We start from the raw sequence: 57,671 nt of genomic DNA on the forward strand, positions 1-57,671 counted from the left end.
CCGTCTGGGCATGTCCATCCAGGTGGTGGCCCACGATCTGAACATGCTGCTGCCTGTGCTGACCGGGGCGGTCTACCTGCTGGACGGGCACCCCCATTACGCCCGCATGGACGACGTGCTGGATTCGGACCTGCTCACCCACCTCTACGGCACCAAGGTAGAGGTGGTCACCACTCCTCAGGGGGACATGTTCGTGGCCCCCGACATGGACGAGCCGATCGGACCCGTTCACAATCGCTACCAACCCAGCCAGGTGGCCCGCCTGCACGGGACGGACCGGGAAAGGAACTCATGACCACACCAGTCTTCGACCCCCATTGGACCGAGATCCTCGCCGCCCCCTTCATGCGCAACGCCATGGTGGCCGGCCTGTGCATCGCCGTGGCTGCCGGAGCCATGGGCTACTTCACCATTGCCAGACACTCCACCTTCGCCGCCCACGCCCTGGCCCACATCGGTCTGCCCGGTGCCACAGGGGCCGTTCTGCTGGGACTGCCGGTCTCTGCCGGCATGGGCCTGTTCGCCCTGGGCGGGGCGCTGGTCATCGGAGCCCTGGGCAAGCGGGCCTCCCAAAGGGAGATCGCCACGGGCACGGTCCTGGCCTTCGCCACCGGTCTGGGACTCTTCTTCGCCAGGATGTCCAGCTCGGCCTCCCAGCAGATGCAGGCCATCCTCTTCGGATCCATCCTCACCATCACCCGAGGCCAGGTCGTCGGCTTCATAGTCTTTGATGTAATCCTGCTGATCCTGCTGGCCCTGATCTACCGGCCCCTGCTCTTCAGTTCCCTGGATGAGCAGGTGGCCCAGGCCCGCGGCGTGCCCATCGGGCTGATGAACCTGACTTTCATGGCCATCATGGCCGGCGTCATCACCATCGCCGTACCTGCAGTGGGGACCCTGCTCATCTTCGCCCTGGTCGTCACCCCGGCGGCCACGGCCAACATCCTGGTGGCCTCTCCCCTACGGGCCATGCTTCTGTCAGGATTGATCTGCCTGGCTTCCATCTGGGGAGGCCTGGTGATCTCGGCCATGGTGCCGGCCCCTCCCAGCTTCGTCATCGTGACCCTGTCCACCTTCTTCTGGGCTCTGGCCAAGGGATGGGCGGCTCTGCGCGCCTGATGCCGTTCAGTCCACCAGGGCGGTGGCCATGACGGCGATGCCCTCATCGTGGCCGGTAAAGCCCATGCCATCAGTGGTGGTGGCGGTCAGTTTAACCGGAGCCCCGACAGCCTGACTCATGGCCTGCTGGGCCAGGTGACGACGGGAGGAGATTCTGGGGCGCTGGCCGACGATGACCAGGGAGGCGTTGAGCAGCCTGCGACCGTGCCCATGTAGACAGTCCATGGTCTTCTCCAGCATGGCCGCGCCGTGCATGCCCGCTCCAAGAGCCTGTGATCCCAGGCCGAACAAGGTGCCGATATCGCCCAGGTCGGCGGCTGACAGGATGGCATCGATCAGGGCATGGGCGGCTGCATCGCCGTCAGAATCGCCCAGCAGGCCGGGGGTTCCGTCATCCCAGGACAGGCAGGCCAACCAGAGGGGACGCTCACCGGTCGGGTCGAAGCGATGGGCGTCAAAGCCCAGTCCAATGTTTGGATGGCCCATGACCGAATCCGGACTCAGCGCTTGGCCTTGGTCTTCCCCTTGCCCTTGGTCTTGGCAGCCTCCTGGGCCACCCGTGCCAGGGTCTTGGAGGCCGGCTCCTTGGGGGACTTGGTATGGTGCTTGTCGTCACCGGGCATGGGTTCCGCATAACCCAGGTTGACGTCCAGCAAACGCTGGGCCTCGTCCTCGTCCAGCTTCTCGGACAGGGCGATCTCGGAGGTCAGGATCTTGCGGGCCTTGATCAGCATCCGCTTCTCGCCCGCCGACAGCCCGTGCTCGTCCACGTCGCGCTGGGAGAGGTCGCGCACCACCTCGGCGATCTTGTTGACCTCGCCGGTGGCGATCTTCTCCACGTTCAGCTTGTAGCGGCGGGACCAGTTCATCTCCTTCTCCTCGACCACCGGGGTGCGCAGGATCTCGAAGACCTTGGCCACCGCCTTGGCGTCGACGATGTCTCTGACGCCCACCTTGGCCGCGTTCTCCACGGGGACGTTGATGACCAGTCCGTCCGAGGAGAGCACGGACAGCTGCAGGTACTTGCGGGTGACGCCCTTGACGGTCCGTTCGGTGATGGCGTCCACCCTGGCGGCCCCATGACGCGGATAGACGACCATGTCACCGACCTTGTAACCCATATGCCCTCCAGAACGAGTCGAGAAAATACCATATAATAATGCCATTGCGTATGGACTTGCTGACGGGCGCCTGGGGACGACGCGATTCTCCGCGAGCACACTTCCCCTGGAGGCTCTGAAGACTATTCTGGAAGAAACGACGGTGGTGGAACGAATGCCGACAAGGCTCCACCCCGCATGACGAGCATCGTTTTGCGGATCAGTGATCGAAAACAGAGGTAGGCATGATCAGAAACACAAGCCGCTACACTACACCCAGCACCATCCTGGTGGTTGAGGATGAACCCACCCTGGCCACTGCCATAGCCCAGCGCATCACCGCCGAAGGGTGGACGGCCCGGGTGGCCTCGGACGGTGCCAGCGCCGTGCAGGCCGCCTCCCAGATCAAGCCCGACCTGGTCATCATGGACATCATGCTGCCCGTCATGGACGGACTGGAGGCCACCAAGCGGATCGTGGCCGAGCGGCCGGTGCCGGTGCTGATTCTGACCGCCCGGGACGACGAGGCCGACAAGGTGACCGGTCTGGGCGCCGGGGCCGACGACTACATGACCAAGCCCTTCTCCATGCGCGAGCTGATCGCCCGCTGCAAGGCCCTCCTGCGCCGGGTGGAGCGGGCCAAGGTCATCGCCAAGAACTCCGAGAACGAGAAGGTGCTGGACTTCGGATCCCTGGTCATCGACCCGGCCCAGCGCATCGTGACCCTGCGCGGGAAGCAGATCCACCTGACCCCCACCGAATTCGACCTGCTGGCCACGCTGGCCCGTCGGCCCAAGTCCGTGCTCACCCGCGAGAAGCTGCTGGAGGAGGTCTGGGACTGGGTGGATGCCTCGGGCACCAGGACAGTGGACTCCCACGTCAAGGCCCTGCGCCACAAGCTGGGCTCGCAGATGATCCGCACCGTGCATGGCGTGGGCTACGCCTTCGAGCCGCCCGAGGATCAGGAACAGGACCAGCGGTAGCAGCCGCGGATGCACGCCATGAGCAAGGACGGCAAAAGCCGGCGCAATGGGCCCGGTCTGAGTGCGCGTGTGGATCGCGAACGGCCCATTGGATCCTTCGCCTCATTGAAGGTGGAGCTGAGCGTCCTGATCATCATCTCCACAGCCATCGCCTTCGTCATGGCCTGGTTCCTGCTGAAGATGGGCTGGAGCGGCTGGATCGCCATGCCGCTGACCCTGGTGGTGGCCCTGGGGATCACCTACTTCTTCTCCCGAGGGCTCACCGCTCCCCTGAGGCAGATGCGGGATGCGGCCGAGGCCATGGCCGACGGGGACTACACGGTTCGGGTCCATGCCACCACGACCAGCCACGACGAGGTGGGGCTCCTGGCCCAGTCCTTCAACGAGATGGCCGAGGAGCTCCAGCACGCCGACCAGATGCGCCGGGACATGGTGGCCAATGTCAGCCACGAGCTGCGCACCCCCGTCTCGGCCCTGCAGGCCATGGTGGAGAACATGGCGGACGGGGTGACCGAGCCCACGCCAGCCAACCTGGAGGGGATCCTGGAGCAGACCCATCGCCTGTCCGACCTGATCGCCTTCCTGCTGGATCTGTCGAGGATGGAGGCCGGGGCTGCCAGCCTGCAGATCGAGGACTTCGACTTCGGGGACTTCATTGACGAGACCCTCCAGCCCCTGGCCATAGCCGACGCCGGGCACGCCCACGACATCCAGGTGGATCTGGAGAAGGGCCTGAGGATGGAGGGCGACCAGGACCGGCTGCGCCAGCTCTTTACCAACGTCATCAGCAACGCCCTGAAGCACTCGGCCGACGGCACCACGGTGCTGATCCAGGCCCACGAGGACCGGCAGCAGGAGACCATTGTCACCAACGTGGTCAACTTCGGCTCGCAGATACCCCCCGAGGCCCGCACCGACATCTTCCGGCGCTTCGTCAAGGGCAAGGCCGGCCCGGGCACGGAGTCGGGCGGCACCGGGCTGGGGCTGTCCATCGCCCGCTGGGCGGCCCAGTTGCATGGAGGCCAGGTGCAGGTGGTGGACGACCCGCGCGGAGCCGACTTCGAGATCACCCTGCCCAGATATCACCGCGACCCCGATGAGGACGAGGGGGACGGAGACCACTCTGACGGGTCCGACGCGCCGCATTGACGGGGAGGCGCACTTCGGCTCATAATGAAATCGAACATTTGTTCGAATGCCATCGAGTTCGAGGTGTGCCATGGTCGCTACCATCCATGGGTCGCCGGATGCGGCCCCTGCTTCCCTGCCGGAGTGCCGGGTCGATGCCCTGAGTCCCTTCCGAGGGCACCCCAGCCCTGTCCCCCAGGCCTTGGAGGCCGTCCACGCCGGCTTCCCCTCCGTGGCCCAGGACTACTTCAGCGGCGACTTCAGCTTCGACCAGAACGTCATCATCCACCCCGATGCCACCTTCATCATCCATGTGGCCGGTGATTCCATGACCGGAGCCGGCATCTTCGATGGGGACCTGCTGGTGGTCGACCGGTCCCTGGAGCCGCGCGAGGGGGACATCGTCATCGCCATCCTGGACGACGAGCTGCTGGTCAAGCGGCTGGCCAGGTACAAGGGACGGACCATGTTGCGGGCCGAGAACCCCGCCTACCCCGACTTCCTGCCCCAGGAGGGCGAGGAACTGGTCATCTGGGGGGTGGTCATCGGTAACTATCACTGGCAGCGAGTGGACACCAAGGGCGAACTTCGGAGCGGCTCTCCCCTGCCCCAGGTCACCTATCCCGGGCATACCCCGCACGGTCGCAGGCACACGGGAAGCCAGGGCCGGAAGCCCGCCTATCCTTCCACGGGCTGGGGGTCGGCATGAGCGCGCAGAGACCGGCCCAGCCGGCATCCGGGACCGCTCTGACAGGCCAGGTAGTCCTGGCTGATGCCAACTCTTTCTTCGCTTCATGTGAGGCCGTCTTCGACCCCTCCCTGGCCGATCGCCCGGTGGTTGTACTGTCCAACAACGACGGCTGCGTAGTGGCCCGCAACCGCCCGGCCAAGGCCTTGGGCATCACCAATGGCACACCCTGGTTCACCATTCGCGACAGGGCCCTGCAGGACGGGGTGGTGGCCCGCAGCTCCAATTATGAGCTCTACGCCAGCCTCTCAAGACGCATGATGGCCATCATGGCCCATTTCCTGCCCAACCAGGAGATCTACTCCATCGACGAATGCTTCATGGACAGCATCTGGAACGACAAGCGCACCGTCCAGATCTGCCAGGAGCTGCGCGCCGCGGTCCTGCGGTGCACCGGCATCCCCGTCAGCGTGGGCGTGGCGCCTACCAAAACCCTGGCCAAGGTGGCCAACCACTGGGCCAAGGACCATCCCTCGACCGAGGGGATCACCCTCTGGAGCCAGGTGGAGTCCCAGTATGGCGACCAGGCTCTGGCATCCGTGCCCGTCGACCAGGTCTGGGGAGTAGGCCGACGGCTGACCGGCAGACTCATGGGCATGGGCATCACCACCGCCCTGGATCTGCGCGATGCCGATCCCTCCCTGATCCGGCATCGGTTCTCCGTCATGCTGCAGCGCACCGTACTGGAGTTGAGGGGACGACCCTGTATCGAACCCGAGGCGGATGCCGCCAGGGGCGTGCGCACCGATCAGATTCTGTGCTCGCGCATGTTCTCTCACCCCATTGAGGGCTACGCCACCCTGGCCCAAGCCTTGAGCATCTACGCCCAGAAGGCCTGCCGCCGCCTGCGTCGACAGCACGGCCTATGTGGCAGAGTGCGGGTCTTCTGCTCCACCAGCCCCTATGCGCCCCAGCAGTTCTGCTCAGCTGGCCGGACCGTCGTCCTGGAGGATCCCAGCGACGACCCGCTGGTCATCGCCGGCGCAGCCAGCCGGGCGCTCAAGGGCCGAGTGGATCCGCACGCCCGCTGGATCCGGGCCGGGGTGGTTCTGCTGGACCTGACCGACGCCGACCACTTCCACACCTTGGAAGGCCTGGACGCAGCCCGGGACACCCATGGTCTGGGGGACGTCCTGGAGGATGCCACCCGTCGTTTCGGCCCCTTCCGCGTGGGCGTGGGCTACGGAGGCATCCGCGGCCAGGGCCGGAGCGACGAGGATACGGGGGCCGACTGGGCCATGAACCGGGGCATGCTCTCCCCCCGGGCCACCACCCGCTGGGACGAGATGGCCGTGGCCCAGGCCCGCTAGAGATCCTCATGGCCTGGAGGAACGGCCGCCAATGCCAGGGCAGCCAGCGGCAGGGCACCTGCAGTCTCCAGGGCTCGGGCACACTGACGGATGGTGGAGCCCGTGGTGATGATGTCGTCCACCATCAGGACAGGATGACCGGCCAGTCGTGAGGGATCCGCAGCCGCAATCCGGCCTGCCAGCCGACGCGAACGGTTCCGGCGGCCGCCCGCTTGGACAGACTTGGTTCTCACGGAGTTCATGATCAGGGCCGGTTCCACCTGGGCAGCTAGACCCTGCCGTTGCAGGGCCTGGACCAGGGACAGGAGGATCGGCTCCAGATGAACCCTCCCCCGCTTTCGCAGGGAGGCGCGGGAGGAGGGGGCGGGAACCACCAGAATGGCCCTGGCAGGCTTGGGCCGGAGTAGGGGATCGATCAGCCTGGCCAGAGCCGGAGCCAGATCGGCCATGGCCTGGCCCAAGGGCCTGTCTAAGGGCCGGTTGTCATGGTCCTTCCAGGACAGAATGATCCGCCTGACAGATCCACGATATGGAGCGCAGGCCAGCGCCAGACCCACGGCATAGGCGGGCGCGGGCACCGACAGGGGCCGGAAGAGCAGGGATCTGCAGCTGGGGCAGAGCAGCAGGTCCGGGCGGTCACAGCCGGCGCAGGCTCGAGGAGCCAGCAGGTCCAGGGCCGAGCCAGCCATGGCCGAGGCGACAGCATAAGCGGCTCGTCTGAGACGGCTGGATGCCGATGAAGGATTGTACATATCGCCCAGCCAACCCCAAGACGCAAAGAATAGACAAGCAGATCAGGGCCATGTGGATGAACAGGCTATCCGTTCACATGATTGCCTGCGGACAGGTTTAGCGGATTCAGGCCAGATCAGCCTCCATGGCCTGAATCAGGGCCAAGGCATCGGCAGGATCGCGCACACGCAGAGCCATGGCCCCCGCCAGGGCCGCCGGATAGTCGTTGCCATCAGGATCCATCCGGTCGCCCACGAAGGCGATATCGCCGACATCCACACCCAGTATCCTGGCCAGGGAGGTCACGGCGTAGGCCTTGTCAATACCCTTGGCCGAGATGTCCACGCTGGTGGAGCCGCCTGAACGCACCTGCAGATTGGGCAGATCGGCGGCCACGGCCCGGGCCAGGGCATCCTTGCGGCTATTGTCCGGATCCCAGGCCTCCTTGGCTTGGACAGGGGCCTGCTGACCCAGGGCGGAGAAGGTTATCTGGCTGCCGCGATCCTCGATGCGCGGCCCCCAGACCTGCTCCTCCCAGTCGCCCAGCTGCTTGGCTCTGCGTTCCAGGCTGGCCTCGGCGGCCTGCCGGTCCTGGGCGCTCAGGTCGTGGGCATAGACGCAATTCCAACTTCCATCCTGCCAGCGGTAGTAGCGGGTGCCGCTGGTGGGCATCAGATGCAGCTGGTCGAAACGGGTATCGTCGGGCAGGGCATCCAGCACCTGGTCGCGGAACTGGCTGAACCGCCCGCCAGAGACGATGGCCACGGGCCGAAGCCGGGTCAGGGCGGCGAAATGAACGGCCATGGTCTGGTCCATACGGGTCTTGGACAGTGCCAGAGTATTGTCCAGATCGAAGGCCAGCACTCGTGCTCGTGCGCAGATGGACCCTATGTCTTGGCTGCCCCACCAGGCCACGTTCATCGCACCGTCCTCCGCCATGATTGCTCCCATCCGCTTGTCGATCATCGCTCTATGCTACAAGACACCCTGAATCGAAACTGTCACTGAGTTGAGGGGTTATGGTGAGTGTCATGATCAACGATCAGCCGCCTTGGTCCCGCAGCGTCTACCGGGACAGTCATGGCCGGGGGATTCGTCGGCCTACCTTCGGCACCCGTCTGCCCCGCTATCGCACCAGATGCGGGATCTTCGACGACCTGACCGCGGCCCAGATCCGGCGTCTGGGAGCTGGCTGGCCCCAGCTGGTCAAACCCGTCCAATTCGCAGTCGAGGACGTGCCACCCTCCGACCCCACCCCCTGGGAGGACAGGGCGGACCTCTTCTCACGCAGTTTCCCGGCAGGCCGTGGCATCCCCGCCAGAATCGTCCTCTACCGGCTGCCCATCCAGAGCAAAACCCGGGACCGCACCGAGCTGGAGTTGATTATCCGCGACGAACTGGTCCTGCAGTTGGCAGACCTTTACGGGCGGGACCCGGAGGAAATCGACCCCATGTGGGGACGCTGACAGCCGACGTTCAGGGCAGGACAGTGGAGTCGGGGCCGGAGCGGATCAGCGTGGTGGCAGGCATGAGCCCGTCAGGAGCCATGACGGCAAGACCGGCCAGGCCAGCCTGGTTGACCGCGTCCACGCTCAGACGGGCATTCCAGATCAGCCGGGAGGAACCATGCTCAGAATCCTCGTTCAGCCGTACGGCGGCCACCTGGTCACCCAGGTCGTGGGCTGAAAGCTCATGGGCCCGACCCGGCTCAACGGTCAGCGAGCGCTCATCCAATTTCTTGCCCTTCTCGTCGAATCCAACCAGTTCGGCCTTGATCGGATCCGTCGATGGGTTGACCAAGGTCAGCGCGGCCTGGGCGGGCTGAGATATGGTCAGGGCCGAGGAGGCAGCAGCAGTACCCGCAGGAATCAGAGCCAGGTCGGACTGCGACTGATCCTGGCTGCCCCGACTGGTCACCTGCAGGACTGCTCGGACAGGCCGGTCGGCATGCACCTGCAGAGCCAGCTTGCCGTCAGGCACGCCGCCCAAGTCCACCGCAGTGGCCCTGGAACCCTGCAAATCCACCCGCCGCAAGGATTCCCGACCGTCTTCATCCATCCAGGACAGCTCCGCCGCGGTGGCCTTGGAACCCTGCAGAAGCAGGGTGGCCTGGTCTGCCCCGCGTAGGCCGGGAATAACCAGATCACGGCCGGGCGCCGCCAAGGCCGTTACCTGATCCGACCCGCGCGGATCCAGTCCAGCCATGACATTGACCGAAACCGACATGACCACTGGCGCCTGGGAGCTGCGAGCCCGAACGTAGACGGCCTGCTGTCCGGGAGCCGCCGCAGACAGGTCGTATGAGGCATGGCCGCCAGGCGCCACAGTCATGGTGTTCCCGGTCTCCAGGGACAGGTTGCCGGAGGAATGCGAACCCTGGATCTCCAGACTGATCACCGTGGCCTTGGATGACGGGTTGTAGGCCACCAGCCGCTGTGTGGACCCTCGACCGGTGGCAGGCAACAGGAAGTCGGCATCCATGACGGCCCGAGGGCAGGCCAGCGCCTGGACCCCTCGCAGATCGCCCTTGGTGGCCCAGGAGACCATACCGACAGAAGCCCCCGTGCCCGGCTGGGACTTGAGCATCCGGGAATCGAAAGCCGTAGCCGAAGCACCCGGATCGAGCGAAGCGGCCATGGTCTTCTGCCCATCCAAGAGGTCGGGATCAGTCATCGTGGTACGTCGCCCGTCTCCAAGCGGGGTCAGGCTGGCACTGCCGATGGACCCAAAGGCGGCGGCTGTGACACGGGCGCTCAGATCACCCTCCGAGGCTTTGAACTGGTCATCGCCGACCTTATCCTCATCCGCTACCGTCATTCGAGCCGGGCAGTAGGACGCTACCTCACGTTGGCTGACCCGGGTGGCAACGACTGACGAGCCCTGGGCCCCATCAGCCAAGGAGTCCGGGGGCGTCCATACCAAGAGAGCAGCGACCAAAACGGCCACCAGAGGTGCCGTGACCAGAGCAGCCACCAGGGATCCCTTGCTTCGTACACTCATAGTTGCTCCCCTCCAAAGTTGCCCGGACGCGGCAGGGCCACCAAACAGTATCCCAGCAAGACCAGGCCCAGGGTCCAGAGCCAGATCCTCCTCCAGGTGCTGGCCGCCGCTTGATGGGCCCCGGCCATGTTGACTCCCACATCCCTGCCGGATTGCGAGCTCAAACGGAAATAGGTTCCTTGGGCATTGGTCGCCACCTGCTGGGCGCCATCGCTGGCGGTGATGTTGGATACCAGGTCATCGTTGGGCGTGGATCCCATGCCGACTGCTCCGGAACGGTCGGCGGGCACATAGATTCCCCCGAAGCCCATGCCGGATACAGCCGCTACAGCCTTGGAGTCGGCGTTGGCCATCAGCGCCGCCGCCGAACGCGAGAGGACATCCTGACCGGCCATCTGCCCGCCGTTCACCATCTGGGCACGCAGGGCAGGCGAGGCATCGATCAGATCCCCTCGTGAGGTGTGCAGACCCGTGTAGGCCACGCGGCCATGGGAGGGCGATGTCAGCACCAGCACCCGATGGGATGGATCCTTGTTCAGGTAGTCCACCGCCACTGCCGGGAGCTGCCGGTCATCAGCAGACAGGGGTCCTCCGACTGGCGCCGCCAGACCAGCCGCCGCCACGCCTGCCGTGACCAGGGTCAGAACCAGGCCCAGCAAGAGCCTGACAATCCGTCCCCCGCCATCAACCGCAGCTGCAGAGGTTGAAGAGGACTGTGCAGGAGGCAGGGGCGGACGATCAGCATCGCCCTCTGGAACCTGATCGTGCCCAGGAGCAAGGGGCGAGAAGGGACGGACGGCCCTGCCAGCCAGAAGGCCCAGACAGGCCAGCAGCCCCATGAAGGCAAGCATCACCCCAGGCAGGACCGAACCGGCCACTGGACCGGTCTCGTCCAAGCCGGTGCAGACCGCCTGGGAGATCAGCGCCAGGATCAGGCCCAGCAGAACCGTACTCCAAAGAATCCTGGCAGTCTTGAGTGCCCGAGGCAGAACCAAAGTGATGAAGGCCAGCAGGGCCACCACCAGCAGACAGCAGGCCAGCGTGGCCGGACGCCAGAGCTCAGGTCGCCACCTGACGGGCCACAGGGCCGAAAGATCCAGGCCCAACAGGCGGGCCAGCAGTTGCCCCAGGCTCCCGGTTCTGGGTTGACCGGTCAAGCCCGTCGAGGGGATCATAAGATCTGCGAACAGCTGTCTGAAAAGTCCTTGATTGGCATGGTGCAAGGAATTGACCAGGGTGGGCGCCAGGGCCAGCGCCGAAGGCAGGGGCATCAGGAGCAGCATGACCCGATGGGAGGGCACCAGGCAGATCGCCATAATGAAGAGCGGGATCATGGCCAGCATGAGCTGAGGTTCGGCAGCCAGGACCGGCAGAAAACAAATAGAGGCCAGAGCCGCCTGCTGCACCGAAGCCTTGGGGCGCACGGGAGCCTCGGTCTGATACAGCCCCACGGCCTTGAAAACAAAGGCGAAGGCGGCAGGCATGAAGGCCATGACCGTCAGCATGGGCAGCTGCAGGCCATCCACGATGCCCAGTGCGAATGCCAGACAAGCCCAGAGCAATCCCAGCAGGACCCGGATGGGATTGGACCTGGTGACCACGCCGGCCAGAGCCCAGAAAGACAGCGCGGCCAGTCCCGTCTCCGCCAGGAGCATCAGGGCCATGGCTTGGGCTACGTGACCGCCGGTCAGCAGAGCGAAGGGCAGGAGCACCAGGAGGAAGGGGGCAGGAACTGCGGGCTGCCCCACTCCCCCGGCCCAGGACCAGGAGGTGGTGGCCGCCGTCAGCAGCTGGGACCAGTCGGCTCCGGACGAGGGCAGGGAGGGCGCGTGGATGGCCTCTCCCGAGAAGATGGCACGACAGAGTGGCCAGTGGGTGGCCACCAGGGCCGCCAAGACCGCTATGGTCATCCCTGAAGCCCAGGCCAGGCGGCGCAGGAACTGCTGGCGCAGATGAGCCAGGGCCAGGTGGCTGAGCATGGGATGTTCCTGCTGGTCGTGGAAGGCCTGCCTGCGCTGCCGCCACTGCCTGATCTGCTGACCGTTGGCCTGAAGAATGTCCAACCGGCGGGGACCGCCATGGCAGGCGGAAGTCAGACGGCGACGCATCGTGAACAAGGCTGCAGGGTTGGCCAGAATCCGCCAAGGCGCGCACAGCCGGCAGAGGGCCCTGTAGGGCCGTTTGCCCATAAGATCAACCGCCATGAACCACAATGCCGCCAGAACCCGCCAGAGCCAGACCAGCGGCCACCAGGGCAGGGCAAAATCAGTCAGCAGGTAGCGTTCCCGGGCCAGTATAGGACCCATGGAGGCATCCAAGGGGTGGTCGGGCTGCACCGCCCGCCCATTCCGATCACGCAACCCGCTCATACGGGCGCCGGCATGGGCCACCCGGGCGTCGGGTACGATTACCACCCGCCCCCCTGACAGGCAGATACGACGGCAGAGATCGTCGGCCTGGCCAAAGGTGCCAGCCCAGGCGCCTGGTCCGCCCAAGTCCTTCATGGTCTGCATGGGCACCAGGGCGCCAGCCAGGCTCACCGCGAAGACATCCTGACGCGCGTCATATTGCTGCTGGTCGGGTTCACTGTCCACCACCAGACTCACCGTTCGGTGATGATAGGCATACCGACCCACGTCATGGAGTCCCTGGCCCTGCCAGTCATACTGCTTGGCACCCAGCAGGGAGGCAGTGGGATTGCTGTGCCAGGTGTCCACCAGCTCGTCCAGGCAATGATTATCCAGTGGACGGCAGTCGTCGTGCAGAAGCCAAAGAGCGCGAATCCGACCAGGCAGACGGGCGTAGCCAAGCGCCTTGTCCAAGGCATCGCCGAAGGAGGAGGCACCTCGCGCGCGGACCACCTGCACTTCCACCCGCGCGGGACCATCCACCGGAAACTGCGCATAGAGCGGCTCTGTGGTGGACCCCGAACAGTCCGCGATAACCAGGACCCGTGGCAAGAGGCTCTGTCGCAAGAGGGCACGCAGGGTGTCCGGCAAATAGGTCAGATCATGCTCGACCGTGATCACCGCCGCCACGGCATCCTCCACATGAGGGCTGGCGGCGGGCGAACATTCGTTCATGACTGAAGAAAGGACCTGCCGGACATCCTGGGCTTGAGGCGCGACGAAACTCATGCGTTCCAGTCTACGCAAACCAGGTCACCGGATGCCTCGCTTGGGCACCTGCGGCGATTCAGACCTGACGCTGCGCGCGCATCCTCTTCTTGTAACGGCGGCGCTCCCGTTCACTCATGCCACCCCAGATGCCGAAGCGCTCGTCATGCTCGACCGCCCAGTCCAGGCACTGCTTGCGGACGGTGCAGTCGGCGCAGACCCGTTTGGCCTCCTGGGTGGAGCCCCCCTTGCCCGGGAAGAATGCTTCCGGGTCGGTCTGCGCACAGAGCGCCTCGCTTCGCCAGGATGGTCCGACGTTGACTTCGAACCACTGCATCAGCGGCGTCAGCCTGTTTTTAGTTGTACTGCTATAGCGAGTGTCAACAAATCCACTCATAGCGACCCCCCAGTCCCTAGTGTGTTTACACACTTTTATTACAGCTGCTGCAGGGGTCTTCTGTCAACCCCTAAATATCTGCCAGCGCAACTGAGCAACACGTGCAGGGAGCCATATCGCCCGAAGAGGAGCTGCGGATGGGGGTCAGACTATACTATGACTGGTTCAAGCACGCGTCACCGCCATCCCGGTTCTTCCCGCCGGAATGAGCCCTACAGCGACAGCCGATGAGGAAGGCATACCATTGACGTCCCCAACCAGAAAGATGGGTCTGCCCAACATCAAGGCGGGCAGGAACGGCAAGCCCCAGCACAGCGACGGGTTTCGCAGCAGCCACCGTCTGCGCACGGGCATCTGCCTGGCCCTTACCTTCGTTCTTTGCTTCCTGGCCTCGACGGTGGCGGCCTTCTGGACCGACATCAACGGTCACATGCACGTGCTCGAGCCCGTCAGCCTGACTCAAGCCCACAAAGCCCCGGAAGACATCTACAAGGGGAAGACTTTGAACGTCCTGGTGCTGGGACAGGACACCCGGGACGGCAAGGGCAACTCCGAGGTGGGCGGCAGCGGCGACGGCCTGGAGGAGAACCACCAGTCGGACACGGCCATGGTGGTCCAGATCGCCGCCGACCGCTCCTATGTGAATGTGGTCTCCATTCCCAGGGACTCCATCGTAAACGCCCCGGCCTGCACCACCAGCAAGGGGGATACCATCCCGGCCCGCCGCCAGGTCATGTTCAACTCCATCTTCGCCGAGGGCTACAGCCAGGGCGGCGATGCCAATTCGGCCGCCAGCTGCTCCCTGGCAGCGGTCCGTTCCCTGACCGGCTTGGACATTCAGCAGTTTGTGGTGGCTGACTTCAACGGCCTCAAGTCCATCATCGACGCCCTGGGCGGGGTTGACGTGTGCATCCCCAAGGACACCTGGGATGGCTATACCGGCATCAACCTGAAGCGTGGCCTGCAGCATCTGGACGGCACCCAGGCCACCGAGTACGCTCGCATGCGCCACGGAACCGCCGCCGATGGGTCGGACATCATGCGCACCACCCGCCAGCAGTATCTGATCAAGAGCCTGGTTAACGAGGCCAAGACCGTCGACATCTATTCCGACCTGCCCAAGGCCTACCGTCTGGCCACCACTTCCATGTCCACCCTGCAGCTGAGCGAGGGGTTGGGCAACTTCCAGACCCTGCTGGGCCTGGGCAACTCGCTCAAGCACATAGACACCACACATATCTACGCCCGGACCATACCTGTCGAGGAATGGTCCCAGGACAACAACCGGGTGGTATGGACGGACGAGGCCGAAACCATCTGGCATCTGCTGCGAGAGGGCAAGCCCTTGACCCAGGCCAATGAGGACGCAGAGTCAGCTTCCTCGTCAGGCAACCAGGCCAGCAATGGTCAGGATGCCCAGAGCGCCCAAAACTCACAGAGTGCCGCTCAGACAGGAGGCAACGGCTCTGACACAGGGGACGGCACCCAGTCCCCCTCTGCATCCGCCGCCGCTGCTCCCAAGCCCGATCCCCGTACCGGACTGATCACCATGCCCGACAAGACCCTGATCGATCCCAACACGGGCGGAACTGTCGATCCGGACGACGGGACCATCAGGGATGCGAACACCGGACAGTACATCGGCATGGCAGACCGCTACCTGTTTGCTACGGTCTGTGCGGTTCCGGCACGGAAATAGACGATTAAGCTCCCCCGAGTCGTTCTGACATGCTATTGCTTACCTAGTCGGCAAAGCTACGGAGGTTAAGGGTATGCGGACTGGATCAGACCAAGGCGGACAAGGACAGGAGCCTCCTAGCTTCATGCCCTCCGGGCATCACCGTCCGGCGGCCGACCCCGGATCTCCAGGCACCGAGGCCAGACACAGCCGTAGCCAGACGCCTCCCAGCTTCTCCCCCTCCTCCGGGACTGGACATCAGAAAGCCAGACGCACCAGTGGCTCCTCGAAAACCACACCCAGGCCGGCGGCTGCAGCTGCACCTGTTAAAAACGACTGGCGCAACAGCAACAACCGGAACATGCGGAACGGCACTGCCCTCGTCCGTAAACACCCAGTGCGCAAGTTCGTAATCATTCTGCTGCTGGTCCTGCTGCTGGCACTGGTTGTACTCGCAGGTGGAGGATGGTTCTGGGTCAACGGCAAGCTCACCCGCGACAAAATGCTGACCGATACCCCTGGCTCAGAAGCCACTACCTGGCTCCTGCTGGGATCGGACCAGCGCGACGGTTCTCCGGGGGCAGGACAGGATGCCAGCATCACCGGCTTCCGCACCGACACCATCCTGGTGCTGACCAAGCCCCGCCACGGAGCCGCCTCCCTGATTTCAATCCCCCGCGACTCCCTGGTCAAGCAGGATGGGGATTACATGAAGATCAACGCCGTGGCCTACACATCGGGCTACCGGGCCCTGACCGGCCAGATCGAGGACATCACCGGTCATAAGGTCGATCATGTGGCCCTGATCCGTTTCGGAGGCCTCAGCAAGGTGGTCGACGCCCTGGGCGGCGTCAGGCTTTGCTATGACGCAGACGTCAACGACCCCAACTCCGGCATGGTCTGGTCTCGCGGCTGCCATCAGGCCGACGGCGGCATGGCCCTGGCCTTCACCCGCATGCGCTACTCGGATCCCAAGGGAGACTTTGGGCGTGCCGAACGCCAGCGTCAGGCCATCTCGGCCATCACCGCCAAGGCCCTGCAGCCCTCGGTCATGCTCAACCCGTCGAGGGCCGGCAAGGTTCTTTCCGCAGGTCTGGATGCCCTGGTGGTGGATGAGCGGGCCAACCCCATAGACCTCGTGCGCATGGTCCTGGCCTTCCGCAGTGCCAGCAGCAGCAATGGGGTCACCGGAAGCGTCTACTGGACAGATCCCGACTACTATCCGGGCGGAGGCATCGGTTCCACCGTTCTGCTGGACCAAGCCCGCAACACCGACCTGTTCAACCAGCTGGCCCAGGGCAGTCATGCCGCTGGAACGGTCGGTGGCATGTAGCGACTGCTTTACACACGCCACCAATATCGTCCACATTCGACCACATGCCAGGCCTGCTCTAGCGCTCCTGCCCCGGGCAGCCCATGCTGAGGGCATGACCAAGGCCAATTCATCAGCAACCATATCGACAGACCCGAGCGGGGCTGCAGGTGGCGATTGGCGCTCTGCCGGCTCCAAAGAGAAGAAGACCAAAAAGGGAAGCGCCCAGGTCATTCTGACCCTGGTTGCACAGACGACTCCGGCCCTGGCCCAGGCGGGCATGATCTGGTACGTAGTAGGCCAGGGCCGCTGGATGTTGCTCCTCCTCTTGCTGCCCAGCTTGACGGGCACCCTGGCCATGGTGCTTCTGAGCCTGCTGCGAATGCATCGCCGGCCATCGTCCGCTCCGCCGGCAGGCGCACAATTGAAGTACGGCACAGTATCGGATCGTGCATCCCTCTCGACGACTACAGAGAACGAGACCTTGCAGGATCTGGCTCAACTGGCCTCTAACCCAGGCCCTCAGCTAGAGTCCCGGCTCTTGGGATCAGGGCGTTCGGGATCACAAGGTCTGCCCTGGCAGGGCATCGTCCACGCATGGCTTGCCACATCAGGAAGGTCGGCACCTGCGGTCATCGGTATCCGGCCTGATCATGGTCCGCTGGTCATCGATCTGCCCTGCGACGGACCCCACGCCCTGGTGGCAGGCACCACAGGTTCGGGCAAATCAGTCTTTCTGCAGACCTGGTGTCTGGCCCTAGCCGCCAGTCAGCCGCCAGACCGGCTCAATCTGGTCCTGCTGGATTTCAAGGGTGGTGCCGGCTTTGGCCTGTTGGCCCGACTGCCGCACACCGTGGGTTGCGTGACCAATCTGGATCTGGACCGGGCCATACGCGCGCTGAACGGCCTTCAGCGGGAGTTGGAACGCCGCCAGCGCCTGGTTGCCAGAGCAGGGGTTGAGGACACCGCCCGTATGGCCGATCCACCGGCACGCCTAGTGGTGGTCATTGACGAGTTCCAGGCCCTGCGCCAACTCCTGCCCGACTACCTGGACAGGCTGACCTCTCTGGCCTCTCAGGGCAGATCCCTGGGTATGAACCTGGTGGCCTGCACCCAGCAGACCATGGGGCAGGTCAGCGCCCAGATGCGTGCCAACATGAACCTGGGCATCTGTCTGCGGGTGCGGGATCCCCTGCAGTCCAGAGAGCTGCTGGGCTCTTCCTGTGCTACGGCGATCGACCCTGCCTGCCCAGGTCTGGGCTTCCTGGAGCAGGGCCGGGGTCCCCAGGCCTTCCGCACCTGCCCAGCAACTGATCCGCAGGCCCTGGTGGGCCAGATCGTCAAGGCCAGCCGCTTTTGCGGCAGCCGACCGCCGGCACCGCTTTTCTCCCCTCCCCTGCCAGAGCATGATCCGGCCTGCGGGCAGGTCCTCTGGCAATCGGGACGGCCTCAGATACCTCTGGGACACATGGACGACGGGGTTCTGCTCCATCTCTATCGCCTGCCGATCGACGGTCATACGGCCCTGATCGGACCTCGAGGACGGGGCAAGAGCACCCTGCTGGCGCTGCTGGCTCGTTCCCTGCTCACCCTGATGAAGCCAGGGGCCCGACCAGAGCCCAGCTTCGACCTGCGCATCACGCGTCGAACAGGTCACAGCTACAGCAGTCGGGACTTTCCCGGCCCGGTGCCGTCACCGCCTCAAGGCCGTCAGCCGCCTCAAGGCCGTCAGGATGGCAGCCACGCATTGGTCTGGATTCTTGACGATGCCCAGGATCTGTTGGATCCGCTTTGTCGGGATCCTCTGGCCCCTCTTCTACAGGAGGCTCTGGAACAGGAGGGAACCACCGTGATCCTGGCCGTGGAGACGGCCAGCGCCCTGCGCAGACCAGAGCGTTTCAGCCGTCGTCTGGTGTTCCCCTGCGGCGAACGGGGGGCCGATCTGGCAGCTGGCATCCCCGCCGATCAGCTGGCCACCCTCCCCACCCGGGCCAGCGCCATTCCCGGACGGTGTCTGGTTCTGGAAGCGGGTCTCGCCATTCCGCTACAGGTGTTCTCTTTAGCCGTAAAACAAATGAACCCTTGAAAAAAGTCACTCATCGTGCTTATCTTGCATAGGGTAGTGATAAAAGCATCGATAAAAACTTCTTGGAGGCTTAGGTAGATGAGTAATGCGTTTGATTGGCGCGCCAAGGCTGCTTGCCGTGACAAGGACCCTGAGCTGTTCTTCCCCGTCGGCAACACCGGTGCAGCCTATCAGCAGATCGAGGAGGCCAAGGCTGTCTGCAGGACCTGCAAGGTCATTGACGCCTGTCTGAAGTGCGCGCTGGACACCAACCAGGATTACGGTGTCTGGGGCGGACTGAGCGAGGACGAACGCAGGGCTCTGAAGCGCAGGGCCATGCGTGCGCGTAGGTCCCAGGCCATGCAGATGCAGTCCTGACACCTTCCCGATTGCGCAAAACAGGAGAGGGGCGATGGCTTGATGCCGTCGCCCCTCTCTTTTTCTCAAAGGTACCTGGCGTCACACGTCCTGGGCCACGCGCAGCTTGATGTTGATGACCACCCGGGTGCCACCATCCCGGCGGGGCTCCCACTTGACCGTGCCGCCGAAGTCGTTGGTGACGAAGGTGTTGATGATCTGCGTGCCCAGCCCGGATCCGGTGGAACGAGCCTGGCCCTGATCCGACTCGGTGCTGTAGCCGTTGCCGTCATCCTCGACCACCACGTTGAGATTGTTGCCGCCCCGGCCCACCGATATGGTGATATGCCCCTCGTCGCGGCCCTCGAAGCCGTGTTCGACCGCGTTGTTGACCAGTTCGGTCAGCACCAAGGACAGGGGTGTGGCATCCTGGGCGGGCATCATCCCGAACTTGCCCACGTAGGAGATGGTGATGTGCTGGTCGCTGGTGGTGGCCAGATCCACGCTCATCTTCAGCAGGTTGGCGATCACCTTGTCGAAATCCACAATCTCGTCGGCGGTCTGACTGAGGCCCTCATGAACCACAGCGATGGTCTGGACGCGTCGTTGGGCCTCCTCCAGCTCCTTGCGGACCTCGTCGGACTTTGTGCGCCTGGCCTGCAGCCTGAGCAGGGCCGACACGGCCTGGAGGTTGTTCTTGACCCGGTGGTGGATCTCGGAGATGGTGGCATCCTTGGTCTGCAGCTCCTTCTCCCGGCGGCGCAGTTCGGTCACATCCCGACAGAGCACGATGGCGCCTATCCTGCCCTGCTTGCCATACAGGGGCAGGGAGCGCATGGAGACGGCCGACCCGTTGGCGTCCAGCTCAGAATCCACGGCCGCCTTGCCCGTCAGAACCAGCGGTAGGGAGTCGGGCACGGGATCGTTCTCCTTGAGCAGGGAGGTGCCGATCTCGCTCAGGTACTGGCCGATCATGGTCTCGACCGAGCCCAGCCTGCGGAAACAGCTGATGGCATTGGGCGAGGCGTAACGCACCACGCCGCTTGACGTCAGCACAAAAAAACCGTCGGCCACCCTGGCGTTGTGCCGCTGGTTGAGCACCGAATCCGCGTAGGGGAACTCGCCGCGGGTGATCATCTCGAAGAGCTCCTTGCCCGCGTTGATGCTCTCGCTCTCGTAACGGCCGTTGGACTCGCGGGTGGCCATGTTGGTTTCGCGGACCACCAGACCCAGGGTCCTGCCCTGGTGCCTGATAGGAGCATAGACGTCGCAGACCGTGGCGCGGCCGATGGTGCGCAGCTTGTTGGATCGTAACACCCCCTTGGACTGCATGGCCGCCTCCAGCTCTTCGCGGCGATCAGCCGGGAAGTGCTCCCCCACCACGTCTTCGGTGCGCAGGGACATGACCGTGGAGGGCCGGCACTGCTCGGCCACGGTGAACTCCCCCTCGCCGGTGCGCAGCAAGAGCAGCAGGTCCGCAAAGCTCAGATCGGCGATGACCTGCCAGTCGGCCACCAGGTGGTGGAGCCACTCGCGGTCCTCCTCGTTGCAGTCGTCGCAGGATGCCAGAATCTCGGAAAAATCAGCCATGCCCTCCATCATACAAAGGGCCTGCGCAAGCAGACAGGCAGGTCATGCCAAAGGCGATGATGGCAGCGCGTCCCATACACAGGTCTAGGGTAGGGTGGTTCACGGATATTTTACCCCGGCGACCGAACCCGACAGGTCCGGACCAGTCAAGGGGCCAAGGGAGGGTCATGGCAACCAGGACCAGCGAGGACGGCAAACCGTCCGAGGATCAGGAGGTCGATCCCGATCTCGAACGCCGCCGTCAGCAACGCCGTCAGGAGCTGACCTATCTGCGCCGGGATGCCGAGGTGGCCCATGAGGCCCATCTGCAGGCCAAAGCTGACGCGGTGCGCGCCAAGGCCAAGGCCAAGGCGGCCCGGATCATCACCAAGGCCGAGATCAAGGCCTCGCGGATCGAGGGCATCCCCGACATGGAGATTGAGCGCAAGGTCCGCCTGGATGTCCACGGCCGTCCCAAGCCCCTCCTGCGCGGCTGGATCCACGCCGTGGCCGCCCCCCTGGCCCTGGCCGCCGGCATTGTGCTGATCTGCCTGGCCCATGGCACTGGGCTCAAGCTGGCCTGTGCGGTCTTTATGGTGGCCTCACTGGCCCTCTTCGGCAACTCCGCCCTCTATCATCTGGGCGACTGGACCCCGGGGACCACGGACGTGCTGCGCCGCCTGGACCACGTCAACATCTTCCTGCTCATCGCCGGCACCTACACACCCATTTCCTTCGCATTGGACCCCTTCTGGCGGCGGATCATCATCCTGGGCATGTGGGGGGCCAGCCTGGTGGCCATGATCGTCCACGTCTTCTGGATCGAGGCTCCCCGCTGGCTCTACACCCTGGTCTACGTAGTCTTCGGCGTCTCGGGTGTGGGCTTCCTGAAGCTCTTCTGGGATTCCCCCATGGCCGGACCACCAGTGGTTTGGCTGATCGTGGCCGGTGGCCTGGCCTACATCCTTGGGGCGATTGTCTATGGTCTGCGCCGACCGGACCCTTGGCCCCGGGTATTCGGCTTCCATGAGATCTTCCACTGCGGCACGGTCATCGGCTACGCCTGCCATATCGTGGCCATCTACCTGGTGGTCTGCAACCTACGCTGAACAGCTCGCCGGTCTCACTGCCTTTTGGGTAACGAGATTCGGCATGCCGTTAAGTATCAGGCAGTCATTCACAGAGCGGTCGCTCATAGACGAAGCCGCCCCCTGCAAACTATGGCTGGGGGCGGCTTCATTCAGGCCGGACTGGGACGGTGAGGGGTCGTCCCGCTACTTGAGGGGCTGGGCATCCTTGACGGTGACCGAGATGTCCTTGCCATTGGGGGCCTTGTAGGTCACGGTCTGGCCCTTCTTGGCACCCATGAGAGCCGCTCCGATTGGCGACTCGGGGCTGATGACGTCGTAGTCGGTGGCCACGGTCAGATCCCTGGAGCCCAGCACATAGACCATTTCGTTGCCTGCCATGGTCAGGGTCACCAGGGAGCCGTTTCCCACGGTGCCCGCCTTGGGGGCCTTGAGGATCTTGGCGTTGCGCAGCTTGACGATCAGCTCGTTGATCCGCCCCTCGTTCTTGCCCTGCTCCTCGCGGGCGGCCTGATAGCCGCCGTTCTCGCTCAGATCACCCTCGGCCCGAGCCGCCGCGATGCGTTCGGTAATCTCGTCGCGGTACTCGCCCTGACGGTGGTCAAGCTCCTCCTTCAGCTTGTCGTAAGCGGCCTGTGTCAGCAGAATCGTCTTTTCCTCAGCCATGTGATTCCTCCTTGTTTGATGCGCTTGTCTCGTGGCCCGACCTGAACTGCAAAGTCAAGGGTATGAAAAAGGCGCCGGCCCTCACCGGCGCCTGGAGACCCTTGTCTACCGTGTCGAAATGATGTCGATCACGAAGACCAGGGTATCGTCGCCGCCGATGCCCGCCTGGGGCATCCCCTGACGACCATATCCATACTCCGGCGGAATGGAGACCACCAACCTGGACCCCACGTTGTGGCCGGGCACCGTCTGGTCCCAGCCGCGAATGACCTGCCCCACGCCAATGCCGAAGCTGGCCGGCTGATGGCGCTGGAAGCTGGAGTCGAAGACCTGATCCGAACCCCAGACGACACCGTGATAGTTGACGGTGACGGTATCGCCCTTGCGGACGACTGGCCCGTCCCCCTCGACCAGCTCCACGGCGCGCAGCCCGCTCGGCGCCGGACCATGGAAGGTTATGGTCGGCGTGGCGCCGAATTCGGCGTTCACCTCGGGCATGGATTGGTCACTCATGACAACTCCTTTGGTTTTCTTGCGTACCAGAGTATCGGTTCGTCGGCCGGGTGACAAGTTGCGACACTGCCGTCCAAGCCGATGAGGCCGTGGTGCCCCGGGTGGGAATCGAACCCACAAGCCGGTGAAGGCGGCGGATTTTAAGTCCGATGCGTATACCATTTCGCCACCGGGGCCTTAACCCATAACGCCTTAGTATATCATTCGCGCAGGAGGGTCCTGCCGTAGTCCAGGACCAGGCCATCCAGGAGGCCGTGCTCGCTGGCCACATAGGTTCCCGAAGCCAAAGCACTCGGGCTGGCCTGGCCCAGCCGCTCCAGCAGACGGCTCCAAATCAAGGCGCCACCGCCGATCACATCCACACGCCCGGGATGGATGACCTTGAGCTCCCGACGCTCCTGCCGACTCATGTGCAGCACCTGGTCATCAACCCGACGAGCCGCTTCAACAGATATGGACTGACCGTCGACGGCTTGGCGATCGTAGACCTGGCATCCCAGGGCCAGGGCGCTCATGGTAGTGACTGTGCCGGAGACTCCGATCAGACTGCCTACCCCAGCTACAGGGACCTGGTCGAAGGCCCGGTCAATCCAGCCGTCAACATCCTCAAGCGCCTGGTCGATCTGTGTCTGGCTGGGCGGATCGTCCAGCAGATGGCGCTCGGTCATCCGCACCGAGCCGATGTTCATGGAGTAGGAGGCCCTGACCTGGTCCACAGGCAGGCTCTTTCCGTCCCCACCCAGGACCAGCTCGGTGGAACCGCCACCCAGGTCGACCACCAGGTAGGGTGCGGGAGGCATATCGTCGTTGCCCCGCTGCTCCAGCACGCTGACCGCGCCCAGAAAACTCAGCGAGGCCTCCTGGGAGCCGCTGATGACCTCAGGCGTGACCCCCAGGATGGAGCGCACCCCCTCCTCAAAGCTTTCGCGGTTGTCGGCGTCCCTGGTGGCCGAAGTGGCCACAAAGCGCAGGCCATCCACCGGGTGCTCCTGCAGCTGCTGGGAGAAGAGCCGGCAGGCCTCAAAGGCACGTTCCAGAGCTTGGTCGGAAAAGCGGTGGTTGCGGTCCACGCCCTCCCCCAGCCGGATGACCCGCATCAACCTGGGAGCCACCGGATGCAGCCCCTGCCGGTCCACCTGGGCTATCAGCAGACGTATAGAGTTGGTGCCGCAGTCCACGCCCGCCACCGTTACCTGATCCATGGAAGCCCCCTTCATTGGTTTTCCTGCTGGTTCGCTTGCCCTGATGCCTCAGTCCAAGGCCGGGCGCACCTGCAGACCTGTGGGTCGAATACCTGGCCTACCAGATCCAGAACCCGGTCACCCAGAGGATTGACCCCGGGTCCCATCACCAGGGACTGGGCGGTCAGAGCATGCAGACACTTGACCCGCCTGGGCATGCCGCCGGCCGAGATTCCGGCAATGTGACCCTCGTCGTCGCCCAGCCGCTGGGCCAGAGCGGAGCGGAAGGCCAGATAGAGCTCGTGGGCCCTGCGGTAGGCGTTGGCCAGGTCCGGATCGGCACCGAGCTCGGTATTCCAGTCGGCCATGATGCCGTCGGCCTCCAGCCGCGAGACAGCCTTGACGGCCTCGGGACTGGTCAGATAGCAGGTGGTCGGAAAGGGCGTGCCATCCTCCAGCTGGGGCCGAGTGACCACAGCCAGCGGATTGCCGCAGACGCAACGGGCGCCCACAGCCACCATGCCGCGCGGATAGCGGCCCAGCTGCCTGTTCACGACGGCTACCTGATCCGGTGTGGCCGGAGTTGCCAGAAGCTCCTGGATTCGATCTCTTATCGCCGCCAGGTCCCGGTCAGTAACCAGGCTGGAGACTGTAGACTCGACCCGGGTCTTGTCTGCGGCTTGAGATTCCACTGCTGCCTGGGGACTTCCCTGGGCCTTGATCACGCTGTCCTCATCTTTCCTGATTGTTCTTTGCTGCTAAGTTCATTAACTGTTGACGCATTAACCGTTGACGCAGCGAAATCCAAACCTTCGGAGGTCACTGCGCTCCCCCGCCCTCGGATGGGGAGGGGCTATCAGAGCCATCTGGACTACTTGAACCGGACGGACTGGCAGAGCCGGTCGGACCGGACGCTCCCTTGCTCCCATTGGCAGCCGGGTCCTGGTCGGCCTTGGCGAAGGAGTAGGCCATCTCCTGATACCAGGGCAGAGAGTTCTTCCTGGGAGCCCGAACCCCCTTGCTGCCGGCCTGGTCCTTGTCCTTGTTGCCCGTGACGGCCTCCGGATGCAGGACCCGGATAGCCTCCTCATCGGGGAAGACGAATCCCAGCCGATCCCGAGCCTGGGCGGTCACATAGGCCTTGTCGTCCCAGCGCCGGATCTGGTTCTCCAGGTCACGTTTGTGCTCGACCAACTGGGCCTGCTGGTTGCGCAGGCCGTTGAGCTCGGAAAGATTGATGGCATAGGCATGAAAGGTGGAAACCAGCTGGATCAGCCCCAGGGCCACGATGATGACCGCTACGAAAAAAGTGATGGGTCCCGACGACCGCCTGCTTGTCCGCCGGTCGCCGCCGTCACGTTTGTTCTTGGCCATACCCATAAAAATACCCGCGGCAGCCGACGCGGACTGCCACGGGTGAAAGACTTCACAGTCGGGTCAAAACCTGCAGAGGGCAAGACCTGACCGGCAAGGCCTTACTTGGTGTACTTCTTGCAGGCCTTGAAGGCGCTGTAGCCGGCGTACTCAGCGGTGGAGCCCAGCTCCTCCTCGATCTCCAGCAGCCGGTTGTACTTGGCGATGCGCTCACCACGGGCCGGGGCACCGGTCTTGATCTGGCGGGTGTTCTTGGCCACGGCCAGGTCGGCGATAGTGGTGTCGGAGGTCTCGCCGGAACGGTGGGAAACCATGGAGGTGAACCCGTTGGCGGTGGCCAGCTCGATGGCGTCCAGGGTCTCGGTCACGGTGCCGATCTGGTTGAGCTTGACCAGCAGGGAGTTGGCGGCCTTCAGGTCGATGCCCTTCTGCAGCCTCTTGGGGTTGGTCACCAGCAGGTCGTCGCCCACGAACTGCAGGCGGTCGCCCATGGCGGCGGTGATCTTCTGCCAGGCGCCCCAGTCCTCCTCGGCGAAGGGATCCTCGATGGAGACCAGCGGGTAGCGCTCGACCAGACCCTGGTAGTAGTCCAGCATGTAGTCGGCGTCACGGTCCTCGCCGTCGAAGTGGTACTTATCGGTGTCCTTGTTGTAGAACTCCGAGGAGGCCACGTCCAGGCAGAGGCCGATCTGCTTGCCGGGCTCGTAGCCGGCAGCTTCAATGGCGTCGACGATGTACTTCAGGGAGTCCTCATTGGACTTCATCTTGGGGGCAAAGCCGCCCTCGTCGCCCAGGCCGGTCTCGTGGCCGTCCTTCTTCAGGATGCCCTTGAGGGTGTGGTAGACCTCGACGCCGGCGCGCAGGGCCTCCCGGTAGGAGTCGAAGCCGTAGGGGGAGATCATGTACTCCTGGATGTCGGTGGCGAAGTCAGCGTGGGCGCCGCCGTTCATGATGTTCATGTTGGGCACAGGCAGAATGTGGCCGTTGGTGCCACCCAGGTAACGGTAGAGAGGCAGTTCGGCGGACTCAGCAGCCGCATAGAGCGCGGCCAAGGAGACGCCCAGAATGGCGTTGGCGCCCAGCTTGCCCTTGTTGGGGGTGCCGTCCAGATCAATCATGGTCTCGTCCAGAGCGCGCTGATCGGTGGCGTCCATACCGATGACGTTGGGAGCGATGGTCTCATTGACTGCCTTGACGGCGTCCAGCACACCCTTGCCCTGATAGCGCTTCTTGTCGCCATCCCTACGTTCCCAGGCCTCGGCCTCGCCGGTGGAGGCACCGGAGGGAACCAGACCACGCCCCTCGGCGCCGTCCTCGGTCTGCAGAACGACCTCGACGGTCGGGTTGCCACGGGAATCAAGAATTTCGCGCGCGAACACGCTTTCAATTGCTGCCACAACTGCTCCTTCAATAAGTTGTTGTGATGTCTCTTACAGGATACTAGTTTTGTTGGACGGGCGCGGGATCCGTTGGCGTGCCATCGTCGGAGGACTTGGGCAGCCCCCAGGCCAGGTCGTCCAGCAGGGTATCCACCCAGGCAGTCATGGCCGCCGAATCCATGGGACCAGAGCCCAGGGAGCCGGCGAAGGGCGCCGGAATCAGCAGGGTCTGCGTCACCGGGCGGTACTGACTGCCCTTGTATATTCGTGCGATCCTGGCCTGGAGGGAGTCGGGCATGGTCACAGGCCTGATCCGCACCCTGGAACCCTGGGAGGCGATCTCCGCTATGCCCAGGGAGCGAGCCTTGGCCCGCAATCTGGCCACCGCGAAGAGGGTATCGAACTGGGCCGGCGGACGACCGTAGCGGTCGGTCAGCTCCTCATGCAGGTCGCGCAGATCCTGCTCGTTGCGGGCCGAGGCCAGCTTGCGGTAGGCCTCCAGACGCAGCTTGTCCGAATCGATGTAGTCCACTGGAATGGAGGCTTCCAGAGGCAGGTCGATGCTGACGGTGACCGGCTCGGTCCGTCCAGGCTCCTTGTACTCCTCCACCGCCTCGGAGACCATGCGCACGTAGAGGTCGAAACCGACGCCCTCGATATGGCCGGACTGCTCGTCACCCAGCAGGTTGCCGGTGCCGCGCAGCTCCAAGTCCTTCATGGCCACGTCGTAGCCGGATCCCAGGGCCGTGTTCTGGGCGATGGTGGCCAGTCTGTCGTGGGCGGTCTGGGTCATGGGCTTGCTGGGGTCATAGAGGAAGTAGGCGTAGGCGCGCTCCCGACCGCGTCCCACTCGGCCGCGCAGCTGATGGAGCTGGGAGAGTCCGAAGCGGTCGGCACGGTCCACGATCAGTGTGTTGGCGTTGGGTATATCCAGGCCGGTCTCGACGATGGTCGTGCAGACCAGCACATCGATGTCCCGATGCCAGAAGTCGCGGATGACCCCGTCCAGCTGCTTCTCCCCCATCTTGCCGTGGGCCACGCCCACCTTGGCCTCGGGGACCAGGGTCTGCACCTTGGCCGAGATCTTGCCGATGTCCTCAACCCGGTTGTGGATGTAGAAGATCTGGCCCCCGCGCAGGAGCTCGCGGCGAATGGCCGCAGTCACCTGGGCATCCTCATAGGCACCCACATAGGTCAGCACCGGCAGGCGGTCCTCGGGGGGCGTGGCCAGGGTGGACATCTCCCGGATGCCGGTCACCGCCATCTCCAGAGTTCGAGGAATGGGCGTGGCCGACAGGGACAGGACGTCCACGTTGGTCCGCATGGCCTTGAGGGTCTCCTTGGCCTCCACGCCGAAGCGCTGCTCCTCGTCCACGATCATCAGACCCAGATCCTTGAAGCGGATGCGCGGGTTGAGCAGCTTGTGGGTACCGATGACCACGTCCACAGCCCCGCTGGCCAGACCCTCCATGGTGGCCTGGTTCTCCTTGGCGGTCTGGAAGCGGCTCATGGCGGCCACATCCACCGGGAAGCCCTCGAAACGCTCGGTGAAGGTCTGGTAGTGCTGCTGAACCAGCAGGGTCGTAGGCACCAAGACCACCACCTGCTTGCCGTCCTGAACGGCCTTGAAGGCGGCGCGGATGGCTATTTCGGTCTTGCCGAAGCCCACATCCCCGCAGATCAGGCGGTCCATGGGCACCGGCTTCTCCATATCCGCCTTGACCTCGTCGATGGCGGTCAGCTGGTCCGAGGTCTCCTGGTAGGGGAAAGCATCCTCCAGCTCCTTCTGCCAGGGGGTGTCGGGGCTGAAGGCGAAGCCTTTGGTCCGCTGCCGGGCCGAGTAGAGCTTGACCAGGCCTTGGGCGATCTTGTGGACGTGTTTGCGGGCCTTGGCCTTGGTGGCCGACCAGTCGGATCCGCCCAGCTTGTTGAGTCTGGGGATCTCGGCGCCGATGTAGCGGCTGACCTGGTCCAGCTGGTCGGCGGGCACGAAGAGCTTATCGGGCGGGGCGTTGCGTTTGGAGGGGGCGTACTCCAGGACCAGATACTCCCGGCTGCCCTTGCTGGGGCCTACGCCCACGCTGCGCTGGCGCATGCCCAGGAAGCGGCCGATGCCGTGCTGGTCGTGGACCACGTAGTCGCCGGGCTTGAGCTCGTCCAGGTCGATGGCCTTGCGCCGGCGGTTGGAGGTCTTGCTTCCGGCGGCCACGCTGGTGCGGCCGGTCAGGTCACGCTCGGTCAGCAGGGCCAGATGGGCGGACTGGTCCACGAAGCCGTCCACAGCCAGGGAGCGGTGGTACTCCACCCCGACAACCCCCGTGGTCTGTACGGCCCGACGCAGACGGCTCAGGGTTCCCTGGGCCGGAGCGGTCACCACAACCCGGTCGCCGCGCTCCAGCAGGGAGGCGATGCCCGAGGCGGCCCGATCCTCGTCGCCGCGGTACTGGTCCGGGGCCAGGGCATCCAAACGCTCGGCCCCCTCCCGGTCCGGTTCCACCGACAGGTCGGTCAGCTTCCAGACCTCCCCCTTGCGGTACTCCAGGGATGAGATGACTTCGTCGTAGTCCAGGAAGCTGGCCCTGTCGAAGCTGATGGGTGCGCCCGAGCCCTGCCCGGAGGCGGCCACATGCCAGCTGGCGGCCAGGAACTCGTTGGCGGTCTTGACCAGATCCTGGGCGGAGCGGGCCAGCAGCTGAGGCTCCGAGAGCAAAATCAGAGCGCCCTCGGGCAGCATGGACCCCACCGGCACCAGGTCGTCGACCAAGGCAGGCAGGAGGGATTCCATGCCCTCCACCGGAATGGCCTGGGCGATGGACTCCAGCATGTCGTCGGCGTTGGGGATGCTCCCGATCAGGGAGCGGGCACGGGCACGGACCTGGTCAGTCAGCTGCAGCTCGCGGCAGGGCGGCGCCCAGATCCGGTCCAGGTCGGGACCGTAGGTGCGCTGGTCCGAGGCGTGGAAGCTGCGGATGGTGTCCACCTCGTCGCCGAAGAACTCGATGCGCACCGGATGGGCCATGGTGGGGACGAAGACATCCAGGATGCCGCCTCGGACGGCGAACTGGCCGCGTTCCATGACCAGGTCCACCCGGGTGTAGGCGTTGCGGACCAGAGCCTCGACGGCCTGATCCAATGGCAGCTCCTGGCCGCGCAGAAAGACCAGGGGCTCCACATCCTGCAGACCCTTGACCACCGGCTGCAAGAGAGAACGCACGGGCATGACCAGGATGCGGATGGGCCCGAAGTCAGGGTCGTCCTGGACTGGATGGGCCAGCCGCCTGAAGACGGCCATCCTGGAGGCCACGGTGTCTGCCCGGGGCGAGAGCCGTTCATGAGGTAGGGTCTCCCAGGAACGCAGCAGGGCCACATTACCCGGGTCGCCCTCGTACCAGGAGCGGATGGCGCCGGTCATCTCCTGGGCATCACGCTCGGAGGGAACCACCAGAACGACCGGGGCACGTCCGGCTGCAGCAGCCGCCAGGGCTGGCCTAATCCCCTGGGGAGCCTGCACCATGAGGGAGGTGTCGGTGTCGGCAGCAGGCTCGGAGTCTCCTTGGACCAACCTCTTGAAGGCAGCATCCGCCTGCAGATCGTCCAGAAGAGGACGCAGGGACCCGTTCAGCGATTCCTGGGGCTCTGTCTTCTGGGTTTGCTCATCGACCATTGAACTGCTCCTGAGCCTGGTTGAGGCCCTTGATGATCACGGTTTCTGCGGCATCCGCGCCGTCGGCCAGGAACTCGGGCAGACGCTTGCGCTGATCGCCGACAAAGGTGCCCAGAACCCAGTCCACAGTGCGGCGGTGGGCGTCAGGACCTCTCCGGGCATGCCCCACGCCCATACGGACCCGGGCGTAGGCGTTGCTGCCCAGGGAGCGGTCGATGGAACGGATGCCGTTGTGCCCGCCCGAGGACCCGCCGGCCTTGACCTTGATCCTGCCGAACTCCAGATCCATGTCGTCATGGATGACCACGACCCGGCCAACCGGTATGTGGTAGTAAGAGCAGATGGAGGCCAGGGCATCGCCGGAGTCGTTCATGAAGGTCAGCGGCTTGGCCAGGAAGAAGGGTGTGCGGCGTCCGTCAAGATCCAGGGTGCCACGGCCCAGCTTGGCCAGACCCTTGTGGTCGCGCAGGTTGACCGACCAGCGTTCGGCCAGCAGATCGGCGCACATGAAGCCCATGTTGTGCCTGGTGCCCTTGTACTCGTCACCCGGGTTGCCCAGTCCGGCTATCAGCCAGAAATCGGATGCCATGTAGGTGATACCTCCTGCTCTCAAACGGGACGGTGAGATTCTACACAGGCTCCCCGACCCCGTTTCGCTCAAGGGACAGGCTCCAGTAGGAGACGTCATGCAGGACGAACCGGTCCCAGGCGGCCTGGGGCAGAAGGCCGAAGCGGCTGAATCCGAACCGCTGCAGCAGGGCTTTGGAGGCCGTATTGTCGTCGAAGACGGTGGCCACGGCCAGACGCATGCCCTCCTGCCGGGCACGCTCCAGCAGAGAATGGACCATCAGGGCGCCCAGGCCGCGTCCACGGCTGCCGCGATCCACGTAGTAGCTCAGCTCGCAGGTCTCCTGATAGCCGGGCCGGTCGTAGTAGGCCGACAGGGAGCCGAAGGCCAGCACCTTGCCCTCCTGCTCCAGAACCAGGACCGGATGGCCCTGGTCAGGATCATGGACCAGTAACCATTCCAGGCGCTGATCCAGGCTGACCGGGGCCGTATCCGCAGTGGAACCGCCATCCATGACCGCCTGGTTGTAGATGGCGGTGACCGCCTCCAGGTCCCCGCGACGGCAGAGCCTGATACGCGGGGTGGCGCTCACTTGTTGCCGCCCTCCTGGTCGGAAGCCTCCTTGAGGGCTTCGCGCAGACGGTTCTGTGCCTCGCCGTAGGCGCTGAAGTCGCCCTTCTTCAGGGCGGCATCGCCGTCGCTCATGGCCTGGTTGGCCTTGTCCAAGGCCTGTTTCAGGGCCTGCCCTGCTGTGGCCGACGCCCCCCCGGACCCGGCGGTCTTATCCGGGGCCTTACCGGATTGGTCGCTCTGATCAGCATCAGATTTGGTGCGTCCGGTGTTGTCGGCATCGCCGGCCGACGCACCCGAGTTGCCCTGGAAGGTCTTGTCAAGGGCCGCATCCAGTGTGGCCGACGACGACACCTTGTCTCCGAAGGCCACCAAAACCCGCTTGAGCAGGGGGAAGCTGGTGGCGCCGCTGGACTGGACGTAGACCGGCTGGATGTAAATCAGCCCGCCGCCTATGGGCAGGGTCAGCAGGTTGCCACGTTTGACCTTGGTGGACCCGGACTGGAGCAGGTTGAGCTCGGTGGAGACCGCGGCATCCGAGTTGAAGTTGTTCTGGGCCTGCCCAGGGCCAGGCACATTGGAATTCTTGGGCAGCTCCATCAGCCGGATGGTCCCGTAGTCCGGGCCTATCACCCCCTTGGTCGACCCGGCGTCGGAATCCACAGACAGGAACCCGGTCAGAATCTCCCTGGTGGAGGTGCCTGCGGGGATGAAGGTGGAGGTCAGCGAGAAGGCGGGCTTGTCGGTCCCCGGCGTCTGCAGGGTCAGATAGTAGGGAGGCTGCTTGACCCCGGCCTTCTGCTCCTTGCTGGTGCCGGTCGGATCCACAGGAGTCTGCCAGAAGTCCTCGCCGGAGAAGAACTGGCTGGCCGAGTTGACGTGGTACTGGGACAGGAGCTGGCGCTGCACCTTGAACAGACTCTCCGGGTAGCGCATGTGGCTCATCAGGTCGCCCGAGATGGACGAGAGCGGCTTGAACTGGCCGGGGAAGACCTTCTGCCAGGCCTTGAGCACCGGATCCTTGGCATCCCAGGCATACAGGTCCACCGAGCCGTCATAGGCATCGACCGTGGCCTTGACGGAATTGCGGATGTAGTTGGCCTTCTGGGAGCCCAGGCCCTTGACGGCCTCCGAGCTCAGAGTGGTCGTGTCCTGGGTGATGGGACCCAGGTCCACCTTCTGGGAGTAGGGGTAGGCGTCAGAGGTGGTGTAGCCGTCGACGATCCACTTGACCCGTCCATCAACCACAGCCGGATAGACGCGTCCGTCCAGGGTCAGATAGGGGGCGATCTGGGCCACGCGCTCCTTGGGCGAGCGGTTGTAGAGGATCTGCGAGTCGGGGGTGACGCGGTCCGAGAAGAGGATCTGGTCGGATCCAAATCGGATGGCGTAGAGGACCCTGGCCAGGAAGTTGCCCACCGAGGGGCCGCCGTTGCCATTGAAGGTGTTGGTGGCTCCCTTGGAGCCGGTGGGATAGTCGAATTCCCAGCCTGAAGAGCCCTGGGGCGCGCCGACGATGGAGTACTCGGGCGCGTTGGGTGAGAAGTAGATTCGCGGCTCGTAGTGCTGACTGCTTGTCAGCTTGCCCCTGGTAGGGATGTCCTGCTCGAAGAACTCTGGCTGCCCGTCCGGGGTGACCTTGTTGCCGTAGGCGGCCACAATGCCATAACCGTGGGTGAAGACCGTGTGGTCGTTGACCCAGTTGCGGTTGTCGTTGCCCTCCAGGTCCAGCTCGCGAGCGCCGATGACCGTATCCTGGCTGACTCCGTCGATGTCGTACTTGTCGACGGCCAGGGTGTCCTCGAAGGTGTAGTACTGCTTGGACTGCTGCAGCTGCCGGAAGGTGGGCGAAACCACCTGGGGATCCAGCAGACGAATCTGTGCGGTGGTCTCCGCATCCCGGGAAAGGGCGCCCGACTGGACCTCGGTGGTGGCGTCATAGGCCTCGGTCTTCAGCCTGTCCAGCCCATAGGCCTGGGCGGTGGCGGTGATGTTGCGCTGGATGTAGGCGGACTCCATCTCCTGGGCGTTGGGGTTGACCCGGAAGCGCTGGACCAGTGCCGGCCAGAAGACGGTCAGCAGCAGGGACAGCACAATGGTGACGGCCACAGCCAGGACAGGAACCCGCCACTGCTTGACGGCCGAACCCAGCGATCCCGCATGGACACGGCCGGGTTCCAGGGTGGGCGAGCGCAGAATCCAGACAGCCAGGATGATGCCCAGCAGGGCCATGACCACGGCCATAATCAGCGTGACGGGAATGGCCGCCTTGACCGAGGTGTAGGAGGCGCCGGTGATCCGATCGCCCTCCTCGGTCAGCCTGCCGAAGACGCCCAAGGCCGTATCGCCGGCCCAGACCAGCATGAACAGGACCAGCCAGACGGCTACCTGCCTGCGCGCGGCACGGGTCATCTCCAGGATGCCGCGGCCCTGTACGGGCATGGTCAAGCGAATGCCGCCCATGAGGAAGTTGGTGACCAGGCTGAAGACCGTGGCCGCCAGCAGCATCATCAGCAAGGAGGAGACCAGCAGCCGCAGTCCGGGCAGAATGAAGACATAGAAACCGTTATCCAAGCCGAACTGGGGATCGCGCACCCCGAAGGACTGGGCGTTGAAGAGCAGGAGCACCTGCTTCCAGTCGGCGTTGAACTGGAAGCCGAAGAAAACACCGACGACCAGGGAGACCACCGCGGCTACCTTGAGCGCCTTGCGTGAAGAGACCCCCTTGCCGACCTCGATCAGATCGCCCCTGACCCTGATGGTGGACCCGTCGGGCGAATCGGGACGACTGCGGATGGCCAGGAAGGCCGAGAGCAGGGTCACCGCGGCCAGCAGCAGGGCGTAGGCCAGCCACAAGCCCACCTTGATGCCCAACTGGGTCCAGACAATCCGTGCCGCCCCCAGCTGGGAGAACCACATGACGTCGGTGATGAAGCGGCTGAGCCCGAACAGCAGCAGGAGGACGACCAGGACGACGGCGACAACCACGGCCAGAATCCGCATGCCCCGGGAAGGTCCGTTATTGTCCTTCTTGCGGGAGGTCAGCCGGGGGTCACCTGGTCCGGCGAAGCGGAAACGAGGCGTGCTGCCGCCCCCTTGGCCGGGACCCTCCCCATCGGTCTGCACATGCAGGATGACCGGGTCGTCGTCATTGCGACGTCGGCCTGGTCCGCCTGGACCGCCCTCAGGGTCGAACATGGAACCGAAGAAATCAAAGAATGACATGTACCTACCCTACATGAGACGGCGGTCTTGAATGGCTTGCCGGTAGACCTCCTCCACCTGATCAGCCACGGTGGTCACGTCGTAGCGGTCCAAGAGCGCCAGCTGGTCATGGCGCACATTCCGCCTCCAGGAGGAGTCCCCCAGAGCCTGGACGATTCGTTGGGCCAGCAGTTCGGGGGTGTTGGGCGAGTCGACGGGCACCAGAGCCCGCTTATCGCCCATCAGGGTGGACCGGTAGCCGGGATTGTCCCCAGCCAGCACCGGAGCCGTGCCCGAGGCGATGGCCTCCAGCAGGACGATACCGAAGGACTCGCCCCCGGTGGAAGGAAAGACGGTCAGATCGGAGGAGGCCAGCAGGGCGGGCTTGTCCTTCTCAGCCACGAAGCCGGGGAAGGCCACCGGAGTGCGCAGGGTGGCAGCCTTTCGACGGCAGTCCTCCAGCAGCGGCCCTTTGCCGGCCATGGTCACATGCAGGTCTTCAGGCAGGATGCCGGCCCGCTCCCCCGCCTGGAGGGCCGAAAGCAGGATCCCCGCCCCCTTGCGGGCCACGAACCGTCCCAGAAAGACCAGATGCGGCCCCTGGCCGTGCAGGCGCGCCACCTCCTGGTCGCCAGCGGCCTGACGGGCCCGACGCAGGGCAGCCACGTCCACGGGGTTGGCCACCACCCTGCTGGGCACACCGGCAGTCTGCCGGGCATAGCTGGCCGCCACGGGCGAGACCGCGATGACCCTGTCGACGCGCCTATGGGTCCTGCGGTTGATAATCCCCAGCAGTCGGCCGCCCAGCAACTGCAGGTTTCCCGTGGGGGCGATGTGATAGGTGGCCACCAGGGCCGTTGAAGGATGCGCGGCGCGGATGACCCGACCGGCCAGGAAGGGGCTGTAGGGGGCCTGGACGTGCAGCAGGTCGAAGTGCCCGGCCTCCAGAACCCGACGGATGGGCGCCTTGGGCGCCGGCAGGGGTATGCGCATCCTGTTGCCGTTGAAGGAGACCATGACGTTGCGGGACAGGGAGTGAACCCCGTCAACCGGCGGATGGGCGGTCTGCCCGACCAGGTACTGGACCCTGTGGCCCCGCCTGCCCAGCTCCCGTCCCAGGGTCAGAATGTGCTGCTGAACCCCGTCAAACACATCCAGAGTGTCATCGAAGACAAACCCGATGTTGAGCGTCACTGAGCGTCCTGGCCTGCTCCGGGCTCGGTGCCTGCGGCCAGCCGACGACCCTTGAGGGCCAAGGCCACCAGGTGCCGGTCGGCGGCCTCCCGCGCCTCCTGCTCATCGTTGCCCGAATCCAGATTGTCCACATAGATGGTCTCCACCTGGGCGACCTGGCAGTACTTGAGGAAGGTCTGCTTGCCCAGCTGGTTGTCCAAGGCCTCACCGATGCCGCTGGACCGGTACCATTCCTTGTCTCCGCCGGTCAGCATGACCAACTCCACCCGGCGCCCGGCCAAGGCACCCGGGGTTCCATCAGCGTGGTATGCGAAGCCCCGGCAGATGACCCGGTCGATGAAGCCCTTCATGATGGCCGGCATGCTGTACCAGTAGACAGGGAAAACCAGGGCCAGCACGTCCGCATCCTTGATCCGCTCCTGCATGGCCTGGACATCCTCGGGCATGGGTCCCTGGCCCAGGTAGTGGGTCCTGTCCTCCATGCCGAAGACGGGATTGAACCCCTCGGCACAAAGGTCGATCAACTCGGTGCGAGCCCCGCCCTCGGCCGCACCGTCCAGCAGGGCGTTGCCCGCCGCATCGGTCAGACTCTTGGGTTCGGGGTTGGCCGTGACTGCCACGATCTTCATAGGGATTCACTCCTTACATTCCATTTCGCGCCTGCAATGACTGCGTGCAGACCCTTGTCATTGTCAGCCCTGGCAAGGACGGCAAGGCTGGCAACGCTGGTTTCGCAAATGCTTGACACTGCTCTTGGGCCCATCTATGTTATTGGGTGGTCGGTAGGTGAAGCTACCGCATGGACAAGGCATGCTGCCGCAAAGTGGTGGAGACACCCCGCGCAGGTCAACAGTCCCCGTCGGATCAAGGCAGGGACTAATGCAGGGCCAAATACCATGCGAAGCCGAAGCTTGAACGATGACAATGGTCGGCTCATGGCCGATCGCCACGCCGTCTTCGAGGCTGCCGACAAGGATGTTCCGCACCTTGGAGGGAGGCCATCGTGAATACTGTCGCACTGCCAGGAATGCTCCGTTCTCCACTGAACGACGACCGCAGCCAGGCATCGCGCTCCACCCGCATATGGACGGGCCTGGCCGTAGCCATAGGCGCCCTGGTCCTGCTGGGGTCCCTGGCCTATCTGCTGCCGGCCCTGGGCGCACCCATCGGCCCGGCGGGCGTATCCTCGCACGTCTCCACCGACCCTACCAACCTGCCCTATTACGCGCTGCGCTCCCTCTTCCGCATGTTCGCGGCCCTGATCATCTCCCTGGTCTTCGCCTTCCTCTACGGACTGGCCGCCGCGCGCTCCCGCCGCCTGGGCGCCGTGCTCATCCCCCTGCTGGACATCCTGCAGTCGGTGCCCGTCCTGGGATTCCTGTCGGCCACCATCTCCATCTGGCTGGTCCTCTTCCCCGGGTCCATCATGGGCGTGGAGGCGGCCTCCATCTTCGCCATCTTCACCAGCCAGGCCTGGAACATGGCCTTCTCCTTCTATAACTCCCTGACCAGCGAGCCCGCCGACCTGGACGAGGCGGTGCGGCTGATGCGCCTGACCCGCTGGCAGCGCTTCTGGAAGCTGGACGTGCCCAATTCCATGATTCCCCTGCTCTGGAACTGCATGATGAGCATGGGCGGCGGCTGGTTCTTCCTGACCGCCTCCGAGATGATCTCGGTCAACAACAGGACCCTGGCCCTGCCCGGCATCGGTTCCTTCGTAGAGGAGGCCACCGCCGAGCAGGATCTAGGCAAGGTGGGGCTGGCCATCCTGACCATGATCGTGGTGGTCCTATTGATTGACTTCCTGCTCTGGAAGCCGCTGACCGCCTGGGCCGAGAAGTTCCGCTACACCAGCAGCCAGTCCACCGAGCCCCGGCGCAGTCTGGTGCTGACGATCATCCGCCTGTCCGGGGTCAAGGACCTCTTGGGTCTGGTGGGCCATCCCCTGGCCGACATGTTGGACCGGATCACCCGCCCTCTGGGCCGCACCGGGGCACGCTGGAACCGTGGAGGCGGACGTCGGCGGGCAAGCGACCTGGTTTGGTGGGTCTGCCTGGCGCTGATCGGCCTGTGGGGTCTCTGGCAGCTGGACCGTCTGGTCATCCGCCCGCTGGGCCTTGGCGAGGTCGGACACGTCTTCCAGCTGGGCCTGCTGACCTTCCTGCGCGTGCTGATCCTGATGGTGGTCTGCACCATCGTCTGGGTCCCGATAGGCGCCCTGATCGGCATGAATCCGCGCATCTCCCGCTACCTGCAGCCCCTGGTGCAGATTCTGGCCTCCTTCCCGGCCAACTTCATCTTCCCCTTCGTCACCATGGTCTTCATCATCTGGCGGATCGACATCAACTGGGGCAGCATCCTGCTCATGGCCCTGGGCACCCAGTGGTACATCCTCTTCAACGTCATCGCCGGAGCCTCGGCCATCCCCGACGACCTGCTGGAGATGTCGCGCAGCCTGGGGCAGAACCGCTGGCAACGATGGAAGACCCTGATCCTGCCGGCCCTGTTCGGCTCCTGGTGTACCGGCGGCATCACAGCGGCCGGCGGGGCCTGGAACGCCTCCATCGTCTCCGAGGTGGTCTCCTACGGCAAAACCGAACTGACGGCCAAGGGCCTGGGTGCTTACATCGCCCAGGTGACCGCCACCGGCGACACTCCCCGCATCATCCTTGGAGTGGCCGTCATGAGCATCTTCGTGGTCCTGGCCGACCGGTTCTTCTGGTCTCCCCTGCAATCACTGGCACAACGGCGCTATTCCCTGACATGAGAAGTCTGAGAGGTTCGACAATGACCAAGATCAATTCCAACGGGATCATCACGGCCGAGCACGTGACCAAAACCTACCAGTCCGACAAGGGCGCGGAGCTGACCGTCCTGGACAACATCGACTTCACCCTGCACGAGGGCGAGGTGGTGGCCATCCTGGGCCGCTCAGGCGCCGGCAAGTCCACCCTGCTGCGCATCCTGGCCGGCCTGGTTCCGGCCAGCAAGGGCAGCGTCGAATACCGGGGCAAGCAGCTGGACGGGCCCAACCCCGGCGTGGCCCTGGTCTTCCAGAGCTTCGCCCTGATGCCCTGGCTGACCGTCAAGGACAACGTCGAGCTGGGCCTGCAGGCCCGTGGCGTGCCCAAGAAGGAGCGGGAGAAACTCTCCCTGGCCGCCATCGATGCCATCGGCCTGGACGGCTTCGAGAGCGCCTACCCCAAGGAGCTCTCCGGCGGCATGCGCCAGCGCGTGGGCATCGCCCGGGCCCTGGTCCTCAAGCCGGACGCCCTCTTCATGGACGAGCCCTTCTCCGCCTTGGACGTGCTGACAGCCGAGAATCTTCGCCAGGAGGTCCTCAAGGTCTGGTCCGAGGAGGCTGGCAGCGTCAAGTCGGTCCTGATCGTCACCCACAACATCGAAGAAGCCGTGGAGATGGCCGACCGGGTCCTGGTCCTGGACTCGCATCCGGGCCGGGTCATCGCCAACGTGCCCATCAACCTGGACAGGCCTCGGGACAAGCAGTCCGACCTCTTCCAGTCCTGCGTGGACTACCTCTACTCCATCCTGACCGGCCAGCGCGACAGCGAGGACATCCGCCGCCGTCTGCAGACCAAAGTGCGCAACCGTCAGGCTGTGCGGGACTCGGTCCGGGACGAGGAGACCGCCGAGCGCAACCTGCCCGACGCCACCCCCGGCGGCCTGGCCGGTCTGGCCGACGTCATGGTCAACCAGCCCAACGGCATGGATCTGGCCGACCTGGCCGCCAAGCTCTCCTTCGAGGTGGACGACCTCTTCCCCCTGATCGACGCCGGGCTCATGCTGGGCATCTTCCAGGCGGACAACGGGCACGTCAGGCTGACCGACCAGGGCCGTGCCTGGCACGACGCGGACATCCTGGAGAGCAAGGAGATGTTCTCACGCATGCTGATGGATCACGTTCCCCTGATCCGCATCATCGACCGGGCCCTGAAGAACAGCGACGACAAGAGCCTGCACGGCTCCCTGATCCTGGACCTGCTGCGGGCCCACCACTCGGACAAGGAGGCCGTCCAGCAGTTCGACACCGCCATCACCTGGGGCCGCTACGGTGAGCTCTTCGACTACGATTCCGATGACGACCGGCTGACCCTGGACCCGGAGAACCACACCGAGTGAACAGTCTCGCAGCTGCGACGGCTGCGGTCCCCTTGGGCTCCTAGAATGAGCCTCGGGCGATGGAACCCGCCCGGGGCTTGAGCCCCGAACCGCAAACTGCTGATAGTTCCTGCACCATGATTCGACGACCCCGTCTATGGGCCGGGTGCAGGCGCATGCCATTCAGCCCGACCCTGCGGACGCTGATCCGTCGGGAACCGAGCCTTCAATGACCAAATCCCCTACCGGACCTGATATGGCCACAGCCCTGGTGGTGATGCTGGGCGGAACACTGGGCACCGGCTGCCGGTACGCCCTGAGCCTGCTGCCAGGCCAGAGCGGCCCACTGCATCCGGGAACCCTCCTGGCCAACCTGATCGCCTGCGCAGGTTACGCCCTGCTGACCGCCTTCCTCGCCGGACTGCCCAAAAGCGCACTTGAGCGCCGAAGGCAGCTGACCAACAAGGGCCTGGGTATGGGCCTGTGCGGAGGGCTGTCGACCATGTCCACGCTCTCGCTGGAACTGGTCCAAGGCCTGTCGGGCGGTCAAGTCCGGGCAACCCTTGCCTACCTGCTGGTCTCCTTTGCCGGAGGCCTGATGGTCTCCTGGGCCATGGCAGCGCTGGGAGCCCGTCTGTCCGCACACATCTAAGCAGGTGCGCGATGACCCTTACATTTACCTTGCTGATCTGCCTGTGCGGCGGCCTGGGGGCCGGACTTCGCTACCTGCTGGACACCCTGGTCAAGGCCCGCTGGCAGGTGGACCTGCCCCTGTCGACCATGGTCATCAACCTGCTGGCCGGATTGGCTGCAGGACTGGTGGCCGCCCTGGCAACCTTCCACGGACTGCCCGCCTGGGGACGGCTGCTGCTGGCCACAGGACTGCTGGGCGGCTTCTCCACCTTCTCGACAGCGGTCAACGAGGTGCTGGCCCTGGCCCGGCTGAGACGGCACCTGGCAGCGCTGGGCTATCTGGCAGCCTCAATGCTCCTGCCGCCCCTGCTGACGGCCCTGGGCTTCCTGCTGGCCGGACCGGGCCTGTAGCAGATCCAGCCAGCAATCAAGGGGCTGCGGAACCTAGGCGCGAACCGGTTCCGGACGACCCTGGGCGGAGTCGGCGGCAATCCCCAGACGGTCGTCATGCCGACGCCACCAGGCGGACAGCACCGAGCCGGAGATGTTGTGCCAGACGCTGAAGAAGGTGGAGGGTATGGCCACAATCGGGTCGGCGGCGAAGGCCTGCAGGGCCAGGGTCGCGCCCAGTCCGGAATCCTGCATGCCCACCTCGAAGGTGATGGCCTTCTGCTGGGCGTAGCGGAACCCCTTGGGGTAGAGGCGGTACATGAGCCGGCTGAAGAGGAAGCCCAGCCCGTACCCGCACAGGTTGTGGAGCATGACCACCGGCAGGACCAGGGCGGTGGCGGCGGTGAAGAGCTTGGCATGGTTGACGGAGACCACCACGCCGATGATGATCAGTATGGCGATCTGCGAGACCGCCGGCAGGGCCACGGTCACCTTCTGCACCTTCTCCTTGAATATGGCGTGGACGGCCAAGCCCAGGGCGATGGGGATCAGCACCACCTCAAGGGCCGTCAGGAAGAGCTGCTTGGTGGGGATGTCCACATACTGGCTGGCCAGCAGATTCATCAGCATGGGGATCATCAGGGGCGCACACAGGGTGGAAAGCAGGCCTATGGACACGTCCAGGGCCACATCGCCGCGCGACAGGTAGGACATGACGTTGGAGGATGTCCCCGAGGGGCAGCAGCCCACCAGGATGACACCCACGGCGATCATGCCGTCCAGCCGGAAGATGCGGCAGAGCAGCACGGCCAGCAGAGGCATGATCAGGTAATGGGCTATGGTGCCGACGATGACCATGAGCGGCATCTTGAGGATTCGCTTGAAGTCGTCCAGGCTCAGGGTCAGCCCCATGCCGAAGAGAATAATGCTCAGGAAGTAGTTGGTGTAGCTGCGGGCCCAAATGCTAATCTGCGGGACAAAGAAGTTTATGGCGGCCCACGCTAGGACCACCAGGATGAACCACTTAGTCAACCAGTCACTGAACCGCTGCACCTTTTGCATGATTCCTGACCACTTCCTCTCGATAGTTCTCTCTGTGGTAGAGCAAAGTTAGAAAACCGAGGGCAGGCACGACGGCGAATGGTCACATTTTGGACGAGGCAATCCCGGCTTGCCAGAGAAATTCACTTGACCAAGACGGGCGTGCCGGTTGGCACGGACTGCATGATCCATCGAGCGTCAGGCACCGTCAGTCGGATGCAGCCGTGGGAGCCAGGGCGGATGCCCAGCATATCGGCCTCCTCCTTGATGTAGCCGCCCCTGGAATCAGTGGGGACCGAGTGGAAGAGGAAGACCCCGTGGTTCAGAAAACTGGTGTAGTAGCGGGCGCCCATCCCCTCGCCGGGATTGTAGAAGTGGTCGCCGCGCTCAGACTGGATGCGGAAACTGCCCCTGGGCGTGGAGTCATCCATGCCCGTTGAGGCGTACATGGTGTAGAGCAGTTCAGACCCGTCGCGCACATAGACCCGCTGATCCTGAAGGCTGACCTCCAGGGAGAGGCCAGGGTGGGCCGCAGGATCCGGGTAACCGACCTGCTGCGAAGGCTTGAGCCAATCAACAGGAGAAGCAGAAGTAGCAGCAGGGTCTGGCTTCTGCCGTGTTGTCTGATTCTTTGTGGTTGATGAAGAGGAGGAGGCAGATTTGCCGGAATGATGCGCCTTGGGAAATTGTCTCGCCGAAACAGTGGCTGTGCTGGAAGCGCTCGCACCTGCCGATCGTTCCGCGTGAGCCGCATCCACCGGCTGGATCAGGTTGACGATCAGGACTGTCAGCAGCAGTGTCAGCAGGGCGCTTGTCACTACCACAGGCGTGCGGCGGATAGGGTCCAGCAGCCAACGGAGCATGGCAAGCGCACGCCGCTTAAGGCGTTCGCTATCCAATCCCCAGACAGCCATGTCCTTCCCCTTCGTCGCCATTGAACGAACCTGTATGCATAGTTCATTGTAGTGACAGACGAAACCGGGAGAGACTCAGCCGTTCAGCACCTGCCTGGCCCAATCCTCCAGCAGGTCGCAAACCAGGGCGGTCTGCTCGATCTGCACATTGTGGCCGGCCCGGTCCAGCAGCGAGTAGGAGGCCCGGGGGAAGCGGCAGGCCAGGTCGAACTGGTCCAGGTAGCCCACCCGGTCGTCCTGGCGGCCGCAGACAAAGAGCACAGGGGCTATGAATCCGGACCAGACCTGATCGAATTCCATATCCAGCTGGTAGTGCCCCTCCATTCGAGCCACCGTGTCGGCATCAGCCGAACGAATGCCGGGCATGATGGTGCGCTGGTAGGCCTCGAGATGCTCCCGGGACTCCACCACTGCCATCTGCCGGTAGGCATGCCTAGTGAACTCGTCCACATCGGCCAGGCCCTGGTCGTCCCGGACCAGCACCTGACGCGGGGGCAGGCGCCTGTGGGCGGTCACCGGGTCGACCACCGAGGAGAGCAGAGCCATCCCCCGGCAGCGGTCCAACCGACCAGCGGCAGCATGGCGACTGAGCAGCCCGCCCAGGGAGTTGCCCACCAGGGCGAAGGGGCCGCCACCGCTGAAAATGTCCACCTGATCATCCAGCCACCGGGCCAGACCGTCCAGGTCGAGAATGGACGGGTCGGGCGGTGTGCGGCCGAAGCCGGGCTGATCCAGATAGATCCGCTCGAATCCGCCCACCCGCTCGAAGACGGGGTCCAGTTCATCGAAGATGTGGTGATCCACGCCGGACCCGTGCACGAAGATCAGCGGCAGCCCATGACCCCGGCGAATGGCGAACCCGGGACGGGCGCTCACTTCTTGGAGCCGGAGGGGATGCCGGTCTTGAACTCCACGATGTCGCCGTCCTGCATGACGTAGTCCTTGCCCTCAAGGCGCATCTTGCCCTCCTCGCGCACCTTGGCGTAGGACCCGTCGGCGGCCACGAAGTCGTCGTATGAGACCACCTCGGCCTTGATGAAGCCCTTCTCGAAGTCGGTGTGGATGACGCCGGCGGCCTGGGGGGCGGTCCAGCCCTGGTGGATCTGCCAGGCGCGCACCTCCTTGACCCCGGCGGTCAGGAAAGTCTGCAGGCCAAGAATGTCGAAGCCCACCCGGGCCAGCTGGTCCAGGCCGGACTCCTTGAGCCCGGCATCGGTCAGCATCTCGCGGGCGTCGGCCTCGTCCAGCTCGGTCAGTTCGGACTCGAACTGGGCATTCAAGAAAATGGCGGGCGCGGGAGCCACGGAGTCGGCCAGCTGCTTCTTCAAGTCCTCGTTCTGCAGCTCGTCGTCGTCCACGTTGAAGACGTAGATGAAGGGCTTGGCGGTCATCAGATGCAGGTCGTAGAGCTCGTCCTTGTCGATGTCCCCGGCCTGGGCCGCCTGGTCGATGGTCCGGCCCTGGCCCAGAATCTCCTTGGCCTTGCGGACGGTGTCCAGGTAGGCGGGCTTGATTTTGCCGCCGCGCTGGTCCTTCTCCAGCTTGGGCAGGGCCTTGTCGATGGTCTGCATGTCGGCCAGGATCAGCTCGGTGTTGATGGTGTCGATGTCGTCGGCCGGATCCACCTTGCCGTTGACGTGGACGATGTCGTCGTCATTGAAGGCACGGACCACCTCGCAGATGGCATCGGCCTCGCGGATGTTGGCCAGGAACTGGTTGCCCAGCCCCTCCCCCTCCGAGGCCCCCTTGACGATGCCGGCGATGTCCACGAAGGTGACCGTGGCGGGCACGATCTTGTCCGTGTGGACCAGCTTGGCCAGGACGGGCAGCCGGTCGTCGGGCAGGGGCACGATGCCGGTGTTGGGCTCGATGGTGGCGAAGGGATAGTTCTCCGCCAGAACGTTGTTGCGGGTGAGGGCGTTGAAGAGTGTGGACTTGCCGACGTTGGGCAGCCCGACGATTCCTATGGTTAACGACATATGCACCAGTCTATTGCCCGGACTGCCCCGGCGTGGCTCCCCCCTAGTCGCCGCGCTCCACCGCATCGATGGCCTCGATAACCGCTCCACGGAAGCCGTGCTTCTCCAGGGATGCAACGCCCTTGATGGTGGTTCCGCCCGGCGAGCAGACCGCATCCTTCATGGCCCCGGGGTTGGTGCCGGTGGCCAGGTAGAGGGCTCCGGTTCCCTCCACCATTCGCGCCGCCAGCCGGTAGGCCGCCTGCCTGGGCAGCCCATGCTCCACCCCGGCGTCGGCCAGGGCCTCCATGTACATGGCCGTGTAGGCGGGCGCGCATCCGGCGATGGTCGTGCCCACCGAGACCAGCTCCCGGGGCAGCCGCTCGATCATGGCCACCGGGTCGAAGACCTGGGTGAAGAGCTCCCGCTGCTGGTCGGTCAGGGTATCGTCCTCCTGGGTGACCAGAACCCCCTGCCCTACGGAAATGGGGGTGTTGGGGATGGCGCAGATCAGGTGGGTACCCTCCTCCAGGATGTCGGCATAGTCCTCAAGGGTCATGCCGCCCACCACCGAGAGGACCATGCGGTCCGGGTCAGCCAGCTCATGGCGGATGGGCTCGCAGACCTGGGCCACCTGCCCAGGCTTGACGGCCAGAATCACCAGATCGGCGGCCGCAGCCACCTCGGTGCCGGAGTGCATGGGCCGCACCCCCAGCTGGGCCGTCCGCTCCACCAGCCGGTCGTAGTGGGCTGCGCAGGCCACAATCCGGCCGCCGGGCAGCACGCCCGCGTCGACCAGGCCCTGGGCCATGGCCTGGGCCATGTTGCCGTATCCGATGAATCCGAGAGTCAATGATTCCGTGTTCATGCCCTCAAGTCTAGCCGCGCGCCGGGAAGAGCCCCTCCAAATCGCCGCGCTCCAGGGCCAGCCGGTAGAGGTGGGCGAAGACCCTGTCCCCGTGCAGCCCGTCGTGCTCGAACTCGTTGGTCACCCAGGCATGGGCGTGGCCCACGCGCGAGAGGGTGTCCAGCTGAAGCTCGGAGGGCACGTAGAGGTCGTCGGCATAGACCGCGGCCTGCAGGGGTACCTGATTGTCGGCAAGGCGCTCGGGATCGTACAGGTGGCCCCAGGAGCCCTCCTCCATGAGCAGGCTGACCGCCGGGCCGAAGGGACGCAGGGCCGACTCCTGCTCGAACATCCAGGGGAAGATCGCCTCCCCGGTGAACATGAGCGGGCGGGCAGCAGTGTCGAATTCAGGACGGGCATCGCGCACCCGCTGCGCAGCCCAGCGCAGAGGTTCGCAGTCCCCATCGGCGTAGATGAACTCCTGCAGGGGCCAGTAGAGCGGTGTAACCGCAGTGTCCGCCCGCACCCCCTCCAGGAAGGCCTGCGAGAGGGTGGCCCGGGAGCTGCTGGCGCCGGAAGCGGGCAGGCTGCCGTCCCCGTCCAGGAAGGCTGTGTCCAGCAGCCAATGGAGACGCTCGAACCCGCCGCTCTTGCCCAGGTCGGCGCCCAGGGTCTGCAGCCGCTCCACGCTCAGGGGGTCGCCGCCGGGCAGAACCACATCGCCCTGGGACAGCCGGTCGGCAATGGCCGCCACACGGTCTTGGTCCCCTGGATAGCGCTGATAGAAGATCTGGGACCGCTGGGCCATTTTGGTGAAGGTATGGGAATAGAGCTCATAGGCATCAGCGGGGATATGCGGCACGCCCCCGGTAGTAAAAGCCGCAGTAATACCTTCGGGGAAGTTCGACAGGTAGGCCATGGTCAGGAAGCCGCCGAAACTCTGCCCAAGGGTCACCCAGGGACGGCCGGCGAAGACCGTGCGACGCAGGTGCTCGAAGTCCCGGATGATGGAGTCGGCCAGAAAATGCTTCAGATAGTCGGCCTGGGCCCGGGGCTCGCCCAGGAAAGCCATGGTGGAGCCATCGATGGCACTGGACCGGCCCGTACCCCGCTGGTCGGGCAGGACAATGCGGAAGTGGCGCAGGGCCTCGGCCATCCACCCGTCGGCAGTGGCGTTCAGCGGCCGTGGGGCGCCCGAGCCTGGTCCGCCCTGCAGGTAGACCAGCAGCGGCAGGTCATCGTGGATGTGCTCGGGGGCGCAGACCACGCGGTAGAAGCAGCGGATGACCGCCTGGTCCGAATGATCTTCGGGTCGCCAGACGCCAGGTTCACTGCCCGCCCAGTCCAAGGGAACGGGGATGGACCCCTCCCGAACGTAGAGTCCCGGCAGATAGTATCCCTGGTTGGTCATACGCTGGCTCCTTTCTTCGAGATCAGTCGGGTTCATTGTCCCCGGGCGGTTGGACCTGGCTCGTGTGTTGTTTGCGGGCTGGGTGGTAGGGTGAAAAGCGGGGGATGTCGAGAAGACGGCTGGCTTCGCCATTGGCTCCTGCGATGTGATGCAGGGCTGGCGCTGGCAGGCAGAACGTTGATAAACAGGCGGTGTTGATTCCGTTTGGTGTTTGGTGAAGGGGTTTTGGTTTGATGCATCTGGTTTCCCGTCTGCGTCGCATCCTGGCGATGGCTGTCGTCCTGCTGGGAATGCTTGCGGGCCTGGGCGTCGTATCCGCCCAGGCGGATGCTCCCATCCACACCGGGGGGGGGGGGGTCAGACCCCTCGCGTAGCTGAGCAAACCCCCGGCATTCCCCCCAGCAGCACTCCAGACACCCCGCTATCCTCGCCCTCGCCGATACAAGCCACCACACCGTTAAGCCCCACGCCAGAAGCCCCGTCATCGACGACGGGAACACCCGGCAGCACAGGCTCCGCTCCAGCCAAACCAGCAGAGAACACGGATGGTCAGGCTTCGCACATAGTGCGCTTCGACCCGGCCGACGGCAGCAAACCCACCCAAACGAGCGTGAAGACCGGGACTCTCGCCGCTCCCCCGCAGCAGAATCCTCAACGTGAGGGCTTCCGGTTCGACGGGTGGACGCGTGACGGCCAGCTTTTCGACTTGCAGACCCCCATCCTCCAGGACACGACCCTGAAAGCCCAGTGGTCGAAGACCACGGACTGGACGCTGAGCCCTGATCATGGGCCCGCCTCCGGCGGCAAGCTGACCATCAGCCCGCCCGACAGGCAGGAGCCTCAGTTCGCCAGCGTCCACGCCGCTGGAGACCGGTTCCTCGGCTTGACCGGCGACGGCCGCATCCACACCTGGACGCAGGACGGCACGCCCAAACCAGTCCCCTCCCCCGCCCAGGCTCCCGACGGGTTCCGCTACCTGCAGGTTGCAGCCGGCAGCCGATGGCAGGCGGCCCTCGGATCCGACCAGCACATCTACACATGGGCCAGCAGACAGCCCACGCCCGCCATCCTTGACGCCGATCGGAACATCAGGTTCACCAGCATCAGTATGAACGATGACCGGCTCCTGGTAGTGGACCAACAAGGACAAATCCACGCTTTCCTGACCAGCCAGGCCGACAGCCAGAATCAGAACCCGAAATGCTTGGAGCAGGCCGCAACCAGCCTGCCCGGAAAGGCGCAGGCCGTCACCGCCGTCGCCTCCGCCAGCCAGGCGCTCATCGTGGACGAGGACGGACAAGCCTGGACCTGGGATACGAGCAAGACCGGAAAAGCCAAGCCCGCACGCGTCAAGCAGGACCCGGGCATGCGCATCGTCCAGGCCCAGGCCCTCAACCAGGGGTTCCTCCTCCTGGACACAAACGGGCAGGCCCGGTACCTGCCAGACGGCACTGCCGCCATGATCCAGCTCAGCCTGCCGGACGGCGCGCAGGCCAACAGGATCACCGCCAACAAGGACCAGGCCGTCATCACTGATGCGGACGGCCATGTCTGGGCCTGGCAGCCCGGCAAGACCCCCAAGCGCGCGGACAGCAGGAACCAAGCCTACGTGCAGGCCGCCGCTGCCGGCGGCAGGATCACCGCCATCAGCAGGCAAGGAAGCATGCTCGCATGGAGCCTGGACGGGCAGGGCCAGCCCGGCAAGCCCGACAGGCTCGACACCACGCAGGCGCCCACCTTGGCATCAGCCAGCCTGGACGGCCAGCCGCTCAGCCTCAGCAAGACCGGCAGCGCCTGGCAGGTGCAGATCCCCGCCCGCCAGCCGGGGCCGGCCGCCATCCTTATCACGGGCAGGCAGGACGGGCAGCCTTTCGCCAGGAGCCTTGCGTACACGGTCGACCAGCCGCTGGCACGGGCTGCGGAGCCAGGATCCGCGTTCACGGTCCGCTTCGACACGGGAGGCGGAAACCCCAAACCAGCAGACCAGACTGTCCCCTCCCCCTACGGGAGGGCGAAGCGCCCCTCCCCCGACCCGGCGCGGGAAGGCTTCCTGTTCGACGGATGGTTCACCGGCAACATCGCCTACGATTTCAGCAGGCCCGTCGACAAGGACCTCACCCTGGCCGCCCACTGGACGCCGGCAAGCCGGAACACCAAGTGGAGCATCAGCCCCAATAAGGGCAGCCAGCTGGGCAGGGAACCCGCCACCATCACCCCGCCCGACAACGCCAGCCGGGGCATCAGATTCAGCCAGATCAGCGGATCAACAAACGGTTATTTTTCCTTGGCTGTGGGTAGCGACGGCAACGCCTACGCCTGGGGATACAACGACTCTGGCCAGCTCGGCGACGGGACGAGCACCACACGGTACACGCCGGTCATGGTGAGGAAGCCCGACCGCAGCACGTACCCGGACCTGCCAGCGGATTTCACCTACCTGCAGGTCAGCGCCGGAGGCTATCATTCGCTGGCCCTGGGCAGCGACGGCAACGCCTACGCCTGGGGACACAACACCTATGGCCGGCTCGGCGACGGGACAACCACCGACCGGGATGCGCCGGTCAGGGTGAAGACGCCCGACCGGAAGACCTACCCGGACCTGCCAGCGGATTTCACCTACCTGCAGGTCAGCGCCGGAGGCTATCATTCGCTGGCCCTGGGCAGCGACGGCAACGTTTACGCCTGGGGACACAACACCTATGGCCGGCTCGGCGACGGGACAACCACCGACCGGGATGCGCCGGTCAGGGTGAAGACGCCCGACCGGAAGACCTACCCGGACCTGCCAGCGGATTTCACCTACCTGCAGGTCAGCGCCGGAGTCGATCATTCCCTGGCCGTGGGCAGCGACGGATACGCCTACGCCTGGGGATGCAACTGGTATGGCCAGCTCGGCAACAACACCGCCAGCGGATACAGTGACACGAATCCTGTTCCTATGCGCGTGCGCGACCCCGCCAGCCCCACCGACACGAGCAAAGGGCTCAAAGCCGCACAGCTCAGCGGCGGATACCATCTTTCGCTGGCCGTGGGCAGCGACGGCAACGCCTGGGCATGGGGAGACAACGACTATGGCCGGCTCGGCGACGGGACAAACGTCAGCTACCGGGCTGCGCCGGCCAGGGTGAAGACGCCCGACCGGAAGACCTACCCGGACCTGCCAGCGGATTTCACCTACCTGCAGGTCAGCGCCGGATGGGATCATTCCCTGGCCCTGGGCAGCGACGGCAACGTTTACGCCTGGGGATCCAACGGGTCTGGTGACCTCGGCAACAACAGCAGCGCCAGCTCTTCGTCTGTTCCTGTGCGCGTGCGTGACCCCGCCAGTCCCGCCGACAGGAGCAAAGGGCTCAAAGCCGCACAGGTCAGCGGCGGATACTATCTTTCCCTGGCCGTGGGCAGCGACGGCAACGCCTGGGCATGGGGAGACAACGACTATGGCCGGCTCGGCGACAACAGCAACACCATCCTATCGACTGTTCCTGTGCCGGTGTCGTTCAACCTGGCTCTGGTGATCACCGGCGTCAGGTTCGACCAGACCCCCGCATCAGGGCTGACGCGCGGCGACGGCGGCAGCGTGAGCGTGCTCACGCCCGCACACCAGCCGGGCACGGTCACCGTCAGCGTGGACTACACGCTGGGCGGCGCACCCCAAACGCCCGACACCACCCTCAGATACACGTACCTGCCTGCAGGTGTGCTCCCCCAGGCAGGCGGGGAAGGCATCCTGCTCGCCCTGGCCACCGGCATGACCGGCATGGGCGGGGTCCTCGCATCCCGCCGCCACCGAAAGGAAACACGCCAGCTGTCACATGCTTCACGCGAGTAAGAGCGGCCGGGCGGCGTATCAATCCCCCCGCCCCCGGCCCATCAAGGGGGAGCAGGCAGGACAAGTGCCACACAAGGCTCAAACCCCAAGAGAGCCCGATACTTTCCTCCCGCGCCCCCACCACACTTCTGCAGGCAGAAGCCGAGGGCAGGCATGCACGCCCCCGCCCCCGCCCGGGAGAGGAGGAAACACGGCCAGGCCGGCCAGGAGGCTCAACAGCCCCCAGCCAGCCCGGCCGCTGTTTGTTTCTCTATCCCAAATAATTACTATAAGCAGTCGCTCTTTCCCAACCGCCTGGACGGGGATTTGGCCGATGCCTATAGGCTCAGATGGTATGATTTTTGTGGGGATGTTGAGGGGTCTTTCGTCTTCTGACTGCATCAGCGCAATTGGCGCCAAATCAGCCTTGAATGGCTGAGAGACTCCTCTACAAGTAAGACGTAGCAGTGGTGTTGGCCGGCCGTTGGGGAATAACAGAAGACAGGCAAGCCTGTTGTTGGGGAAGATGTTTGTAAGTCATGCGTATAGGCTCCCGAGCGGGTTCACTGACGTTCGTGATTATTCTTCTGCTGCTCCTGTCAGGCTTGGGCATAGTCGAAGCCGAAGCTGAAACCGACAGTGCTACTGAATCTATGCTGATCGAGGGGGAGGGGGGGGGGGGTCGTCAGACCCCTCGCGTAGCTAAGCAAACCCCCGCCACTCTTCCCAGCAGCACAACCGGCACGCCGCTTCCTTCGCCCTCGCCTCTGACAACTGCCTCGCCCCTGAGCCCCACGACATCAAGCCCAAACACCCCGTCATCGCCGACAAATAGTCCAAGCAGTGCAGACTCCGCTTCAACCAGGCCATCCCGGCAGACAGATGATCAGGCCGCGCACACGGTGCGCTTCGATCCGGCCGACGGAAGCAAACCCACCCAAGCGACCGTAAAGACCGGGAACCTTGCCTCACCTCCGCAAAAGAACCCGCAACGTGAGGGCTTCCGGTTCGACGGGTGGACGCTTGATGGCCAGCCCTTCGATTTCCAGACCCCCATCCTGCAAGACACGACGCTGACCGCCCGTTGGGCCAAGGCCACGGACTGGACTCTGAGCCCGAACCACGGACCCTCCTCCGGCGCCCGCCTGACCCTCAGCCCGCCCAACAAGCAGGAGCCCTACTACACGAGCATCCACACGGCAAACAGCCAGTTTGTCGGCCTGACCGGCGACGGCAACATCTACGTTTGGGCACAAGACGGCACACCAAAACAGGTTGCTCTCCCTGCCCAAGCTCCCGAAGGGTTCCACTACCTGCAAGCCGCAGCCGGCAGCCATTGGCAGGCGGCCCTCGGGTCCGACCAGCACATCTACACCTGGACCAGCCAACAGCCCACGCCCACCATCCTCGACACTGATCGGAACATCAGGTTCACCAGCATCAGCACAAGCAGCAACCGGCTGCTGGCCGTGGACCAGCAGGGCCGTGTCCACAATTTCCAGGCCAGCCAGGCCGACAGCCGGAACATGAAACCCACTGAGCACTCCACAATCAGCCTGCCCGGGCAAACTCAGGCGACACTGGCCGTCGCCTCCCCCAGCCGGACACTCATCGTGGACGCGGACGGGCAGGCATGGTCATGGAAGCCAGACCAGGCAGGAAACACGAAGCCGTCACCCATCATGCAGGACCAGGATGTGCGCATCATCCAGGCTGCAGCCCTCAACCAGGGGCTGCTCCTGCTGGACGCTGACGGGCATACCTGGTACCTGGCCGACAACGCGACCAGTGCCAAAGCCGTCAACCTGCCAGAAAGCACGAAAGCCAGCCGGATCAGCGCCAGCAATGACCAAGCCATCATCACAGACAAGGACGGCCGCCTCTGGTTCTGGAAGTCAGGCGAGGCACCCACGCGCGCAGACAGCGGGAACCAGCACTACATGCAAGCAGTCCGCATCGGCAACGAAATCGCCGCCCTAGACAGGCAGGGCAGCCTATATCAGTGGAGCATCGATGCTCAAGGCCTGCCGGGCAAGCCGGCAAAAATCGACTCCACCACAGCTCCCACCCTGGAATCAGCCAGCCTGGATGGCCAAGACTTGACACTCAGCAAAACCGGCGATGCCTGGCAGGCAGATGTCCCCGCCCACGATCCCGGGCCGGCCGTCATCACCATCACCGGCAGGCAGGACGATAAGCCCTTCACCAAGAGCCTCAATTACACCGTCGACCAGCCGCTGTTAAGGGATGCTCAACAGGATTCCACCCACACGATCACCTTCGATACAGCAGGAGGAAGCCAGGCACCCCAACCCCAGCAGGTCACCTATCCATTCGGACGGGTGCAACGCCCCTACCCAGACCCGACGCGCAACGGCTACGAGTTCGGCGGGTGGTTCATCGGCAAAATCGCCTACGACTTCAGCAAACCCGTCACCAGCAACCTCACCATCAGCGCCAAATGGACCTACAAAGACCCCAACAACACCTGGAAGATAAGCCCCGACAAAGGCAGCCAGCTCGGCGGGCAACAGACCACCATTACCCCGCCGACCGACGCCAGCGGCGTCAAATTCAACCAGGTCAACTGCTCACAGAGTCCCGATAGCTTTTCTCTAGCGGTTGGCAGCGATGGAAACGCCTACGCCTGGGGAGGCAACAGCTATGGTCAGCTCGGGGATGGGACGACCACCAATAGGACTACGCCGGTCAAGGTGAAGAAGCCTGCAGGCGTGTCGACTGATTTCAACTACATGCAAGTCAGTGCCGGATGGCAACATTCGCTGGGCCTAGGCAGCGACGGATACGTGTACGCCTGGGGAGGCAACAGCTATGGCCAGCTCGGCAACAACACTAGCGGCAGCTACTCGGCTGTTCCCGTGCGTGTACGCGACCCTGCCAGCCCCACCGACGCGAGCAAAGGACTGAAGGCCATACAGGTGAGCGCCGGATACTATCATTCGTTGGCCGTTGACAAGGATGGAAACATTTGGGCATGGGGACTCAACAAAAACGGTCAGCTCGGCGACAACACCAACAACTTCACTGAAAAAGCAAATCCTTTCCCCAAACGGGTTCAGCTTGATTCTACCGGTGCCAACACAGGGCTGAAAGCCATACAGGTCAGCGGCGGAGGCTATCACTCTCTGGCAATCGACGAGGATGGAAACACCTGGGCGTGGGGGTACAACTACTATGGCCAACTCGGCAACAACACCAACAGCGAAATAAATGACAAGGCGAATCCTAATCCCCAAAAAGTGCTGCTTAATCCCACTGAGGCAAACACTGTGCTGAAAGCTGTACAGGTCAGCGGCGGAGACTCTCATTCGCTGGCAATCGACAAGAACGGGAATGTTTGGGCATGGGGATGGAACCGCTACGCCCAACTCGGCACTGGCAACGTCACCGGACAGTTCGTTGCGAATCCTGTTCCTAAACAGGTGCTGCTTGATCCCAAGGTCGCGAGCACAGGGCTGAAAGCTGTACAGGTCAGCGCCGGAAGCTCTCATTCGCTGGCAATCGACGAGAACGGGACCACTTGGGCATGGGGAAACAACGGCGATGGCCGACTCGGTGACAATACTACGAATCTCCGTCTTTCTCCCGTGAAGGTGGCTGCCTCCGCGCAACACACGAACTCGGCCGGATCTTGGCTGAACGCCATGCAAGTCAGAGCAGGATGGCAGCATTCGCTGGCCATCGACATGGACGGGAACGCCAAAGCTTGGGGAGATAACAGCAATGGCCAGATCGGCAATACCGATGCAGGAAGCCTGAGTTTGGTTCCTACGCCAGTGATGTTCCCTCTACAGCCGGTGATCACTGCAGCCAAGTTCGACACCAGCCCCGGCACGAACCTGACCCATGTCAGCAACAGCAGAAACGTCACCGTGGTGACTCCTGCGCATGAGCCGGGACCAGTCACAGTCAGCGTCGACTACAAGCTTGGCGACAAAGTTCAGAAGCCAGACACCTCACTTACCTACACTTACAAGCCCCTAGGCGTGCTGCCCAGGGCTGGCGGAGAAGGCATTCTGCTGGCTTTAGCCACCGGCATGACCAGCATGGGCGCAGTGCTGGCCTCACGCCGACACCGGAGAGAAACGCAACGGTTCCTGCACACTTCACACGAGTAAGAAGGCCGGCAGATGGGTCAACTCCCATCCACCCGCCTCATTGGGGCGCATGGAGGAAAGTGTCATACAAGGCTCAATCCCCAAGAAGCCGACACTCCTCCTGCGCCCCCACCACACTTTTATCGACGATAATACGGGCGAGCCGCTCTCATTCCCGCCTGAGACAGATATTGACGTGGCCAGACCCACTAAGGTCACATGACTCCAGGCCAGCTCAGTTCACATCCTTGCCTCACGACTTGGCATAATTGCTTTGAACAACAGCATTCCACCAACCCAGGATGATTATTGTCACGGGACTGCTGAGCTGGTTTATGTGTATTGTTTGCTGGATGGGTGGTATGGTGAAAAACAGGGGTAACGGAAAGACGGCTGGCTTCCGCCATGGTTCCTGCGATCCGGTACAGATCCGGCGTTGAAAGACAGGGCAGCTTTCCGACAAAGACGACATTTATCAGCGAGCTGTTGGCTTCGCTTGGTGTTTGGTGAAGGGGTTTACAAGTCATGCACCTGGTTTCCCAACTGCGTCGCATCATGGCGATGATGATCGTCCTGCTGGGCCTGCTGGCAGGCCTGGGCGTCGCATCCGCCCAGTCGGACGCTCCTATCCTCACAGGGGGACTTCAGACCCCTCGGGTAGCTGAGCAAACCCCCGGCACTTTCCCCAGCAACGCAGCCAACACCCCACTACCCACACCATCACCGCTGACACCTTCCTCACCATTAAGCACCACGACACCAAGCCCAAACACCCCGTCATCGCCGACCGGAACGCCTGACACCACAGGATCCGCTTCAACCAAGCCATCCGATAGCGATGATCAAACTCCGCATATGGTGCGCTTCGACCCCGCCGACGGCAGCAAGCCGACACAGTCAACCGTGAAGACCGGCGCCCTCGCCGCTCCCCCACAACAGAATCCCCAACGTCAAGGCTTCCGGTTCGACGGGTGGACACTCGACGGCCAACCCTTCGACTTCCAGACCCCCATACTCCAGGACACCAACCTGAAAGCCCAATGGACAAAAACCACGGACTGGACATTGAGCCCGGATCACGGGCCCGCCTCCGGAACCGTCCTGACCATCAGCCCACCCAACCGGCAGGAGCCTCAATTCGCCAGCATCCAAGCCGCAGGAAACCAGATTGTCAGCCTGACAGGCGACGGCCGCATCTACACATGGACGCAAGACGGCACACCCAAGCAGGTCCCCGCTCCCGTCCAGGCTGCCGACGGATTCCACTACCTGCAGGTTGCAGCCGGCAACCGCCGGCAGGCGGCCCTCGGATCCGACCAGCGGATCTACACCTGGAACAGCCAACAGCCCACACCCTCGATTCTCGACACCGGACAGAACACCAGGTTCACCAGCATCAGCATCAACGGCGGCCGGCTGCTGGCGGTGGACCGGCAGGGACAGGTCCACGCCTACCAGGCCAGCCAAACCGACGGTCCGAACATGAAACCCACAGAACACGCCACAGTCGACCTGCCCGGTCAGGCTCAGGCAGTACTCTCGGCCGCCACCAGCAGCCGGACCCTCACCCTGGACGCGGACGGGCAGGCCTGGACCTGGGATGCGAGCAACACCGGCAACGTCGAACCCGAACGCATCAGGCAGGACCCGGGCATGCGCATTCTCCAGGCCCAGGCCCTCGACCAGGGGTTCCTCCTTCTGGACGCAGAAAGGCAGATCCATTACCTGGCCGACAACACGACTAGCCCCACAGCGGTCAGCCTGCCGGAACGCATGAAAGCCAACTCGATCAGCGCCAACGACAGACAGGCCGTCATCACCGACACGAACGGCCACCTCTGGGCCTGGAAGCCAGGCGAAACACCCACCCGAGCGGACGACGGGAACCAGCACTACATGCAAGCCGCCAAGACAGGCAGCAGGATCACCGCCATCAGCACGAAGGGCAACATGCTCACGTGGAGCCTGGACGGGCAGGGTAAGCCCGGCCAGCCGGCAAGACCCGACACCGCACAGGCACCCACACTGGAATCAGCCGGCATGGACAGCCAGCCGCTCAACCTCACCAAGAACAACGACGCCTGGCAGACAGACATACCCGCCCACAAGCCGGGACAAGCCACCATCACACTCGCCGGCAGACAGGACGGCCAGCCCTTCACCAAAAACCTCAACTACACCGTCGACCAGACGCTGAACAGAGGCACCGAGCAAAAATCCACGTTTACGGTCCACTTCGACACGGACGGAGGAAAACCCGAACCAGCAGACCAGGAATTCCCGACCCCGAACGGCAGGGCGAAGCGGCCCTCCCCCGACCCTGCGCGTGAGGGCTACCAGTTCGACGGATGGTTCACCGGCGAAGTCGCCTACGACTTCAGCAAACCCGTCACCAAGGATCTGACCCTGACCGCCAA

General features: G+C 64.3%; 46 protein-coding genes, 1 tRNA gene and 2 riboswitches (2 of these 49 only partly in view). Of the genes, 20 read left to right on the forward strand and 27 right to left on the reverse strand.

Annotation, left to right across the window (positions count from 1 at the left end; all coding sequences use genetic code 11):
* Both CI601_RS06565 and CI601_RS06570 read left to right on the forward strand, forming a co-directional pair.
* On the forward strand, positions 1–295 hold the final stretch of the coding sequence (locus tag CI601_RS06565; protein ID WP_121914768.1) for an ABC transporter ATP-binding protein. The gene continues 581 nt to the left of window position 1, outside the view; 295 of the gene's 876 nt are visible here — the last part of the coding sequence; the start codon falls outside the window, past its left edge; its stop codon occupies positions 293–295.
* The gene (locus CI601_RS06570; protein WP_121914769.1) at positions 292–1,119 is read left to right on the forward strand and encodes a metal ABC transporter permease; all 828 of its coding nucleotides are present in this window, start codon (positions 292–294) and stop codon (positions 1,117–1,119) included. Before CI601_RS06565 ends, CI601_RS06570 begins: the two co-directional genes overlap by 4 nt.
* Positions 1,120–1,125: 6 nt before the next feature.
* Here CI601_RS06570 and CI601_RS06575 read toward each other — a convergent pair whose 3' ends face one another.
* Together CI601_RS06575 and CI601_RS06580 are read right to left on the reverse strand one after the other, a co-directional pair.
* A complete protein-coding gene (locus CI601_RS06575; RefSeq protein WP_121914770.1) occupies positions 1,126–1,605 on the reverse strand; it encodes a 2-C-methyl-D-erythritol 2,4-cyclodiphosphate synthase in 480 nt (159 codons plus the stop codon).
* Between the two features lie 14 nt (positions 1,606–1,619).
* A complete protein-coding gene (locus tag CI601_RS06580) occupies positions 1,620–2,240 on the reverse strand; it encodes a CarD family transcriptional regulator (RefSeq protein ID WP_024627346.1) in 621 nt (206 codons plus the stop codon).
* 224 nt (positions 2,241–2,464) lie between these two features.
* Here CI601_RS06580 and CI601_RS06585 point away from each other — a divergent pair, with 224 nt between their 5' ends.
* From CI601_RS06585 to CI601_RS06600, 4 genes are all read left to right on the forward strand, one after another.
* Complete coding sequence (locus CI601_RS06585; protein ID WP_024627345.1) at positions 2,465–3,202, forward strand: response regulator transcription factor; 738 nt, start codon at positions 2,465–2,467, stop codon at positions 3,200–3,202.
* A 9-nt stretch (positions 3,203–3,211) separates the two neighbouring features.
* Positions 3,212–4,351: a sensor histidine kinase gene (locus tag CI601_RS06590; protein WP_395948005.1), complete on the forward strand. Its 1,140-nt coding sequence runs from the start codon at positions 3,212–3,214 to the stop codon at positions 4,349–4,351.
* A 70-nt stretch (positions 4,352–4,421) separates the two neighbouring features.
* Complete coding sequence (locus tag CI601_RS06595; protein ID WP_121914771.1) at positions 4,422–5,039, forward strand: LexA family transcriptional regulator; 618 nt, start codon at positions 4,422–4,424, stop codon at positions 5,037–5,039.
* Positions 5,036–6,388 (forward strand): Y-family DNA polymerase, encoded by a 1,353-nt coding sequence (locus CI601_RS06600; RefSeq protein ID WP_121914772.1) that lies wholly within the window; start codon positions 5,036–5,038, stop codon positions 6,386–6,388. The genes CI601_RS06595 and CI601_RS06600 overlap by 4 nt, the downstream gene beginning before the upstream one ends.
* Here CI601_RS06600 and CI601_RS06605 read toward each other — a convergent pair.
* Both CI601_RS06605 and CI601_RS06610 read right to left on the reverse strand, forming a co-directional pair.
* Positions 6,385–7,140: a ComF family protein gene (locus tag CI601_RS06605; RefSeq protein ID WP_121914773.1), complete on the reverse strand. Its 756-nt coding sequence runs from the start codon at positions 7,138–7,140 to the stop codon at positions 6,385–6,387. The genes CI601_RS06600 and CI601_RS06605 overlap by 4 nt on opposite strands.
* 106 nt (positions 7,141–7,246) lie before the next feature.
* Entirely contained in the window at positions 7,247–8,059 is an 813-nt protein-coding gene (locus CI601_RS06610) for an HAD-IIB family hydrolase (protein WP_121914831.1), read from the reverse strand.
* Positions 8,060–8,151: 92 nt separating this feature from the next.
* Here CI601_RS06610 and CI601_RS06615 point away from each other — a divergent pair, with 92 nt between their 5' ends.
* A complete protein-coding gene (locus CI601_RS06615) occupies positions 8,152–8,586 on the forward strand; it encodes a metallopeptidase family protein (RefSeq protein ID WP_024627339.1) in 435 nt (144 codons plus the stop codon).
* Positions 8,587–8,596: 10 nt separating this feature from the next.
* On the opposite strand, the gene CI601_RS06620 is transcribed toward CI601_RS06615, so the two are convergent.
* The 3 genes from CI601_RS06620 to CI601_RS06630 are packed head-to-tail and all read right to left on the reverse strand — an operon-like array spanning position 8,597 to position 13,573.
* Positions 8,597–10,120: a DUF5719 family protein gene (locus CI601_RS06620; protein ID WP_121914774.1), complete on the reverse strand. Its 1,524-nt coding sequence runs from the start codon at positions 10,118–10,120 to the stop codon at positions 8,597–8,599.
* Positions 10,117–13,257, reverse strand: coding sequence for a glycosyltransferase (locus CI601_RS06625; RefSeq protein ID WP_121914775.1), 3,141 nt, complete (start codon positions 13,255–13,257; stop codon positions 10,117–10,119). Before CI601_RS06625 ends, CI601_RS06620 begins: the two co-directional genes overlap by 4 nt.
* A 58-nt stretch (positions 13,258–13,315) precedes the next feature.
* Complete coding sequence (locus CI601_RS06630; protein ID WP_029676165.1) at positions 13,316–13,573, reverse strand: WhiB family transcriptional regulator; 258 nt, start codon at positions 13,571–13,573, stop codon at positions 13,316–13,318.
* A gap of 304 nt (positions 13,574–13,877) precedes the next feature.
* Here CI601_RS06630 and CI601_RS06635 point away from each other — a divergent pair, with 304 nt between their 5' ends.
* From CI601_RS06635 to CI601_RS06650, 4 genes are all read left to right on the forward strand, one after another.
* Complete coding sequence (locus CI601_RS06635; RefSeq protein ID WP_121914776.1) at positions 13,878–15,332, forward strand: LCP family protein; 1,455 nt, start codon at positions 13,878–13,880, stop codon at positions 15,330–15,332.
* A gap of 73 nt (positions 15,333–15,405) precedes the next feature.
* On the forward strand, positions 15,406–16,644 hold the full coding sequence (locus tag CI601_RS06640; protein ID WP_259465341.1) for an LCP family protein: 1,239 nt from the start codon (positions 15,406–15,408) through the stop codon (positions 16,642–16,644).
* A 94-nt stretch (positions 16,645–16,738) separates the two neighbouring features.
* A complete protein-coding gene (locus CI601_RS06645; RefSeq protein ID WP_183129781.1) occupies positions 16,739–18,709 on the forward strand; it encodes an FtsK/SpoIIIE domain-containing protein in 1,971 nt (656 codons plus the stop codon).
* A gap of 78 nt (positions 18,710–18,787) precedes the next feature.
* Positions 18,788–19,066: a WhiB family transcriptional regulator gene (locus CI601_RS06650; protein ID WP_015021978.1), complete on the forward strand. Its 279-nt coding sequence runs from the start codon at positions 18,788–18,790 to the stop codon at positions 19,064–19,066.
* A gap of 81 nt (positions 19,067–19,147) precedes the next feature.
* On the opposite strand, the gene CI601_RS06655 is transcribed toward CI601_RS06650, so the two are convergent.
* The gene (locus CI601_RS06655) at positions 19,148–20,635 is read right to left on the reverse strand and encodes a sensor histidine kinase (RefSeq protein WP_101432791.1); all 1,488 of its coding nucleotides are present in this window, start codon (positions 20,633–20,635) and stop codon (positions 19,148–19,150) included.
* Between the two features lie 167 nt (positions 20,636–20,802).
* Between CI601_RS06655 and CI601_RS06660 the strand changes: the two genes are divergently transcribed.
* The gene (locus tag CI601_RS06660; protein WP_121914779.1) at positions 20,803–21,723 is read left to right on the forward strand and encodes a hemolysin III family protein; all 921 of its coding nucleotides are present in this window, start codon (positions 20,803–20,805) and stop codon (positions 21,721–21,723) included.
* Positions 21,724–21,888: 165 nt separating this feature from the next.
* On the opposite strand, the gene CI601_RS06665 is transcribed toward CI601_RS06660, so the two are convergent.
* The 13 genes from CI601_RS06665 to CI601_RS06725 form a co-directional block, all read right to left on the reverse strand.
* On the reverse strand, positions 21,889–22,368 hold the full coding sequence (locus CI601_RS06665; RefSeq protein ID WP_024627331.1) for a transcription elongation factor GreA: 480 nt from the start codon (positions 22,366–22,368) through the stop codon (positions 21,889–21,891).
* Between the two features lie 105 nt (positions 22,369–22,473).
* Entirely contained in the window at positions 22,474–22,881 is a 408-nt protein-coding gene (locus tag CI601_RS06670) for an FKBP-type peptidyl-prolyl cis-trans isomerase (protein ID WP_024627330.1), read from the reverse strand.
* A gap of 90 nt (positions 22,882–22,971) precedes the next feature.
* Positions 22,972–23,057, reverse strand: a tRNA-Leu gene (locus tag CI601_RS06675).
* A 24-nt stretch (positions 23,058–23,081) separates the two neighbouring features.
* Complete coding sequence (locus CI601_RS06680) at positions 23,082–24,083, reverse strand: Ppx/GppA phosphatase family protein (protein ID WP_183129782.1); 1,002 nt, start codon at positions 24,081–24,083, stop codon at positions 23,082–23,084.
* 11 nt (positions 24,084–24,094) lie between these two features.
* Positions 24,095–24,703 (reverse strand): DUF501 domain-containing protein, encoded by a 609-nt coding sequence (locus CI601_RS06685; protein WP_395948009.1) that lies wholly within the window; start codon positions 24,701–24,703, stop codon positions 24,095–24,097.
* Between the two features lie 178 nt (positions 24,704–24,881).
* A complete protein-coding gene (locus CI601_RS06690) occupies positions 24,882–25,436 on the reverse strand; it encodes a septum formation initiator family protein (protein WP_395948006.1) in 555 nt (184 codons plus the stop codon).
* A gap of 101 nt (positions 25,437–25,537) precedes the next feature.
* Positions 25,538–26,833 (reverse strand): phosphopyruvate hydratase, encoded by a 1,296-nt coding sequence (gene eno, locus CI601_RS06695; RefSeq protein WP_024627326.1) that lies wholly within the window; start codon positions 26,831–26,833, stop codon positions 25,538–25,540.
* Positions 26,834–26,876: 43 nt separating this feature from the next.
* Positions 26,877–30,479 carry a transcription-repair coupling factor gene (gene mfd, locus CI601_RS06700; RefSeq protein ID WP_121914782.1) on the reverse strand — a complete coding sequence of 1,201 codons (3,603 nt, stop codon included), beginning with the start codon at positions 30,477–30,479 and terminating at the stop codon, positions 26,877–26,879.
* Positions 30,469–31,068 (reverse strand): aminoacyl-tRNA hydrolase, encoded by a 600-nt coding sequence (pth, locus tag CI601_RS06705; protein WP_024627324.1) that lies wholly within the window; start codon positions 31,066–31,068, stop codon positions 30,469–30,471. Before pth ends, mfd begins: the two co-directional genes overlap by 11 nt.
* 40 nt (positions 31,069–31,108) lie before the next feature.
* On the reverse strand, positions 31,109–31,639 hold the full coding sequence (locus CI601_RS06710; protein WP_121914783.1) for a GNAT family N-acetyltransferase: 531 nt from the start codon (positions 31,637–31,639) through the stop codon (positions 31,109–31,111).
* A complete protein-coding gene (locus CI601_RS06715) occupies positions 31,636–34,842 on the reverse strand; it encodes a UPF0182 family protein (RefSeq protein WP_121914784.1) in 3,207 nt (1,068 codons plus the stop codon). Before CI601_RS06715 ends, CI601_RS06710 begins: the two co-directional genes overlap by 4 nt.
* A gap of 9 nt (positions 34,843–34,851) precedes the next feature.
* Positions 34,852–36,015, reverse strand: coding sequence for a glycosyltransferase family 4 protein (locus CI601_RS06720; RefSeq protein WP_121914785.1), 1,164 nt, complete (start codon positions 36,013–36,015; stop codon positions 34,852–34,854).
* The gene (locus CI601_RS06725; protein ID WP_121914786.1) at positions 36,012–36,644 is read right to left on the reverse strand and encodes an NAD(P)H-dependent oxidoreductase; all 633 of its coding nucleotides are present in this window, start codon (positions 36,642–36,644) and stop codon (positions 36,012–36,014) included. The genes CI601_RS06720 and CI601_RS06725 overlap by 4 nt, the downstream gene beginning before the upstream one ends.
* Positions 36,645–36,786: 142 nt before the next feature.
* Positions 36,787–36,945, forward strand: a riboswitch (M-box (ykoK) riboswitch).
* Between the two features lie 97 nt (positions 36,946–37,042).
* Between CI601_RS06725 and CI601_RS06730 the strand changes: the two genes are divergently transcribed.
* The 4 genes from CI601_RS06730 (at position 37,043) to CI601_RS06745 (ending at position 41,178) form a co-directional block, all read left to right on the forward strand.
* Complete coding sequence (locus tag CI601_RS06730; RefSeq protein ID WP_183129797.1) at positions 37,043–38,782, forward strand: ABC transporter permease subunit; 1,740 nt, start codon at positions 37,043–37,045, stop codon at positions 38,780–38,782.
* 20 nt (positions 38,783–38,802) lie between these two features.
* Positions 38,803–40,155, forward strand: coding sequence for a nitrate/sulfonate/bicarbonate ABC transporter ATP-binding protein (locus tag CI601_RS06735; RefSeq protein WP_121914788.1), 1,353 nt, complete (start codon positions 38,803–38,805; stop codon positions 40,153–40,155).
* A 46-nt stretch (positions 40,156–40,201) separates the two neighbouring features.
* Positions 40,202–40,274, forward strand: a riboswitch (Fluoride riboswitch).
* Between the two features lie 89 nt (positions 40,275–40,363).
* Positions 40,364–40,786 (forward strand): CrcB family protein, encoded by a 423-nt coding sequence (locus CI601_RS06740; RefSeq protein WP_183129784.1) that lies wholly within the window; start codon positions 40,364–40,366, stop codon positions 40,784–40,786.
* A gap of 11 nt (positions 40,787–40,797) precedes the next feature.
* Positions 40,798–41,178, forward strand: a complete 381-nt coding sequence (locus tag CI601_RS06745; RefSeq protein WP_121914790.1) for a CrcB family protein — start codon at positions 40,798–40,800, stop codon at positions 41,176–41,178.
* A 33-nt stretch (positions 41,179–41,211) separates the two neighbouring features.
* Here the strand turns inward: CI601_RS06745 and CI601_RS06750 are convergent, their stop codons facing one another.
* The 6 genes from CI601_RS06750 to CI601_RS06775 all read right to left on the reverse strand — a co-directional run bounded on the left by CI601_RS06750 (position 41,212) and on the right by CI601_RS06775 (position 47,328).
* Complete coding sequence (locus CI601_RS06750) at positions 41,212–42,219, reverse strand: bile acid:sodium symporter family protein (RefSeq protein WP_045924581.1); 1,008 nt, start codon at positions 42,217–42,219, stop codon at positions 41,212–41,214.
* A gap of 122 nt (positions 42,220–42,341) precedes the next feature.
* Positions 42,342–43,133, reverse strand: coding sequence for a L,D-transpeptidase (locus tag CI601_RS06755; RefSeq protein ID WP_220702626.1), 792 nt, complete (start codon positions 43,131–43,133; stop codon positions 42,342–42,344).
* Positions 43,134–43,187: 54 nt separating this feature from the next.
* Positions 43,188–43,988 (reverse strand): alpha/beta fold hydrolase, encoded by an 801-nt coding sequence (locus CI601_RS06760; protein ID WP_121914791.1) that lies wholly within the window; start codon positions 43,986–43,988, stop codon positions 43,188–43,190.
* On the reverse strand, positions 43,985–45,091 hold the full coding sequence (gene ychF / locus CI601_RS06765) for a redox-regulated ATPase YchF (protein WP_024627312.1): 1,107 nt from the start codon (positions 45,089–45,091) through the stop codon (positions 43,985–43,987). Before ychF ends, CI601_RS06760 begins: the two co-directional genes overlap by 4 nt.
* A gap of 43 nt (positions 45,092–45,134) precedes the next feature.
* Entirely contained in the window at positions 45,135–45,938 is an 804-nt protein-coding gene (gene proC / locus CI601_RS06770; protein ID WP_121914792.1) for a pyrroline-5-carboxylate reductase, read from the reverse strand.
* A 10-nt stretch (positions 45,939–45,948) separates the two neighbouring features.
* Positions 45,949–47,328, reverse strand: coding sequence for an alpha/beta fold hydrolase (locus tag CI601_RS06775; protein ID WP_121914793.1), 1,380 nt, complete (start codon positions 47,326–47,328; stop codon positions 45,949–45,951).
* 233 nt (positions 47,329–47,561) lie between these two features.
* Between CI601_RS06775 and CI601_RS08455 the strand changes: the two genes are divergently transcribed.
* From CI601_RS08455 to CI601_RS06795, 4 genes are all read left to right on the forward strand, one after another.
* Positions 47,562–47,702 carry a hypothetical protein gene (locus CI601_RS08455; RefSeq protein WP_183129785.1) on the forward strand — a complete coding sequence of 47 codons (141 nt, stop codon included), beginning with the start codon at positions 47,562–47,564 and terminating at the stop codon, positions 47,700–47,702.
* Positions 47,703–47,893: 191 nt separating this feature from the next.
* Positions 47,894–51,157 (forward strand): InlB B-repeat-containing protein, encoded by a 3,264-nt coding sequence (locus CI601_RS06780; protein ID WP_121914794.1) that lies wholly within the window; start codon positions 47,894–47,896, stop codon positions 51,155–51,157.
* 881 nt (positions 51,158–52,038) lie between these two features.
* Entirely contained in the window at positions 52,039–55,275 is a 3,237-nt protein-coding gene (locus tag CI601_RS06790; RefSeq protein ID WP_121914796.1) for an InlB B-repeat-containing protein, read from the forward strand.
* A gap of 504 nt (positions 55,276–55,779) precedes the next feature.
* Positions 55,780–57,671, forward strand: part of the annotated coding region (locus tag CI601_RS06795; protein WP_121914834.1) for an InlB B-repeat-containing protein (this coding region is incomplete at its 3' end). 1,746 nt of the annotated region lie beyond the right edge of the window; 1,892 of its 3,638 annotated nt are in view.

Origin of the sequence: Bifidobacterium sp. wkB344 (assembly GCF_003688305.1) — a bacterium.
GTDB classification, from domain to species: domain Bacteria; phylum Actinomycetota; class Actinomycetes; order Actinomycetales; family Bifidobacteriaceae; genus Bombiscardovia; species Bombiscardovia mizhiensis.

Excerpts from the sequence above, each read along its gene's own strand:
- CI601_RS06745 (WP_121914790.1), top strand. The coding sequence starts at position 40,798 with ATGACCCTTACATTTACCTTGCTGATCTGCCTGTGCGGCGGCCTGGGG.
- CI601_RS06775 (WP_121914793.1), bottom strand. The coding sequence starts at position 47,328 with ATGACCAACCAGGGATACTATCTGCCGGGACTCTACGTTCGGGAGGGG.
- CI601_RS06755 (WP_220702626.1), bottom strand. The coding sequence starts at position 43,133 with ATGGCGACGAAGGGGAAGGACATGGCTGTCTGGGGATTGGATAGCGAA.
- CI601_RS06660 (WP_121914779.1), top strand. The coding sequence starts at position 20,803 with ATGGCAACCAGGACCAGCGAGGACGGCAAACCGTCCGAGGATCAGGAG.
- CI601_RS06730 (WP_183129797.1), top strand. The coding sequence starts at position 37,043 with ATGCTCCGTTCTCCACTGAACGACGACCGCAGCCAGGCATCGCGCTCC.
- CI601_RS06625 (WP_121914775.1), bottom strand. The coding sequence starts at position 13,257 with ATGAGTTTCGTCGCGCCTCAAGCCCAGGATGTCCGGCAGGTCCTTTCT.
- mfd (WP_121914782.1), bottom strand. The coding sequence starts at position 30,479 with ATGGTCGATGAGCAAACCCAGAAGACAGAGCCCCAGGAATCGCTGAAC.
- CI601_RS06645 (WP_183129781.1), top strand. The coding sequence starts at position 16,739 with ATGACCAAGGCCAATTCATCAGCAACCATATCGACAGACCCGAGCGGG.
- ychF (WP_024627312.1), bottom strand. The coding sequence starts at position 45,091 with ATGTCGTTAACCATAGGAATCGTCGGGCTGCCCAACGTCGGCAAGTCC.
- CI601_RS06620 (WP_121914774.1), bottom strand. The coding sequence starts at position 10,120 with ATGAGTGTACGAAGCAAGGGATCCCTGGTGGCTGCTCTGGTCACGGCA.
- CI601_RS06585 (WP_024627345.1), top strand. The coding sequence starts at position 2,465 with ATGATCAGAAACACAAGCCGCTACACTACACCCAGCACCATCCTGGTG.
- CI601_RS06605 (WP_121914773.1), bottom strand. The coding sequence starts at position 7,140 with ATGTACAATCCTTCATCGGCATCCAGCCGTCTCAGACGAGCCGCTTAT.
- CI601_RS06690 (WP_395948006.1), bottom strand. The coding sequence starts at position 25,436 with ATGGCCAAGAACAAACGTGACGGCGGCGACCGGCGGACAAGCAGGCGG.
- CI601_RS06735 (WP_121914788.1), top strand. The coding sequence starts at position 38,803 with ATGACCAAGATCAATTCCAACGGGATCATCACGGCCGAGCACGTGACC.
- CI601_RS06575 (WP_121914770.1), bottom strand. The coding sequence starts at position 1,605 with ATGGGCCATCCAAACATTGGACTGGGCTTTGACGCCCATCGCTTCGAC.
- CI601_RS06655 (WP_101432791.1), bottom strand. The coding sequence starts at position 20,635 with ATGGCTGATTTTTCCGAGATTCTGGCATCCTGCGACGACTGCAACGAG.
- CI601_RS08455 (WP_183129785.1), top strand. The coding sequence starts at position 47,562 with ATGCATCTGGTTTCCCGTCTGCGTCGCATCCTGGCGATGGCTGTCGTC.
- CI601_RS06590 (WP_395948005.1), top strand. The coding sequence starts at position 3,212 with ATGCACGCCATGAGCAAGGACGGCAAAAGCCGGCGCAATGGGCCCGGT.
- CI601_RS06615 (WP_024627339.1), top strand. The coding sequence starts at position 8,152 with ATGATCAACGATCAGCCGCCTTGGTCCCGCAGCGTCTACCGGGACAGT.
- CI601_RS06725 (WP_121914786.1), bottom strand. The coding sequence starts at position 36,644 with ATGAAGATCGTGGCAGTCACGGCCAACCCCGAACCCAAGAGTCTGACC.
- CI601_RS06610 (WP_121914831.1), bottom strand. The coding sequence starts at position 8,059 with ATGGCGGAGGACGGTGCGATGAACGTGGCCTGGTGGGGCAGCCAAGAC.
- CI601_RS06650 (WP_015021978.1), top strand. The coding sequence starts at position 18,788 with ATGAGTAATGCGTTTGATTGGCGCGCCAAGGCTGCTTGCCGTGACAAG.
- CI601_RS06750 (WP_045924581.1), bottom strand. The coding sequence starts at position 42,219 with ATGCAAAAGGTGCAGCGGTTCAGTGACTGGTTGACTAAGTGGTTCATC.
- CI601_RS06665 (WP_024627331.1), bottom strand. The coding sequence starts at position 22,368 with ATGGCTGAGGAAAAGACGATTCTGCTGACACAGGCCGCTTACGACAAG.
- CI601_RS06740 (WP_183129784.1), top strand. The coding sequence starts at position 40,364 with ATGACCAAATCCCCTACCGGACCTGATATGGCCACAGCCCTGGTGGTG.
- CI601_RS06640 (WP_259465341.1), top strand. The coding sequence starts at position 15,406 with ATGCGGACTGGATCAGACCAAGGCGGACAAGGACAGGAGCCTCCTAGC.
- CI601_RS06630 (WP_029676165.1), bottom strand. The coding sequence starts at position 13,573 with ATGCAGTGGTTCGAAGTCAACGTCGGACCATCCTGGCGAAGCGAGGCG.
- CI601_RS06600 (WP_121914772.1), top strand. The coding sequence starts at position 5,036 with ATGAGCGCGCAGAGACCGGCCCAGCCGGCATCCGGGACCGCTCTGACA.
- pth (WP_024627324.1), bottom strand. The coding sequence starts at position 31,068 with ATGGCATCCGATTTCTGGCTGATAGCCGGACTGGGCAACCCGGGTGAC.
- CI601_RS06580 (WP_024627346.1), bottom strand. The coding sequence starts at position 2,240 with ATGGGTTACAAGGTCGGTGACATGGTCGTCTATCCGCGTCATGGGGCC.
- CI601_RS06570 (WP_121914769.1), top strand. The coding sequence starts at position 292 with ATGACCACACCAGTCTTCGACCCCCATTGGACCGAGATCCTCGCCGCC.
- CI601_RS06670 (WP_024627330.1), bottom strand. The coding sequence starts at position 22,881 with ATGAGTGACCAATCCATGCCCGAGGTGAACGCCGAATTCGGCGCCACG.
- proC (WP_121914792.1), bottom strand. The coding sequence starts at position 45,938 with ATGAACACGGAATCATTGACTCTCGGATTCATCGGATACGGCAACATG.
- CI601_RS06595 (WP_121914771.1), top strand. The coding sequence starts at position 4,422 with ATGGTCGCTACCATCCATGGGTCGCCGGATGCGGCCCCTGCTTCCCTG.
- CI601_RS06680 (WP_183129782.1), bottom strand. The coding sequence starts at position 24,083 with ATGGATCAGGTAACGGTGGCGGGCGTGGACTGCGGCACCAACTCTATA.
- CI601_RS06715 (WP_121914784.1), bottom strand. The coding sequence starts at position 34,842 with ATGTCATTCTTTGATTTCTTCGGTTCCATGTTCGACCCTGAGGGCGGT.